Below are 57,671 nucleotides of genomic sequence, written 5' to 3' on the forward strand. Positions count from 1 at the left end.
GATGAAACCGACACTCTCGGCGCCTCAGGCTCGGCGCGTAGCGGAGGTCATTCTCGATGCACTGGACAACAAGGCCAACAACCATCGCGAGTTCAGCTTCGAGTATTTTGATGCCCAAAGCGGGAGCACCAACAGCATTCAGTTCCGCCTTGTACGGTTCGAGCCCGACGCCGAAGATGTATATCGGTACCGCCCAACGGCGGAAGGCTATCTGGTCTACCTCGGAATGTTGGATCTCTCGCCGGAGGACTCCCAGGAACTGTTGGAAAAGATGCTGGACCTTCTGGTCCAGCGCGGGCGCTTCGATGCCGCTCTGGAAATCGCACGCCGTGCGCGCAAGCTATCCATTGAGTACCGTCAGCTCATTCGCGATCGCCTCTACCAGGCCTATCGCGCTCCAGGCAGCGTCAACTGGAGCCGAGACATGGCCGGGCGGATCGACGAGGCGCGGACGCACGTTCGTCAGCGCCAAGCCGAAGACGCCCGGATGGAGGAAGCCGTTGGCGACGCCCTGCTTGGCGCCGATGAACCGAAGACGCGCGAGAGTCTCGTACAACTGAAGGAAACCATCCGTAGTGCCAGCCTCATCCGACTACAGCTTGTCACTGATATCAACGTAGCGCCCGAGCGTTTCATCGAGGCGCAGCGCGCGGTCTTCCGTGCACGCAAGCCCACCGGTCTCCCGGACCTTGAGCCGCAACTCCTTCCGCAACTCGTCAACCTTCCGACCCAATTACTCTCGGCAGAGGCGGACGTCTTCATCAGTGCACTATACCCACCGGTGTGGCCGAGGGTGTACGACCTGAACTCGGTGTTCGCCCTGCTACTAGAGCAGCATGGGGAAGATGCAGAGGTCGAGACTGATCCAGGCTCGATTGAGAAGTTCGAACCCCTGCCCGACCAGTTTTCGAAGGAACTCGTGCTACGCGCCAACGACTGGCTGGCAGGCAAGTTTTCCGCCGGCCAACGGCTGCGCATCGACCAACTGCTGGATGCCGCCGAGGACGAAGGCCTAGACCGGACGACGCGGCGGTGCCTCGTTCTCATCCTGTTCCGATCGTTCGCGCGGTCTGAGAGCGAGTTCAAGAACGTGAGCGTCGAACTCACGGGAGACACCTTCCATCTCGACATCGCTCAGGGCAGTGCTCTCGAGTTCGTTCCCCAGGGAGAGTCAGAATGAATGTAGAACCTACCGTGCGCAACGCTGCGCGACTGACCTACAAGGCGCTGCACACGACGTTGTCGCCTATCAATGACTCGGAGTACCGCGAGCTGCTTGCCCTGTGCAGGGCAGACCCGACATTCAGACGCTACGTCGAGGATGTCGCGGCCGGCATGGAACTGCAGATACTCGACTTAAGCGAGCAGCGTGGGCTCATTGTAGTTCCGGCCTCCAAGGATAGCCGCTTCGCAGTGCGTCTCACGGATATCCGCAGCAGCATGACACCAGACCAGAAGGCTGCGCTCGTGCTTGCCCACATCGCCATCGCGGCGGCCTTCTTCCCGACGACTGATGGATTGGACGATGACAACTACTCCCCGCCCCCGGCGTCTGTGGCCACCTGCCGCGACACACTCTATGCACTGGCGCGGCGCCTGAAGGAGACATCTGACCTTCCGCCGGACGTGCCACCTGAGCTTGCTCCCGGCTGGGAGACGATTTCAGCACTTCCAGTAGCAATCCCGTCCGGTCAGCGAGCGTCGCATGCCTCGGTTGTCGGCGTCGTCAAGATTGCGCTGAACCAGATGTCGCAGAACGGCCTTGTTCGGCTTGACCGCGACGCGGAAGACGAGGCGGCTGCGACCTACACGCCCACCTTTCGGCTGCGTGTGCAGTTGCGAGAACTGGCGTTGCGGCGACTTTACGAGATGGCGCAGCTTGCTACGACCGAGCGCAAGGCGGTGTGACCATGCAGAAGATTTCCCGCATCCACCTGGGCAACTGCGGCTACCGCACCGCATGGTACGAAGGGATGACTTTCGAGCTGACCGACCCGGACAGCGGCCACCCCACTGACACGCTCATCAACCTGGAGAATGGCGGTGGCAAGACCACGCTCATCGGGCTTGTGTTCTCGTGCTTCGAGACCGCTCAAGAGAGGTTTCTCAAACACATCCAGAGCAAGCACAACACGTTCTCTCAGTACTTCACTCACGATGGCGTACCTGGTTTCATCATCGTTGAATGGCTCATGCCGTCCAGAATGGCAGGAGGCAAGCCCTACCGTCTGGTGACCGGTCAGGCGGTCGCGGTAAGGTCGCACACCGAGCCACCGGAAGTCGACCGCATGTTCTTCTCATTCGAGGAGCACGCCGACCTCGGCCTGGTAGACATCCCGGCCCCAGGTCTGGCGCAGCCCACGTCGTCCTCCATGCAGGAGTTTTCTCGCTGGCTGCACGCACAGCAAAAAAAATACTCGGGTGACGTTTTCATCAGTCACAATCGCCAAGCGGAGTGGCAGCGGCATCTGAAAGACGAGCGTCTCATTGACCTGGACATGTTGCGCATGCAGGTCAACTTCTCGGCACAGGAAGGCGGTTTCGACACGGGTTTCCTCGACTTCAAGACGGAAGGCGAGTTCCTGCGCAAATTCCTGAATCTGACCAGCGACGCCACGAAGGCCGACGAGGCACGGAAGCTAGTGGTTGCGGTATGCGAGAAGCATCGCCGTAAGCCTCAGTTCCAAAAGCGTCGTGACGAGCTAACCAAGTTCAGGGCATCACTGAACGCTTTCGCCGAGTCTGCTCATCTGTATCTTGAGACGCTTGCCGCGCAGCGCTCTATGCTAATTCGGGGCGCTCAGATGGTCCAGGCCTTGCAGGCCCGGGCCGTCTCCTTGTGTCTTGACCACGACCGAGAAGTGAAGTTTGAGCAGACCCAGCGAGGACTGGCCTCTGCTGCGCTCGCGGACTCGACGTCGTACACAAAGGAGCACGCGACGGTCACCTGGGCCTGGCACCAGAAGCGCAGCGCTCAGGCGAAGGCTCGCAAGGAGGCTGCCGATGGCCAGGTAAAGAACTTGGAGCGGGACGAACGACTCATTCGAGCGGCGCGGCTGCAGAAGGAAATCGTCGGCGTCGACGAAGAGCTCAAGGAGCTTGACGCGCTGACCGAAGCCGAGCGCGCGAATCTCAAACCGACGAAGGACCACGTCGAAATTCAGGGGGCGCTGCTGCGCCGAGCACTGTTCAACGAAGAGCAGCGACTGAAGGTAGCGCTCCAATTGCTCAATGAGCGAGCTACCGCACGGGAGGAAGAACGAACGACCCTCCGCAAGCAACGAACTCAAGCCGAAGCTGACGAGCTCCGCCAGGTAGGGGAACGCTCGAAGCTTCAAGCGGCCGAGGAGTCCTACACGCGTCGTAGGCAAGCTCTTGAAGCGGATGGTGCCTTTCTCGGACCCGATGAAACGACTGCGGAGGCGCTTGAACGACTGAATACCAACGCTGCAACTGCGGCTTCCGAGCGTGACCTGCATCGAGCATCGCAGCAACGCTGCGCCAAGGAGACACGAGAGCATCGACAGTCCTCCGCAGCGGAGAACGTCCGCGCGGCCGAGTTGGCCGCCAAGGCACGGGCACTCGGCGAGTTCATCACACGAGGAGAAGCCGAACTCGAACGCCTGGCACAGCTACCGGCTCTTCTGAATGCCGTCGAATCCGACCGCGTCGACCCGTTGTCCACGGCCTTGCCTGCCCGCCTGCGCGAGGTCGTCTCTGAGTCGGCACGACAAGTGTCTGTGGGAGACGTTCGCTTGGCGGAACTACGCGCCACCAAGCAGGCTATTGATGAGACCGGGGTTGCTGGCTACAGCATCGACGTTGCACTCGTCGTCGAGACACTTCTACAGGCAGGAGTGCGCTCGGCGAAAGCCTATAACGAATACATCTCACGCGCCTTACCGGACGCCTCCAAGGCGCAGGCGCTCGTCGCCAGCGACCCCGCCCGCTTCCTCGGCGTCTCCGTGGCGTCCACGGAACTTGATAGGGCCAGGGCCATCTCCTGGGAGGCACGGCGGCCTACGCGTCCTGTAGTGATATCAGCGACAACCCTTGAGCCTGCAGCGCAACTGGCGGAGCGCTTGGTCGTCCCTGCCGAGGACGATTCGGCCTTTAACGTCGAGGCTGCCGCCAAGCTGGGCTCGAACCTCGAGATCCTGGTCTCCGATGAAAACGAGCGTCGGTCCGCGTATCAGGAGCGCCACGACCAAACGCTGAAGATTATCCACGAGCTGGATACGTATGCGAAGGAATTCGGCGACGGAAAACTTGGACGGGCACGAGCCGACAAGGTGGCCCTCGAAGAAGACGCTGCCGCTGCGACAGCACGCGCGGAGTCCCTCGAATCGCTCTCGCTTGAGTTGGATGAGAAGGCTCAAGGGCTGGAGCTGCAAGCCCAAGCCGCCGATGCGAGACGCCAGGCTGCACTTTTATCTTCCGAAGCAGTTCGCACGTTCCAGAACGAACACGAAGCCGGCCATTCGGAGCGCGTCCACCGACTGGCGGACGTCGCACAAGGCATCAACGCAGCACAGGAGAGCAAGTCCGCAGCCGATGAGGGCCTTGAGCGACTGCAGCGTGAACACGACCGCGACCACGGTTTGCGCGTGAGCACTGACCATGAACTCAAGGTCGCAGGCGAAGAGCGTGCGGGCGTTGCGCACTACGACAAGGACTATCCGGCTCACGAACAGCTGTTACAGAACCCGCGACCGGTAGAGACGTTGCGCCGCATTTACAGCGATGCGGAAGCGGCCTATCTGGTCGAAGAAAGGGAGCGACTCGGGCTGTTGGCACACAAGCTGGAAGATGCTCGAAAGCGCCGTGAAGACAAGGCCAAGGAGTTCACCCGAGAATACAAGGGCGTTCAGATGGCGGACCTTGCTGCCTTCCTGAACGTAAACCATGAAGATGCGTTAGCCAACGTCGAGACCGCACTGGAGGCGGCCAAGCCAGAGCAGGTGAGCGCTGCTTCAAATCTGCAGGTCGTGAACGGCGAGTCAAGAAAGTGGTTGGACTCAAACAAGACGAACCTCGGCCCCGCGGTACCTGCTCACGAGGCTTTAGACCTGGATGCTCTGGCCGCTCTCATGGCTGAGGCCGAGAACCGCGTGAACGCGGCGTTGGAAAGGATGCGTGCGGCCAACGAAGCCGCGAACCAAGCTGCGGACAGAGCCAATCGGAAGCGCACAGCCGCGGAGGCGGACAGGAAGGTTGAGGCGCTGCTGCGCAGCAGCATGGGGTTTGAAGACAAGCCCGATCCAGTGCTCATTGCAGCGGAAATCGGCGCCCAAGTGGGAATGACCTTAGAAGTGCCGGACCCCGACAGTCTGGTTCTCGAGGCCGACGCCAGCAACCAAGTCAACGCGCTGCTAAAGGACTACACGGGGAAGAACCAAGGCGTCAGCAAACTGCAAACCAAGGCTCGCGCTGCCTTCGACCTCGTCAAGGCGGCTGCGTCGGAGCAATCGTTCCGCGAGGTCGACCCCGATGTTGCGCAGCAGATGGTCGCCAACGAGTTCGGTGCCGCGTGTACGGACGCGAAACGGCTCCTAGAGCATCTGGACGACCGCATCGCAACGACCGAGGCAACGCTGCGGTCGATGCAAGCTGACTTCGATGCCTGCGTCGAGGAGGTTCTCGCCGTCGTCCGCTCGGCCATCACGACGCTGAATCGCGCGACGAGCAAGGACAAGTCAGTGCCGGTGGGTGCCCCATACGTCGGTGGCAAGCAAGTCCTGAAGATGCGGGCAAACTTCGGCTCAGTGCCAGTTGAGACGCGACGCCAGACTCTCAGCGCCTACCTCGACACGTTGGTTGATACAAATGTGTTCCCTCCGCGCGGTACAGACTTCATCGCCGACGCTGTGGCGCGCGTTTATGGGCGTCCGCTAGGACTGCAAGTCCTGAAGATGTCCATCGAGGAGACAGAGCAGTACGTACCGGTTGAGCGGGTTTCGAACTCCGGTGGCGAAGGCGTCGTCATGGCGATGTTCCTGTACTTGGTCATCAACCAGTTGCGGGCTGAGAACCACGCACAGGTATATCGCATTGCCGGTGGGCCACTCATCCTCGACAACCCGTTCGCGAAGGCCACCAGCCCCACCATGTGGCGGGCCCAACGGCTGCTCGCCGAGGCCATGAACGTCCAATTGATATTCGCCACGGCACTTCAGGACTTCAACGCTCTCGGCGAGTTCCAGCGATTCATCCGCCTGCGCCGCGCCGGACAGAACAGCAAGACAAGACGCTGGCACCTTGAGTTCGCTAACCTGAAGCTCAACAACGTACCCGAGGAGTTGGCTTGAGCGAGTTCCTTGAAGCGCTGCTATCATCGCCGCGCAAGCGTGTGCCGCTCGACGAGCTGCGCCGGCACTACTTCTCGCTGTATCCAGATGTCCAGAACAACCCAGACCGTGGTGTGCTGCTGCTGAGGGCGCTGAAAGAGCTAGAAGCTGACGGTGCAATCTCGCTGCCGGCTACCAGAAGTTGGGAACAGGTCGGCTCGCCCGCTCTCCCACTTTGGGTCACGTTGAAGAGCTCACCTCGCTCCAAGGCTTCTGTCAATTATGCCGACGTGATCTGGGCGCCGGAGCTGGGGTTCTGGCCAGAGTTGAGGCCATCGCAGTTGCCATCGCTACGCCCCATCAATGACTTCCTACTCCGACGCCGAGGGGCTTTCTCCTCGGTTCCAATCAAGGAACGTTCCTTGGAAATCTTCGGCGACGAGAAGCGGCTCGACAACATGTGTGTCGGAGACTTCCTCTTTGGTGGGCGACTTCCAATTTCCGTCATCGGTTGCTTCCGAGTGCCCCAGCCGCTGCCGTATCGCAAGGTTGATGCGCCTGGCAAGTCCGTACTCGTTGTCGAAAACCACAACACGTACTGGAGCTTCGCCGAATGGAATGAGGCCACGCGACGATACGCGGCGGTCATCTACGGCGGAGGTGAAAACTTCAGGCTCACTGGGCGAGCGTTGCGCCAAGCGATACAAGAAACAGGAGCTTCTTCAGCGGAGTACTTTGGCGACCTGGACCCGAAGGGCCTGTCAATTCCCGTGGACTTCAACCGTTCCGTCGAACCAGGCTATCCGACCGTTTCTGCAGCGCTCCCGTTGTACCGCTGGTTGCTTGCGAACGGAGTGCGGCGTGAAAAACCCGAGTGCGCAACCTATGTAGCAGGACTGGCGGCTGCCTGGCTCGGCGCAGACCTCGCCGCAAAACTAGAAGCAGTTTGGTCTGCAGGCATGTGGCTGCCTCAGGAGGCGCTGGGCACTGAACAACTCCGTGCTGATGCCATTGGCGTGTCAGCGTCGGATAGATACTCCCCACTTGGGGAAATTACGTCCGACGTTGACATTGGCGTCAGGGCCGCCCCCAGCGGCTTGGACGGCTGAGCGTCAAAGCGCATGGCTTTAACAGGTCAAGGATACCGTCGGCACCGCTGACGGAATCAAGCAAGCCCATCCACATGTTGCCCGCATATATCGTCAGAAATACCGTCAAATGACGGTTGCTCGGTTTCCGCGCAGGGCGCAGGCGCAGGTTGACAATTCCTCTAGCGATCAAGGACTTACGGACCTGCGCTCGGCAATTTAGAATCGGGCACGCGTGATTTACCAATCAACACAACCCATTGATTCAAAAGGGAATTTCACGAACCTCTATTCCCACTCAATCGTCGCCGGCGGCTTCCCCGAGATGTCGTACACCACCCGATTGATCCCGCGCACCTCGTTGATGATCCGGTTCGACGCACGGCCGAGCAACGCATACGGCAGATGCGCCCAATGCGCGGTCATGAAGTCGGTCGTCTGCACCGCGCGCAGCGACGTCACATAGTCGTATGTGCGCCCATCGCCCATCACGCCCACCGACTTGACCGGCAGGAACACCGCAAACGCCTGGCTCGTCAGGTCGTACCAGCTCTTGCCGACATCGCCCTCGCCGCACAGGCCCGCAGCCGCATCCTGCGCGGTCGCGGTCGTGCCACGCAGCTCCTCGATAAAGATCGCGTCCGCACGGCGCAGCAGGTCCGCATACTCGCGCTTCACTTCGCCGAGAATCCGCACGCCGAGGCCCGGGCCCGGGAACGGATGGCGGTACACCATCTCCGGCGGCAGGCCGAGCGCGACACCCAGCTCGCGCACTTCGTCCTTGAACAGGTCGCGCAGCGGCTCGAGCAGCTTCAGGCCGAGCGTTTCCGGCAGGCCGCCGACGTTGTGGTGGCTCTTGATCGTCGTCGCCTTCTTCGTCTTCGTGCCGCCCGATTCGACCACGTCCGGGTAGATCGTGCCCTGCGCGAGCCACTTCGCCTTCGACAGCTTCTGCGCTTCAGCCTGGAACACCTCGACGAACTCGCGGCCGATGATCTTGCGCTTCGCTTCCGGATCGGTCACGCCGGCCAGGTGGCCGAGGAACTGGTCGGACGCGTCGACGTGCACGACCTTCGCATGCAGCCGGCCCTCGAACATGTCGAGCACCATCTTGCCTTCGTTCAGGCGCAGCAGGCCGTGATCGACGAACACGCAGGTCAGCTGATCGCCGATCGCGCGATGGATCAGCGCGGCCGCGACGCTCGAATCGACACCGCCCGACAGGCCGAGAATCACTTCCTCGTCACCGACCTGCTCGCGGATCTTCGCGACGGCTTCCTCGATGTGGTTCTTCATGATCCAGTCGGGCTTCGCGCCGGCGATTTGCAGCACGAAGCGTTCGATGATCTGGCGGCCCTTCACCGTGTGCGTGACTTCCGGATGGAACTGCACCGCGTAGTAGCCGCGCGCCTCGTCGGCCATGCCGGCGATCGGGCAGCTCGGCGTCGACGCCATCAGCGCGAAGCCCGGCGGCAGCTCGGCCACCTTGTCGCCGTGGCTCATCCAGACCTTCAGCATCCCGTGGCCTTCGGCCGTCGTGAAATCCTCGATGCCGTCGAGCAGGCGCGTATGGCCGTGCGCACGCATTTCCGCGTAGCCGAATTCGCGATGGTCGCTCCACTCGACCTTGCCGCCGAGCTGCACGGCCATCGTCTGCATGCCGTAGCAGATGCCGAGCACCGGCACGCCGAGATCCCACACGGCCTGCGGCGCGCGCAGTTGATGGTCTTCGTACGTGCTCGCGTGGCTGCCCGACAGGATCACCGCCTTCGGCGCGAACTCGCGGACGAATTCGTCGGACACATCGTTCGGATGGATTTCGCAGTAGACGTGCGCTTCACGCACGCGGCGCGCGATCAGTTGGGTGACTTGCGAACCGAAGTCGAGAATCAGGATTTTGTCGTGCATGGCTGCGGACGGGATGAAGAGAATAAGAAAAGCAGCGCACGAAGCGCTGCGTCAAAAGCATGGATAGCGGCGTCGGGCGGCAGGCGGCTCGCGCGACGCATCGCCGGTCAATCCTGCGACGGCGGGCGCGCGTCGAACGCGACGCTGCCTGACGCGCGCTCGGAGGCGGCCGATGGGGCTGCCGCGGCCGGCGCCGAAGGCGCCACCGGACGGCTGACGACCGGCTCGACCCGCGGCTGCACGGCGGAAGCCCGCGCCGGTTCGACCGGACGCTGCGCGTCCCGGCCCTCGAGCGCCTGCGCTTTCTCGCGCCGGCGCACGGCCGATGCGAGGCGCACGCCGCCGAGGCCGAGCAGGATCAACGCGACTCCGGCCACCGCCGACAACACCCGGCCGGCGGCCGCGAGCGCGGGGCCGCTGCCGGTGCCGAGCGACCACACGACCGTCAGCACGCCGGTCAGCCAGTTGACATGGCCGACCGCGCGCGCGACGGGCGCCGTGAGGTCGCCGTTGAACGCCGCATGAAACGCGAGCCACGCGAGCCCGAGCAGCGCGATGCCGAACGCCTGGCCGAGCATCGCCGGCTGGATGTTCGCCAGTTGCAGCGCGTTGAACAGCGCCTGCCAGGGCGTCAGCACGAACAGCACGCCGAACGCCAGCAGCAGCACGGCATCGACGATCAGCACGGCTCGCAGCAGCGGTTTCATCGGCGATCAGTCCACGTGGTAGTTCGGCGCTTCCTTCGTGATCTGCACGTCGTGCACGTGCGACTCGCGCATGCCCGCCGCGGTGATCTGGACGAATTCGGCCTTCTCGTGCAGCTCGTCGATCGTCTTGCAGCCGCAGTAGCCCATGCTCGCGCGCACGCCGCCGACCAGCTGGAACAGGATCGCGTTGACCGAACCCTTGTACGCGACGCGGCCTTCGATGCCTTCCGGCACGAGCTTGTCGATGTTCGCCGAGTTGTCCTGGAAGTAGCGGTCCGCCGCGCCGTCCTTCATCGCACCGACCGAGCCCATGCCGCGATACGACTTGTACTGGCGGCCCTGGTACAGGAACACGTCGCCCGGCGCCTCTTCGGTGCCCGCGAGCATGCTGCCCATCATCACGGCGTTCGCGCCGGCCGCGAGGGCCTTCGACACGTCGCCCGAGAAGCGCACGCCGCCGTCGGCGATGCACGGCACGCCGGTGCCCTTCAGTGCTTCCGCGACGTTCGCGATCGCGCTGATCTGCGGCACGCCGACACCCGCGACGATCCGCGTCGTGCAGATCGAGCCCGGGCCGATGCCGACCTTGACCGCGTCCGCGCCGTATTCGACGAGCGCCTTCGCGGCGGCGGCCGTCGCGATGTTGCCGCCGATCACCTCGACGTGCGGGAAGTTCTGCTTGACCCAGCGCACACGCTCGAGCACGCCCTTGCTGTGACCGTGCGCGGTATCGACGACGATCACGTCGACGCCGGCCTGCACCAGCAGCTCGACGCGTTCTTCGTTGTCCGGACCGACGCCGACCGCCGCGCCTGCGCGCAGCTTGCCGTGTTCGTCCTTGCACGCGTCCGGGTGCTCGGTCTGCTTCGTGATGTCCTTGACGGTCATCAGGCCGCGCAGTTCGAACGCGTCGTTGACGACCAGCACGCGCTCGAGGCGGTGGCTGTGCATCAGCGCCTTCGCCTCGGCAAGCGGCGTGCCTTCCTTGACCGTGACGAGGCGCTCGCGCGGCGTCATGATCGACTTGACCGGCTCGTCGAGGCGCGTTTCGAAACGCAAGTCGCGGTTCGTGACGATACCGACGAGCTGCGGGCCTTCGACGACCGGGAAGCCCGAGATGCCATGCTGGCGCGACAGCGCGATCACGTCGCGCACCTTCATTTGCGGCGGCACCGTGATCGGGTCGCGGACGACGCCCGACTCGAAACGCTTGACCTTGGCGACTTCGCGGGCCTGTTCGGCCGGCGTCAGGTTCTTGTGGACGATACCGACGCCCCCCTGCTGCGCCATCGCGATCGCGAGGCGACCTTCGGTGACCGTGTCCATCGCGGCGGACACGAGCGGCATGTTCAGGGAGATGTTGCGGGTCAGCTTGGTCTTGAGGCTGGTGTCGCGCGGGAGAACGTCGGAGAAGGCGGGAACGAGGAGCACGTCATCGAAAGTGAGTGCTTTTTGGATCAGACGCATGGCAAATCCTATGGGCGCAAAAGCGAATTATACGCGAAGCGCCGCGAATTTTCACAACACGAACAACGGCTTAGCCGGTTTCGGCCGCTCGGGGGCCGAATCGTTCGGATCGCCGTTCGGTTCGTTTTCGATCGCTTTTCGTTTTACGGGCGCGTCGAACCATTCGCGCAATCAGGCCGGGCGGCAGGTGCGCGTGTTGCGGCGGGGCTACACGGGCGCGACGACAGCGTCCGCGCACGGCCCGGCGACACGCCCGCCGAAGCGGCTTGCCTGCCCGCCTCACGCCAGCCCGGCCGCGCGGGCCACCATCGCGATGCCGGCCACCACCACCGCGTACCCGACGATCCGCGCGACGCACCCGCCGGCCGGCGCCACGCGTTCGGCGGCGATCGCCACCGCGACGGCAGCCATCACGTGCAGTTCCATCATGCCGGCCGCCAACGCGACCGCCATCAGGTTCCCGCAACACGCGCCGCATCGGATCGCGGCGCGCAGGCCGTACCGCCATGCCGTGACGACCGCAGCCCGCGGCACATGCCCATCGTGCGCCGCCGCGTGCCGGCAGCACGCGAGCCGGCGCGCCTTCCACCCGGAGAATTGCAACGCGCCCGCGGCCAGCACGACGGCGCCGGCCGCGAACGGGATCGCCCGGGCGAACGCCGGCAGCCGGGCGGCGGCCATCGTCAGTGCGGCGCCAATCGGAAACACGAGCGCGCCGAGCGCGATCCAGACCGAGAAATATCCGGCCCCCGCGACGACGACGAGCCAGGCCGACCGCACCGCCGCATGCGGGCCGATGCGCTGCCGGTAACCCCAGAGCATCGGCGCGAGCACGGGCAGCATCATCGTCACCGTCATCGCGCCCCACATTTCAACGAACGCCACGAACGCGCGCCCGGCGCCCTGCCCGCACGGCCGCAGCCAGGCGGCCGACGCCATCCAGCCGCCGGGCATCGGTTCGCCGCCCATCGCCGCCATCGACGCGTGCTGCGCCAGCAACGCCATCGCGACGACCGCGAACACGGCCGCGACCGCCACGCAGAACGCCCGGGGATCGGGGGCCGTCTCGCCAGCTTTCGGCCCGGTCGTCATTCGTGTCATCACGCGCTCCCGCCCGTGGCCACCCCGCTCAACCGCGCGCGTACTCGTCGTGACGGCGCCACCATGGGCCGGCCTCGTTGCGACCGAGCGGCGCGCGATCGAGCCACTGGTACATCCCCCACAACCCGTCGAGGCCGCGCGCGTAAGTCGAATACGTGTGATAGACGGCGCCGTCCTCGCGCACGAATGCGCTCATTCCCGGCCGGTCGAGCGAATACCTGCGTGCGTCGGTGCCGCACGTGGCCGCGAACTGTACGACGGGTGCCGGCGGCGGATCCATGTCCATCGCATGGCCGGCCCGCGCATAGTTGTATTCGACGTCGCCCGCGCGCTGCTGCGTTTCGGTGAACGACACGTTGAAGTCGAAGTTGAAATCGCTGCCGACCGACGACGCCCACGGGAACGTCCAGCCCATCCGCTGCCGGTATGCGAGCAGTTTCGCGAGCGGCGCGCGCGACACGGCCGCGAGCGTCACGTCGTGGTGCGCCAGATGCACGGCGAAGCCGTCGAAGCCGTCGGCAAGCGCCGAGCACGACGGGCAGCCCGCCTTGTAGTCGGGGCCGAACATGAAGTGATAGACGAGCAATTGCGAACGGCCGTGAAACAGGTCGTCGAGCGTCGCCTGCCCGTCCTCGGTATCGAACCGGTAAGTCTTGTCGACGCGCACCCACGGCAGCGCCTGGCGCCGCCGCGCGAGTTCGTCGCTTTGCCGCGTCAGCGCCTTTTCCGCGTCGAGCAGCGCGCGACGTTCGGCCAGCCATTCGTCGCGGGTTCCGGTGAGATGGGTCGTCATTGCAGGTTCCTCCTTCCGATGGGTATCCGGGCACGGCATCCGGAGCCGTGTGCGTGGTGCTAGATTAGTGGCCGGCATCGGGCCAGAGGGAGTGACAAGTGTGTCGGGATTCGGATGGATTCGCTGATCACGGCGGCCGCGCGCGCGCTCGCGGCCGGTGACGCGCTCGGCGCACTGAACCGCGTCGCGCTGCGCGACGATGCGCCGGCGCTCGCGCTGCGCGGGATCGCGCTCGCGCAGCTCGGCGATTTCGACCGTGCACGCGCGCTCGTGCGCGGCGCCGCACGCGCATTCGGCGCGAAAGAAGCGGTCGCGCGGGCGCGCTGCGTCGTCGCGGAAGCCGAGATCGCGCTCGCGTCGCGCGACCTGCACTGGCCGACGCGCGCGCTCGATGCGGCCTGCGCGACGCTCGACGCGCACGGCGACCACGCGAACGTCGCGCATGCCCGCTATCTCGGCGTGCGCCGCTTGCTGCTGATCGGCCATCTCGACGAGGCCGAGCAGCTGCTTGCGCATCTCGATCCCGCTCCGCTGCCGCCCGCATCGCGCGCCGCCCATGAATTGATCGCAGCCGGCATCGCGATGCGCCGCATCCGCACGCATGCGGCCCGTGCGGCGCTCGACCGTGCGCGGACAGCCGCGCGCGCCGCCGGCATCGCGGCGCTGACGGCCGAGGTCGACACCGCGGCGCTCGCACTCGACGCACCGGCCGCGCGGCTCATCGCGCGCGGCACGTCGCGGCTCGTGTCGCTCGACGAAGTCGAGACGCTGTTCGAGTCGAATTCGCTGGTCGTCGACGCATGCCGCCACACGGTGCGCGATGCGCGCAAGACCGTGTCGCTCGCGCGGCGTCCGGTGCTGTTCGTGCTCGCCCGCACGCTTGGCGAAGCGTGGCCGGCCGACGTGTCGAGAAACGCGCTCGTCGCCGCTGCGTTCCGCGCGAAACAGGCCGACGAATCGCATCGTGCGCGGCTGCGTGTCGAAATCGGCCGGCTGCGCGCGGTGCTGCGCCCGCTCGCGAACGTCGTCGCGACACCGCGCGGCTTCGCGCTCGAACCGCTCGGCGTGCGCGACACCGTCGTCCTCGCGCGCCCGGTCGACGATCGGCACGCGGCCCTGCTCGCGCTCCTCGCCGACGGCGAAGCGTGGTCGAGCTCCGCGCTGGCGCTCGCGCTCGGCGCCAGCCAGCGCACCGTGCAGCGCGCGCTCGATGCGCTCGCGGAAACCGGCAAGGTGCAGGCGCTCGGCCGCGCACGCGCGCGCCGCTGGATGACGCCGCCGCTGCCCGGATTCGCGACGACCTTGTTACTCCCGGTTGCGCTGCCGGGCGATTAGGATGGCCCCATCGAACCACGAGGTGACGAACATGAAACGCTCCACTGCAGACATCCTTCACGAATACGGCCCGTTTCCGGGCGTCGACGGCGTGCACGGCGTCACGTTCGACGGGCAGCACGTGTGGTACGCGTCCGGCGACAAGCTGAATGCGCTCGACCCCGAGCGCGGCACGATCGTCCGTTCGCTCGACGTCGCCGCGCACGCGGGCACCGCATTCGACGGCCGCCACCTGTTCCAGATCGTCGAGGACCGCATCGAGAAGATCGACCCCGAATCGGGCCGCGTGCTCGCGACGATCCCGGCGCCCGGCGGCGGCGCCGATTCGGGGCTCGCGTGGGCGGAAGGCACGCTGTGGGTCGGCCAGTACAGCGAACGCAAGATTCATCAGGTGGATCCGCAATCAGGCGCCGTGCTGCGCACGATCGAATCGAACCGCTTCGTCACCGGCGTGACGTGGGTCGACGGCGAGCTGTGGCACGGCACGTGGGAGGCCGACCGGAGCGACCTGCGGCGCATCGATCCGCGCACGGGCGAAGTGCTCGAGCAGATCGACATGCCGGCCGGCGTCGGCGTGTCGGGGCTCGAATCCGACGGTCACGACCGCTTCTACTGCGGCGGCGGCAACAGCGGCAAGCTGCGTGCCGTGCGGCGCCCGGCGCGCGCGCGTGTCGCCGGCGACGGCGCGGCGGCGACGCCCGATTCGACAGAGGATTGATTCGCCGCCCTGTCGAAACCACTCCATGCCCCGAGTGCAGGAATGAACAAGACGCCGCCGCGACGGCATCGCTAAGATGCGCGCACCTCGGTCATTTTGTTCGGAGCGGTCGATGCAGCGCGGCGTGGTGTACGGTGTCCTGGCGGGCGCCATGTGGGGCATGGTGTTTCTGGTTCCGCGGCTGCTGACCGATTTCTCGCCGCTGCTGCTGAGCGCCGGCCGCTACACGATGTACGGCCTCGTGTCGCTCGTGGCCGCGCTGTCGGCCGCGCGCGCGCTGCTGGCCCGGCTGACCCGCGAGGATCTCGTCGCCCTCGTGAGGCTCGCCGTCATCGGCAACGTCGCGTACTACATGCTGCTGTCCGGCGCCGTGCACCTGATCGGCATCGCGCCGAGTTCGCTGATCGTCGGCGTGCTGCCCGTGACCGTCACGCTCGCGGGCCTCGGCGACCAAGGCGCGATGCCGCTGCGGCGGCTTGCCGCCCCGCTCGCGCTGGTGATCGCGGGCATCGTCTGCATCAACGTCGATCTGTTTACGTCCGAAGCCGCGCACGCGACGACGCTCGCCCAGAAGCTCGCGGGCATCGCCTGCGCGGCGGGCGCGCTCGCGAGCTGGACCTGGTATGCGGTGGCAAATACGCGATACCTGCAGCGCCATCACCATTTCGGCGGCAACGAATGGTCGGTGCTGTGGGGTGTCGTGACGGGTCTGATCGGCGCGCTCTGCTGGGTGGCGATCCTCGCGCTGCCGGCCGGCGCCGTGCAGGCGGCCGTGCCCGCATCGCGCTGGCAGTTGTTCTGGCTGCTGAACCTCGTGCTCGCGATCGGCGCGTCGTGGCTCGGCAACGGGCTGTGGAACGCCGCGTCGAAGCGGCTGCCGCTGACGCTGTCGGGTCAGCTGATCGTGTTCGAAACCGTGTTCGCGATGCTGTACGCGTTCGTGTACGACCGGCGAATGCCGCATGTGCTGGAGATCGCCGCGCTCGTGCTGCTGCTCGCCGGTGTATACGGCTCGGTACGAAAGCATGGCGACACGCCGGGCGGCGCGCCGACAAACGCAAACGCCGCGGCCCACTGAGCGCCGCGGCGTTTGATCGGACCCATCAGCGCGAACGACGCGTCAGCGCGCGTCCTTGTGCATCCACTTGCGGCCCTCGATCGAGCCGTCGCGGCGGGACTTGTCGACGCGCCGCTGGCGCGCGAGCTTCGGATCGACGATCAGCGGACGGTAGATCTCGACGCGATCGTGGTCGACGAGCGGCGCATCGAGCGGCGCGAGCTTGCCGTAGACGCCCGTCTTCGCGTGCGCGAGATCGATCTCCGGGTGCAGCGCGAGCACGCCGCTCGCGTCGATCGCCGAGCGCACGGTCGCGCCTTCGGGCAGCGACAGCGGAATCAGCGTCTGGCGGTCCGGCAGTGCATAGCAGACTTCGATCGACAGCATCGCGTCACCCCTTTCCGTAGCGCTGGTCCGCGCGCTTCACGAACGAATCGACGAACGTGTTCGCGATGTGGCTGAACACCGGCCCGATGATCTTCTCGAGCAGGATGCTCGAAAACTCGTAGTGCAGCGCGAATTCGATCTTGCACGCGTCGGCGCGCAGCGGGATGAAGCGCCACGAACCCGTGAACTTCTTGAACGGCCCGTCCGCGAACTCCATGTCGATCCGTGTCGGACGCTGCTGCGTGTTGCGCGTCGCGAAATGCTGCTTGATACCCTTGAAGTTGATGTCGATGCGCGCTTCCATTCCGCTCTCGTCCTGACGGCGAACCTCGACACCGCCGCACCAGGGCAGGAAATTGGGGTAGTCGGCCACGTCGGTGACGAGGTCGAACATCTGTTCCGCCGAGTGACGGATCAATACGGTTTTCTGGACATCTGCCATAAATCGCGCGGCATCGCTTAAAGTGGGAACGCCAAGCCGGGCGATTCCCGCCCCGCTTTGCTAAAATCGTGATTTTAAACGAGTTGGCCCGATCCTTTCATGAGCATCATCGACAACAGGAAAGCGCACTTCGATTATCACATCGAGGAACGCTACGAGGCGGGGCTCGTGCTGGAGGGCTGGGAAGTCAAGGCGCTGCGCGCCGGACGCGGCCAGATCAAGGAAGGCTACGTCGTGGTGAAGAACGCCGAGATCTTCCTGATCGGGACCCATATCAGCCCGCTGCCCGAGGCCTCGACGCACATCAAGCCCGACCCGGTCCGCACGCGCAAGCTGCTGCTGCACCGCGACGAAATCAAGAAGCTGATCGGCAAGGTCGAGCAGCGCGGCTATACGCTCGTGCCGCTGAACTTCCACTACAAGGGCGGCCGCGTGAAATGCGACATCGCGCTCGCGAAGGGCAAGAAGCTGCACGACAAGCGCGAAACCGAGAAGAAACGCGACTGGGAACGCGAGAAGGCGCGCATCATGCGCGCCGGCACCTGACGCACACGGCGTTCATCGCAAACGACACGGCCCGCTCGAAGCGGGCCGTGTCGCTTTTGACTACCTGAATCGCGCGTCCGGTTTGCCCGACTGCGCGACGATTCGTCGCACGACGATGCGCACGCGGCAGCCGCGCGCGCATCGCATCGGGCTCAGCCCTTCGCGCCGGACGCCGCCCCCGCGTTCTTGACGATCGTCAGCGCCGACGAGATCGCGGTGCCGAGATCCGACAGGTTCGACGGCACGATCAGCGTGTTGCCCTGCTTCGCGAGATTCGCGAACGCGCCGACATACTGCTCGGCGACCTTCAGATTCACCGCGTCCATCCCGCCTTGCGACTGGATCGCGCTCGCGATCTTCTGGATCGCCTGCGCGTTCGCCTCGGCCACCGCCAGAATCGCGGCGGCTTCGCCCTGCGCCTGGTTGATCGCGGCCTGCCGTTCGCCTTCGGACTTCTGGATCGCGGCTTCACGCGCACCCGACGCGAGGTTGATCTGTTCCTGCTTGCGGCCTTCGGATGCGGCGATCAGCGCGCGTTTTTCACGCTCCGCGGTGATCTGCGCCTGCATCGCGTGCAGGATTTCCTTCGGCGGCGTCAGGTCCTTGATCTCGTAGCGCAGCACTTTCACGCCCCAGTTCGCCGCTGCCTGATCGAGCGCCGACACGATGTTGTGGTTGATGAAATCGCGTTCCTCGAACGTCTTGTCGAGTTCGAGCTTGCCGACCACCGAGCGCAGCGTCGTTTGCGCGAGCTGCGTGATCGCCAGCACGAAGTTGCTCGATCCGTAGGACGCCTTCATCGGATCGGTTACCTGGAAGTACAACACGCCGTCGACCTGCAACTGCGTGTTGTCGCGCGTGATACAGACCTGGCTCGGCACGTCGAGCGGAATTTCCTTCAGCACGTGCCGGTATGCGATGCGATCGACGAACGGCAGCACGATATTGAGACCGGGCGACAGCGTCGCGTGGTAGCGCCCGAAGCGCTCGAGCACCCATGCATGCTGCTGCGGCACGATCTTCACCGTCTTCGACACGATCACGATCGCGATGACGAGCAGGACAACCCAGATGATCAGCGAATCCATGAAATATTCTCTCCTTGTTGTATCAGCGGACGATCAGCCCGCGGGTTTCGCCACGACCACGAGGCAATTGCCGCGCACGGCGCTGACCTGGTACACGTGCGCATCGTCGCGCTCGCCGTGCGCGAGCTCGACGTCCCAGTCGGCGCCGCGATACTGCACGCGCGCGCGACCGTCACGCCACGCGTCGACCGTGACGGTCGAGCCGATATCGAGATTGACGTCGGGATTCGTCGACGTATCGCGCTTCTGCTTGCGGCCGAGCCCCGAGCGGCGCAGCGCGATCATCGCGACGATCGCGACCGCGGCCGCCGCGCCGAACTGCACGTGCGGCGCGAAACCGGCCAGTTGCAACACACCGCCCGCGAGAAAGCCGAGCGCGATCATCAGCAGATAGAACGTGCCCGTCAGCAACTCCGCGACGACCAGCACGCCGACCCCGACCCACCAGAACAGATGCCCCGACATCATTGTGGTCTCCAGAAAAACGCCCCGATGCTCACTCTATTCGCTGCGTGCGCAACTGCACGCAGCGCTCGGCACACGCGAGATCGCCGCGCGTACCGACGAAAAAAAACACCCCGGTGCTTACCGGGGTGTTTATAGCACGAACCTTGCATTTTGCCTTCAACGAAAGCGCGGCGGACCGCCCTTTCGCCGAAGTTGCATGCCCGATCGTTACTTGCGGTTGGCGAGCGCCTGCCACGTATCGATGATCGTGTCGGGGTTCAGCGAGATCGACACGATGCCTTCGTCGGTCAGCCATTGCGCGAAGTCCGGGTGATCGGACGGGCCCTGGCCGCAGATCCCGACGTACTTGCCCATCTTGCGGCAGGTATCGATCGCACGCTTCAACAGGAACTTGACGGCCGGGTCGCGTTCGTCGAAGTCGACGGCCAGCAGTTCCATGCCCGAATCGCGGTCGAGGCCGAGCGTGAGCTGCGTGAGGTCGTTCGAGCCGATCGAGAAACCGTCGAAGTGCTCCAGGAACTCTTCGGCGAGGATCGCGTTGGTCGGGACTTCGCACATCATCACGAGGCGCAGGCCGTTTTCGCCGCGCTTCAGGCCGAACTTCTCGAGCAGGCCGACGACGCGCTCCGCCTGCTTCACGGTTCGCACGAACGGCACCATGATCTCGACGTTGGTCAGGCCCATCTCGTCACGCACGCGCTTCAGTGCACGGCATTCCATCTCGAACGCCTGCGCGAAGTCCTCGGCGATGTAGCGCGATGCGCCGCGGAAGCCCAGCATCGGGTTTTCCTCGTCCGGCTCGTAACGCGAACCGCCGATCAACTTCTTGTACTCGTTCGACTTGAAGTCGGACAGACGCACGATCACGGGCTTCGGATAGAACGCCGCCGCGATCGTCGCGACGCCTTCCGTCAGCTTGTCGACGTAGAACTGACGCGGCGACGCGTGACCGCGCGCGACGCTCTCGACCGCCTTCTTCAGGTCCTGGTCGATGTTCGGGTACTCGAGAATCGCCTTCGGGTGAACGCCGATGTTGTTGTTGATGATGAACTCGAGACGCGCGAGACCCACACCGCCGTTCGGCAGTTGCGAGAAGTCGAACGCGAGCTGCGGGTTGCCGACGTTCATCATGATCTTGACCGGGATTTCCGGCAGTTCGCCGCGCTGCACTTCCGTGACTTCCGTCTCGAGCAGCCCGTCGTAGATCTTGCCTTCGTCGCCTTCCGCGCACGACACGGTGACGAGCGCGCCGTCCTTCAGCACGTCCGTTGCATCGCCGCAGCCGACGACTGCCGGCACGCCGAGCTCACGCGCGATGATCGCCGCATGGCAGGTACGGCCGCCACGGTTCGTGACGATCGCCGCCGCCCGCTTCATCACCGGCTCCCAGTTCGGGTCGGTCATGTCGGCCACCAGCACGTCGCCCGGCTGCACGCGTTCCATTTCCGACGGATCCTGGATCACGCGCACGGGGCCCGCGCCGATCTTCTGGCCGATCGCACGACCCGTCGCGAGCACCTGCGACTGGCCCTTCAGCTTGAAGCGCTGCTCGGCCTTGCCGCTCGCCTGGCTCTTCACCGTTTCCGGACGCGCCTGCAGGATGAAGATCTTGCCGTCGCGGCCGTCCTTGCCCCACTCGATGTCCATCGGACGCTGGTAGTGCTTCTCGATGATGACCGCGTACTTCGCCAGCTCGATCACGTCTTCATCGGTGATCGAGTAGCGGTTGCGCTGCTCGTGCGGCACGTCGACCGTCTTCACGCGGCCCGGCTCGCCCGGCTGCGTGAATTCCATCTTGATCAGCTTCGAGCCGATCGAGCGGCGGATGATCGGGTACTTGTCCTGCGCGAGCGTCGTCTTGAACACGTAGAACTCGTCCGGGTTCACCGCGCCCTGCACGACGGTTTCGCCCAGGCCGTAGCTCGACGTGATGAACACGGCGTCCTTGAAGCCCGATTCGGTATCGATCGTGAACATCACGCCGGCCGCGCCGACGTCCGAGCGGACCATGCGCTGCACACCGGCCGACAGCGCGACTTCGGCGTGCGTGAAGCCCTTGTGCACGCGGTACGAGATCGCGCGGTCGTTGTACAGCGACGCGAACACGTGCTTCATGCGGTCGAGCACGTCGTCGATGCCGACGACGTTCAGATACGACTCCTGCTGGCCGGCGAACGATGCGTCGGGCAGGTCTTCCGCGGTCGCGGACGAGCGCACGGCGAACGACAGTTCGGCCGGCGAGCCGTTCTTCAGCACTTCGAACTGCGCGCGGATTTCCTGCTCGAGGCGTTCCTGCAGCGGCGCGTCGACGATCCACTTGCGGATTTCGGCACCGGCTTCGGCGAGCGCCTTCACGTCGTCGATGTCGAGCGACTCGAGACGCTTGGCGATGCGATCGGTGAGGTCGTTGTGCTTGAGGAAATCGCGGAATGCGAGCGCGGTCGTGGCGAAACCGGTGGGTACGCGAACGCCTGCTTCGGAAAGCTGGCTGATCATCTCGCCGAGCGACGCATTCTTGCCGCCCACGATCTCCACATCGGTCATCCGCAACTGCTCGAACGGAATTACATACGCCTGGTCCTTTGCGACGTTTGCTGCGTTAGTCATACAAGCCCCTAAGTGTGAAAAAAATGCTCGATCGCGCAAGTGGGCTCGGACGCGGGCGCTTGCAAAAAGGCGCGGCGCGTCTTGCGCAACCTGTTAGATAAACACTCGCAGCGGCGAAAATCTTCCGACCCGATTTGCAAAAATCCCGGCAGAAGGGCGATATTTGCAGACAAATCGCCAGACTTGCCGGGAATTCTTGAATCTCGCGGCCAAGTCGCGGACGCCGTTCGCGCCCCGCCCCCGCAATTGCTTATCCAACAGGTTGCCGCTATTCTACCGTGCCGGCTGCCGGATGTGGCGCGACCTTGTCACTGGGTCTGGAGGCACGCCTCCAGCCGCCCGCGCAACTGCCCTTCACGCTCGACGTCCAGATTCATGCTGCCTACCGTATTCATCGTCTCCGACGGCACCGGGATCACTGCCGAAACCTTCGCGCACTCGATCCTCTCCCAGTTCGACCAGAAATTCCGCCTCGTGCGCGTGCCGTTCGTCGACTCGCTCGACAAGGCCTATGCGACCGTCGAGAAGATCAACGAAGCCGCCGTGCACGACGGCCGCCGCGCGATCGTGTTCACGACGCTCGTCGACAGCGAGTCGAACGACATCGTCAAGCGCTCGAACGCGCTCGTGCTCGACATGTTCCAGCGCTTCGTCGAACCGCTCGAGCAGGAACTGGAGCTCAAGTCGAGCCACGCGATGGGCCGCGGCCACCAGAACGCTGACACCGAGGAATACAAGACGCGGATCGAGGCGATCAACTTCTCGCTCGCGCACGACGACGGCCAGTCGAATCGCAACCTGTCGGAAGCCGACGTGATCCTCGTCGGCGTGTCGCGCAGCGGCAAGACGCCGACGAGCCTGTACCTCGCGATGCAGTACGGCGTGAAGGCGGCCAACTATCCGCTGATTCCGGAGGATTTCGAACGCGGCAAGCTGCCGTCGGCGCTGTCGCCGTACAGTGAGAAGCTGTTCGGGCTGTCGATCGACCCGCAGCGCCTGTCGGAGATCCGCAACGAGCGCCGGCCGGGCAGCAAGTACGCGGCGCCCGAGAACTGCCGCTACGAGATCAACGAGGCCGAGGCGATGATGCGCCGCGAAGGGATCAAGTGGCTGTCGTCGACGCACAAGTCGATCGAGGAAATCGCGACGACGATCCTGCAGGAAATCCGCCTCGACCGGCAATCGTACTGAGCGCGAGAGCGCAGGCCGCCGTCGGGCCGTCGCCGAAAACAACAAGGCCGCGTCGAACGCGGCCTTGTTTCGTTTTACCGCACATGCAACACGTGCGGCGTCACGCAGGCCGCCGCTGCTGCCGTACCTGCTCGAACAGGCACACCGCTGTCGCAGCAGCAACGTTCAGCGACTCCATCCCGCCCGGCTGCGGAATCGTCACCCGATGCGTGGCCGCGTCGCGCCAGAACGCCGACACGCCGGCGCCTTCGTTACCGAACACCCAGGCGACGGGCCCTGACAGGTCGCAGTCGTAGACCGCCTGCGCGCCGTGCGAGTCGGTCAGCGCGACCGGTACGCCGAGGCGTTCGGCCAGCGCCGCCGCTTCGACGTCCTCATGGATCGACAACAAGAAATGCGCGCCCATGCCCGAGCGCAGCACCTTCGACGACCACGCGTAGGCCGTCCCCGGCGCGCAGAACACGTGACGCACGCCGGCCGCCGCCGCGCTGCGCAGGATCGAGCCGACGTTGCCGGCATCCTGCACGCCGTCGAGCACGACCGACGTGTGCGTCACGCGTTCGGGCAGCGGTTGCGCCGGCCGATCGACCAGCAGCAGGAAGCCGACGCCGTTGACGACATTCGACAACTGCCCGAACAACGCGTCCGGCAGCGTGACGATCCGCTGCGCGTCGATGCGCGCGACGATCGCCTGCGCCTCGGCATGGCCGAGCGCGCCTTCGGTCGTCACGCACAGTTCGGGCGTCGCGCCCGTATCGAGGTACGCGCTCGCGAGGTGGAAACCTTCGAGCAGCGCCTGGCCGCTGCGGCGCTGCTGGGGCGTCGAACCCGCGAGCGCCTTCAGGCGCTTGTACAGCGGGTTGTCGCGGGAAGTAATGCTTTTCATCAAAGGGCCTGTTCCCGCTAATAACGGGCTTGCGAACGTGTCTTGCCGGTCGCAGTGCAAGAAGCAAGGAGCGCCGTTTGGCCGAGCCAAACAAGTGACGCGCGACGCCGCAATGCGGCCGGCAAGACACGTTCCCGAAACTAAAAAATCCCTTTCCAGGGGCTGGTCGCCAGAAGGGCCGATCGCGGCGTCATGCTCCTTGCGAATACGCCAGGTATTCGCCGCGGCCCATTCCTTGCGCTCGGCCCTTCTGGCGGCCAGCGCAAGCCCGTTATTAGCGGGAACAGGCCCTCAGGTCGAGCGCCTCGCGCACGGGGGCAAACGAACGCCGATGCACTTCGCACGGGCCGTGCTCGCGCAGCGCGGCAAGATGTTTCGGCGTGCCGTACCCGGCATGCACGTTGAAGCCATACACGGGAAAGCGCTCATGCAGGTCGACCAGCATCCGGTCGCGCGTGACCTTCGCGAGGATCGACGCGGCCGAGATGCTCGGCACGAGCGCGTCGCCGCTGACGATCGCCTCGGCACGCACCATCAACGTCGGGCAACGGTTGCCGTCGATCTGCGCAAGCGTCGGCAGCACCGACAGCCCTTCGACCGCCCGTTTCATCGCGAGCATCGTCGCATGCAGGATGTTCAGCGTATCGATCTCGTCGACGCTCGCCGACGCGACGCAGTACGCGCGCGAACGCGCGACGATCAGGTCGTACAGCATGTCGCGCTTTTTCGCGGACAGCGCTTTCGAATCGTCGAGCCCGTCGATCGGCTGCGCCGGATCGAGAATCACCGCGGCGGCCACCACCGGCCCCGCGAGCGGGCCGCGGCCGGCTTCGTCGACGCCGCAGACGATCTCGTCCGGGCGGCTGAAATCGAAACCGCCCTGCACGTCGCTGGTCGCGCGGCGACGCGGTGCACGGACTGCCGTCATGCGCGCCCCTTGCGTTGTTCGAGCACGCGCACGACGGCCTCGGCCGCCTTCGCGGCCGTGTTCTGCCGCAGCGACAGATGCATTTCGGTAAACACTTCGGTCAGCGTACGGCGGTTCGCGTCGTCGCGCAGTTGCGTGAGCGTCGCATCGGCGAGCGCCTCGGGCGTCGCGAAATGCTGCAGCAGCTCCGGCACGACGAAGCGCCCCGCCAGGATGTTCGGCAGGCCGACATACGGGAGGTAGCCCTGCCGGCGCATGATCTGCCCGGTCAGCCAGGGCACCTTGTACGAGATCACCATCGGCTTCTTCAGCAGCGCGGCTTCCAGCGTGACGGTGCCGCTCTTCACGAGGATCGCGTCGGCGGCCGTCATCGCGACCTGCGAACGGCCGTCGGTGATCGTCAGCGCGAGCTGCGGATGGGCGTCGACGAGCGGCTGCAGCAGTTCGCGCAGCGCGGGCGTCGCGGCCGGCATCACGAATCGCACGCCGGGCTCGCGCTGCTGCATCAGCGCCATCGCCGCGAAGAACGTCGGGCCGATCAGCGCGATCTCCGAGCGCCGGCTGCCCGGCAGCACCGCGATCACGGGGCCGTCGGCCGGCACACCCAGCGCGATGCGCGCGCCGTGCGTGTCGGGTTCGAGCGGAATGTCGTCGGCCAGCGGATGACCGACGTAGGTCGATGCGACGCCGGCCTTGTCGAGGATCGCCGGTTCGAACGGGAACAGGCACAGCATGTGATCGACGGACTTCGCGATCTTCTTGATCCGGCCGCCGCGCCACGCCCAGATCGACGGGCATACGAAGTGGATCGACGGAATGCCCGCGTCGCGCGCCGCCTGTTCGACGCTGAAGTTGAAATCGGGTGCATCGACGCCGATGAACGCGTCCGGCCGCTCGACGAGCAGCTGGCGCTTCAGTTCGCCGCGAATCCGCAGGATCTCGGGAATCTGGCCCAGCGCCTCGACATAGCCGCGCACGGTCAGCTTGTCCATCTGCCAGTGCGAGTCGAAGCCCTGCGCGATCATGCGCGGGCCGCCGATCCCGTAATACTGGGCCGCGTCGGGCAGCCGCTCGCGCAGCCCGCCGAGCAGCGACGCCGCGAGCAGGTCGCCCGACGGCTCGCCGGCCACCATCGCGAGCCGGAGCTGATGGGTGGTGAGCGGCATCGCTTAGCGGATGATGCCGCGTTGCGACGCGTCGATGAACTCGACGAGCGCCTTCACCGGTGCATCGCCGTCACCGCCCGCTTCCGCGAGCTCGCGCAGTTGCACCTTCGCTTCCTCGAGCGACAGGCCGTTCTTGTACAGCAAGCGGTACGCGCTGCGCAGCGCCGAGATCGCGTCGGCCGAGAAGCCGCGCCGGCGCAGCCCTTCGACGTTGATCCCGTGCGGCTCGGCCTTGTTGCCCGCCGCGATCACGAACGGCGGGATGTCCTGCACGAGCGCCGACGCGCCGCCCAGCATCGAATGCGCGCCGATGCGCACGAACTGGTGCACGCCCGACATGCCGCCGACGATCGCGAAATCGCCGATCTCGACGTGGCCGGCCATCTGCGCGTTGCTCGACAGAATCACGTTGTTGCCGACGCGGCAGTCATGACCGATGTGCACGTAGGCCATGATCCAGTTGTCGTCGCCGAGCGTCGTCACGCCGACGTCCTGCACGGTGCCCGTGTGGATCGTCGTGAATTCGCGGATCGTGTTGCGGTTACCGATCACGAGCTTCGTCGGCTCGTCCTTGTACTTCATGTCCTGCGGACGGCCGCCGACCGACGCGTAATGGCCGATGCGGTTGTCCTCGCCGAGCGTCGTATGGCCCTCGATCACGCTGTGCGAGCCGATCGTCGTGCGCGCGCCAATCGTGACGTGCGGGCCGACGATCGCGTACGGGCCGATCTCGACCGATTCGTCGATCTGCGCGCCCGGCTCGACGATCGCGGTAGGATGAATCCTGGTCATGCGCCGTTGCCTCTCGATATGATGTGTCGCGTTGCTCGCGTTATGTTATCCATGCGTGCCGCGTCGCTCAGGGCGCCGCGTCGGCCGTCTTGACCGTGCACATCAGTTCGGCTTCCGCCGCCACCTTGCCGTCCACTTCCGCCACCGCCTTGAACTTCCAGATGCCGCGGATGTAGCGCTCGAACGTCACGTTCAGGATCAGCTGGTCGCCCGGCTCGACCACCCGCTTGAAGCGCGCGCCGTCGATCCCGACGAAGTAATACAGCGTGTTCTCCGGATCCTTCGGCTGCTCTTCCGCGAACGTCAGCAGCGCCGCGGCCTGGGCGAGCGCCTCGAGAATCAGCACGCCCGGCATCACCGGCCGCTTCGGGAAATGCCCCTGGAAGAACGGCTCGTTGATCGACACGTTCTTCAGCGCTTTGATCCCTTTGTGCGGCTCGAGTTCGAGCACGCGGTCGACGAGCAGAATCGGGTAGCGATGCGGCAGCAGCGTGAGGATCTTGTGGATGTCGAGATTGATTTTTTCAGTGCTCATGATGGTTCGTCTCACGCAGAGGCTGCGCGGTGGTGATGCAAAGGCTGAAGCGGGCCGCCGCGCGGCCCAGTCTGGCAAACCGGGCCGGTTGCGCTGGCCGTGCCCGGTTCGTGGTCTCGCATGACGCGCTCAGGCGCCCGCGCCGCCCTGGGCGGCGAGCGCGGCTTCGAGCGCCTTGATGCGCTCGCGCAGCTTGTCGAGGTTGCGCACGAGCGCGGCGCTCTTGTTCCATTCGCCGTGGTCGACGGCCGGGAACGCGCTGGTATAGATGCCGGCCTTCGGCAGCGACTTCGATACGCCCGACTTCGCGGTGATGATCACATAGTCGCCGAGCGTCACGTGGCCGGCGATCCCGGCCGCGCCGCCGATCATGCAGTGGCGGCCGATCGTCGTGCTGCCGGCGATGCCGGCGCTGCCGGCGATCACCGTGTACGCGCCGATCCGGCAGTTGTGGCCGATCTGCACCTGGTTGTCGATCTTCACGCATTCCTCGATGACGGTATCCGCCATCGCGCCGCGATCGATCGTCGTGTTCGCGCCGATTTCGACGTCCGGGCCGATCGTCACGCCGCCGACCTGCGGGATCTTGACCCAGCTGCCGGTGCGTGCGTCGCCGTCGCCGACGAAATCCGGTGCGAAGCCGAAGCCGTCGGAGCCGATCACGGCGCCCGCATGGACGATCGCGCGCGGGCCGATCTTGCAGCCGTGGTACACCGATGCGTTCGGATAGAAATGCGAGCCGGCGCCGATCGTCGTGCCGCGGCCGACGAAGACGTTCGCGTCGAGCTGCACGCCGTCCTCGATCACCGCGCCGGCCTCGACCGTCACGTGCGGGCCGATCACCGCGGTCGCGGCGACCTGCGCGGCCGGATCGATCGTCGCGCTCGGATGCACGCCGGCCGCGCGCGGCGGCGTGGCGAGATCGATGAACATCTGCGCAACGCGCGCGAAGTACGCGTACGGATTCGGCGTCACGATGAAGTTGCGACCACCGGCGGCCGCGCCCAGCTTTTCCAGATCCTTCGGCGCGATCAGCACCGCGCCGGCGCCGGTCGTCTCGACCTGCGACAGGTACTTCGGGTTCGCGAGGAACGCGAGCTGCTGAGGGCCGGCCTGGTCGAGCGGCGCGAGGCCGCTGACCGTGCACTGGGCGTCGCCGGCGATCTCGCCGCCGAACCGCTTTACGAGTGCCTCAAGCGTCAATGCCATTCGTCGTCTGCTCCGTTCAGTTCGTCGAGCCGGACGCGAGCGCCTTGAGCACCTTGTCGGTGATGTCGATGCGCGGGCTGACGTACACGGCTTCCTGCACGATCAGGTCGTAATTCTGCTGCTCGGCGATCTGCTTGATGACCTTGTTCGCCCGTTCCAGCACAGCCGCCAGCTCTTCGTTGCGACGCTGGTTCAGGTCTTCGCGGAACTCGCGCTGCTTGCGCTGGAAGTCGGTGTCGAGCTGCGCGAGATCGCGCTGCTTCTGCGCACGATCGGCCGCCGACAGCGACGTGCCGTTCTTGTCGAGCGAATCGGACATCGACTTCAGGCGCGCCGCGAGGTCCTGCAGATCCTTGTCACGCTTCGCGAACTCGGCTTCGAGCTTCGTCTGCGCCGCCTTCGCGGGCGCCGACTCGCGCAGGATCCGATCCGAATTGACCGCCGCGATGCGGGCGACGTCCTGTGCGTGCACCGTTGCCGCGCCCAAGGCCAGCGCAACGGTCAGCGCGCACATCACTCGTTTCGAAAACTTACCGGTTAGCAAAATTACCCTCTCGTTGCTGTTGTCATGCGTTCGGTCAGAACGCCGTCCCGATCTGGAACTGGAATTTCTGGTACTGGTCGCCTTCATGCTTCTGCAGCGGGAAGCCGAGACTCAGCTTCAGCGGGCCGATCGGCGAGATCCACGCGAGACCCACGCCGTAGCCGTAGCGCAGGCCGTTGGCGCCCGTACTCGTGCCGCCCGGCGCGTTGCCCCATACGTTACCGCCGTCGAGGAACGTGAACACGCGCAGCGTGCGGTCGTAGCCGGTGCCCGGCAGCGGGAACGTCAGCTCGATGTTGCCGACCAGCATCTTCGAGCCGCCGATCGGGTCGTTCGTCTTCGTGTCGCGCGGGCCCAGCGAGCTCGGCTCGTAGCCCCGCACGGAGCCGATACCGCCCGCGTAGTAGTTCTTGAAGATCGGGTACGGGTTGCCGATACCGTTACCGTAGCCGCCTTGCAGGTTCAGGCCCAGGATGAAGCCGCGCGAGAACGAATAGTAGTACTGCGCCTGCAGGTCGGCCTTGTAGTACTGGATCTTGCCTACCGGCACGCCGTACTCCATGTTCGCCTGCGTGAAGTAGCCGCGGCTCGGAATCAGCGCGCTGTCACGCGCGTCGCGCGACCATGCGACCGTCAGCGGCACCGTGTTCGATACGCGGCCGAACTCGTTCACGTAATCCTGGTAGCTCTGCGGCGTGTTCGAATCGACGTCGAGGCGGTTCTGCTCGAAGCCCGCGCCGAAGTAGACGGTGTCGACTTCCGAGAACGGAATGCCGAACTTCAGGTTGCCGCCCGCGCTGATGATCCGGAAGCTCGAACTCGTCGAATAGTAGAGCGGCTGGTACGTGCGGTAGAAGACGTCCGTGATCCGCTTGATGCCGTCGACCGTGAAGTACGGGTCGACCTGCGTGACGGTCAGCGTGCGGTAACTCTTCGCGGTGTTGACGTTCACCGACAGGCTCGTGCCGGAGCCGAACACGTTGTCCTGCGACACGCCGGCCGACAGCACGACCTTGTCCGTCGACGAGAAGCCGGCACCCAGCGTGATCGCGCCGGTCGGCTTTTCGTCGACCTTCACGTTCACGTCGACCTGGTCGTTCGTGCCTTCGACCGGCACCGTCGTCACGTCGACGTTGGTGAAGTAGCCGAGGCGGTTCACGCGGTCCTTCGACAGCGCGAGGCGGTTCGAGTCGAACCACGAGCTTTCGAGCTGGCGCATTTCGCGGCGCACCACTTCGTCGCGCGTGCGCGTGTTGCCGACCACGTTGATGCGGCGCACGTACACGCGGCGGCTCGGATCGACGACGAGGTTCAGGTTCACCTTGTGGTTCGCCTGGTCGATGTCCGGCTGCGCGTTGACGGTCGCGAATGCGTAGCCGTATTCGCCGAGCTTGTCGACGATCGACTTGGTGGTCTGCTGCAGCTTTTCGGCCGAGAAGCGGTCGCCCGGCTTGATCTTGATCAGCTTGTTGAGTTCGGCCTCGCGATCGAGCAGGTTGCCCGACAGCTTGATGCCCGACACCGTGTACGGCTCGCCTTCGTGCAGCGTGACCGTCAGGTACATGTCCTTCTTGTCCGGCGAGATCGACACCTGGGTCGACTCGATGTTGAACTCGAGGTAGCCGCGGTTCAGGTAGTACGAGCGCACGGCCTCGAGGTCGCCGGTGAGCTTTTCCTTCGAGTACAGGTCGTTCTTCGTGTACCAGGAGAACCAGTTCGGCGTCGACAGCTGCATCTCGTCGCGCAGCGTGCTGGTGCTGAACGCCTTGTTGCCGATGAAGTTGATCTGGCGGATCTTCGCGCTCGGGCCTTCGGCCACCGCGAACAGGATCGACACGCGGTTCGCGTCGACCGGCGTGACCGTCGTCTTGACCTCGGCCGCATAAAAGCCGCGCGTCAGGTACTGGCGCTTGAGCTCCTGCTCCGCCTTGTCGACGAGCGCCTTGTCGTAGTAGCGGCCGTCGGCCAGGCCGACCGCGCGCAGCGCCTTCGTCAGGTTGTCCTTGTCGAATTCCTTCGTGCCGGTGAAGTCGATCGACGCGATGGCCGGACGCTCCTGCACCTGCACGATCACGACGTTGCCCTGCGTGGCGATGCGCACGTCGTTGAAAAAGCCCGTCGCGTACAACGCGCGGATTGCTTCGGATGCCTTGTCGTCCGTGAAGGTATCGCCCTGCTTGATCGGCAGATAGGCGAACACCGAACCCGCTTCGACGCGCTGCAGCCCCTCGATCTTGATGTCTTGCACCACGAACGGTGCCGCTGCATGCGCCGCGAGGCCGTGCGCGGCGAGCGCGGCCGCTGCAACTGTCTTAGGTACAAAGCGATGAGGTTTGAACAACATGCATCCCCAATATTTAGCTGCATCAAATCAGGCGGCTGACCCGCGGCCGCCGCCTGACGCTTCAGAAATGGATTAACCGAGCCAGATCGTTGAACAGCGCGATCGCCGACAACGCGACGATGCAGATCAACCCGGCTCTTTGCAGAATCAGCTGCCAGCGCTCCGAGACGGCTTTCCCGGTCGCGGCTTCAACCGCATAATATAACAGATGCCCCCCGTCCAAAACGGGAATCGGCAACAAGTTCAGGACGCCAAGGCTAATGCTGACAAGGGCGAGGAACGACAGGAACGCCGACGGACCGAGCCGCGCGCTCTTGCCTGCGTAGTCGGCGATCGTCACCGGGCCGGACAGGTTCTTCAGCGACGCGTTGCCCGTGATCATCCGCCCGAACATCTTCAGCGAATACACGGAAATATCCCACGTGCGGTGCGCGCCGAGCCGCAGGCTCTCGATCGGCCCGTAACGCACGTCCACCGACGGCGCGTGCATCGACAGCGCCGCGCCGATCCGGCCGACCTGCTGCCCCGATTCGTCGTCGCGCTGCATCTGCGGCACGATCGACACCGTCTGCGCGGCGCCGCTGCGCTCGATCCGCAGCGCGAGCGGCTGGCCCGCATGGTGCTTCACCGCGTCGATGAAGCGCGACGCGCCGCCGATCGGCTTGCCGTCGAGCGCGACCAGCTTGTCGCCGACCTTCAGGCCGGCCTGCTCCGCCGCGCTGCCCGGCTGCACCGACGCGACCGACAACGTGCCGCCGCCGGCCTCGAAGCCCAGATGGGCCATGAAGTCGTCGTCGAGCTGGCTGTCGGGGACGTTGCGGAGATCGACGCGGAAATCGAACGTCGCATTGCCGTCGCGCGCGCCGAGCACGACCTCGCGATGGTCGAACGCGGCCGACAGCAGCTTCCAGCGCAGGTCCGACCACGATCGCACCGGCTCGGACTCGCCGCCCTGCGCATCGCCTACGCGCACGTTGCGGATCGACACGACCGTCTCGCTGCCGTCGAAGCCTGCACGGGCGGCCGCCGTGCCGGCGGCCGGCGACGCGACGATCGCGGCCGGCTCGGTCACGCCGGTCGCGAATACGACGGAAAACAGTGCGATTGCCAGCAGAAAGTTCGCAATCGGCCCGGCCGCGACGATCGCGATGCGCTTGTAGACCGACTGGCGGTTGAATGCCTGGCCGAGCTCGTCGGTCGGAATGCCGCCCGGGCCCGGATCGCGCTCGTCGAGCATCTTCACGTAGCCGCCGAGCGGCAGCGCGGACAGCGTCCACTCGGTGCCCGTCCTGCGGCTGACCCAGCGCGCGACGGGCTGGCCGAAGCCGATCGAGAAACGCAGCACCTTCACGCCGCACCAGCGCGCGACGCGATAGTGTCCGTACTCATGCACGACGACCAGTACGCCGATCGCCACCGCAAACGCGACCAGTTCGACCAGCACGTTCATGAGCACCTCATTCAGACCGTACGCTCCACGCGTGGCGCAGGCGCTTTTGCAATGATCGCGGCGGCGAGGCGGCGCGCCTCGGCATCCGCCGCGAGGACGTCGTCGAGCCCGTCGGGCGCGCGGTTCGGCAGCGCGTTGAGCACCGCGTCGACCGTCGCCGCGATCGCCATGAAGCCGATCCGGCGCTCGAGAAAGGCTTCGACCGCCACTTCGTTCGCCGCGTTCAATGCGGCGCTCGCGATACCGCCTTCCTCGAGCGCCTTCAGCGCGAGCGCGAGGCACGGGAAGCGCGCGTAATCGGGCTTCTCGAACGATAGCTGGGCGATCTGCGCGAGGTCGAGCTGGTCGACACCCGCGTCGACGCGCTCGGGGAACGCGAGCGCGTGGGCGATCGGCGTGCGCATGTCGGGGTTGCCGAGCTGCGCGAGCACCGAGCCGTCACGGTACGACACGAGCGAATGGATCACGCTCTGCGGATGGATCAGCACGTCGATCCGGTCGCCCGGCAGCCCGAAGATCCAGTGCGCCTCGATCACCTCGAGGCCCTTGTTCATCATCGTCGCGGAATCGACCGAGATCTTGCGGCCCATCACCCAGTTCGGGTGCTTGCACGCCTCGTCCGGCGTCACGTCGACGAGCGTCGCCGGCTCGCGCGTGCGGAACGGGCCGCCTGATGCGGTCAGGATGATCTTCGAGATCCCGCCGTGCTCGGCCGCGTCGCGCGGCATGCACTGGAAGATCGCGTTGTGTTCGCTGTCGACCGGCAGCAGGATCGCGCCATGGTCGCGCACGGCGTCCATGAAGATCGCGCCCGACATCACAAGCGCTTCCTTGTTCGCGAGCAGGATCCGCTTGCCGGCGCGTGCAGCCGCCAGGCTCGGCGCAAGGCCGGCCGCGCCGACGATCGCCGCGACCACCGTGTCGCAGCCGTCGCTCTTCGACACGTCGACGAGCGCCTGCGGCCCGTGCAGCACGACCGTCTTGCTGCCCGCCGCGCGCAGTTTCGCGTCGACGTGAGCGGCCGTCGCGGCATCGCCGACCACCGCCACTTCGGGCGCGAAGCGCAGACACTGCTCGACGAGCTTGTCGCCGTTGCGGTGCGCGGTCAGCGCGTAGACCGAGAAGCGCTCGGGATGGCGCGCGACCACGTCGAGCGTGCTGTCTCCGATCGAGCCCGTGGAACCGAGCAATGTCAGACGTTTTTGCATAACAGAAATAATGGTTTAACCAAGCAGCAGCATCGCGAGCGGCAGCACCGGCAGCAGCGCGTCGACACGATCGAGCACGCCGCCGTGGCCCGGCAGCAGTCCGCTCGAATCCTTCACGCCCGCCTGCCGCTTCAGCAGCGACTCGAACAGGTCGCCGATCACGCTGTACGCGACGAGCAGCGTCAGCGCGGCCCACGCGCCGGGCATCCCGTAGCGCGCGGCGAATGCAGAAAACAGGGTCGGTTCGAATGCGTGCACGGCCATCGCGACGCCGCCGACGACCATCACCGCGAACCAGCCGCCGATCGCGCCTTCCCAGCTCTTGCCGGGGCTGATCGTGATGGCCAGTTTACGCTTTCCGAAGGCCTTGCCCGCGAAGTATGCGCCGATATCGGCCAGCCAGACGACCAGAAGCAGCGACAGCACGAACGGCACACCCTGCGCGCGGGCGGCGACGAGCGCGTGCCAGCAGGCGGCGAACACGACGAGGCCGGCGGCCAGCAGGAACGGCCGCCAGATGCCGCCCGCGAGCGTGGGCTTGCGCCGCAGCGCGAACGGGCCGACCAGCAGCCAGAACACGCCAGCCGCCATGAAAAGGGGACGGGACGAAGCCGCATCGACGCCGAGCGGCGCGGTGGCCGCGAGCGCGAGCGCCGCGACGCCCGCATAGACGATCGGCGCGGCGCCCCCGAGCTTCAGCAGGCGCGCCCACTCCCACGCGGCGAACACGAGCACGACGCCGATCAGTGCACCGAACCCGGCGAGCGGCGCGAACAGCGTCACCGGCAGCAGCACCGCCAGCATCACGATCGCCGTGATCACACGGGTTTTCAGCATGAAAGGGAGTCGGCGTTCTGCGATTGCGGTTCGAGCTGCGCACTCGTGCGCCCGAAACGGCGCTCGCGCTCGGTATACGACGCCAGCGCGTCGGCCAGTGCCGCGCCGTCGAAATCCGGCCAGTACTTGTCGGTGAAATAGAATTCGGCGTACGCGAGCTGCCACAGCAGGAAGTTGCTGACGCGCTGCTCGCCGCCGGTGCGGATGAAGAGATCGGGCTCCGGCGCGTACGCCATTGCCAGGTGCGGCGCGAATGCGTCCTCGGTCACTTCGACCTCGCGACCTTCGCGCACGGCCTGCTCGACGAGTTTCTTCGTCGCCTGCAGGATGTCCCACCGGCCGCCGTAGTTGGCCGCGATGGTGAGCGTCAGACGGGTATTGCGCGCAGTCTTGGTTTCGGCGCGGCGAATCAGCTCGCGGATGCGCGGCTCGAAACGGTCGAGATCGCCGACGACGCGCAGGCGGATCCCGTTCGCATGCAGCTTGCCCACTTCGCGCTCGAGCGCGGTGATGAACAGCCGCATCAGGAACGACACTTCGTCGTTCGGCCGGCGCCAGTTTTCCGAACTGAACGCAAACAGCGTCAGGTATTCGACGCCGGCGCGCGCGCAGCCTTCGACCACCGCCCGCACGGCATCGACGCCGCGGGTATGCCCCGCGACGCGCGGCAAGCGGCGTTCGGTCGCCCAACGGCCGTTGCCGTCCATGATGATCGCGATGTGACGCGGCACGACGCCGACGTCAGGCACGCGAACGGTAGAGCTGGTATAGGTCATGGCCGTTGAGACAGTAATGCGGGAAGAAGGCGGCGCGCGAGGACGGTCGTCAGACCGTCATGATCTCGGCTTCCTTGCTCTGCACGAGCTTGTCGACTTCGGCGACGTGCTTGTCGGTCAGCTTCTGCACGTCGTCGCTCGCACGGCGCTCGTCGTCTTCCGAGATTTCCTTGTCCTTCACGAGCTTCTTCAGCGCTTCGTTCGCGTCGCGGCGCAGGTTGCGGATCGCGACCTTGGCCGTTTCGCCTTCGCTCTTCACGACCTTGGTCAGCTCGCGGCGGCGCTCTTCCGTCAGCGCGGGCATCGGCACGCGGATCAGGTCGCCGGCCGTCGCCGGGTTCAGGCCCAGATCGGCTTCGCGGATGGCCTTCTCGACCTTCGCGACCATGTTCTTTTCCCACGGCTGCACGCCGATCGTGCGCGCGTCGACGAGCGTCAGGTTCGCGACCTGCGAGATCGGCACCATCGAGCCGTAGTAGTCGACCTGCACGTGATCGAGCAGACCGGTGTGTGCACGGCCCGTACGGATCTTGGCCAGATCGTTCTTGAACGCTTCGATCGAGCGCTGCATCTTTTGCTCGACGCCCTTCTTCACATCAGCGACACTCATTTCAACCTCCGAACCTTCAAACCTTCAAAGAACGCGAGCCCCACCCGGCGCATGTCGCGCGCCGCGGCCGGCAACCCGCGCCGTTCGCCCGCATCCGCGGGAGTTTACACGTGGACGAGCGTACCTTCGTCCTCGCCCAGCACGATGCGCTTGAGCGCGCCCGGCTTGTTGATCGAAAACACGCGAATCGGCAGCTTCTGGTCGCGGCACAGCGCAAACGCCGTCGCGTCCATCACCTGCAGGTTGCGGCTGATCGCCTCGTCGAAGCTGATCGTCGTGTAGCGCGTGGCCGACGGATCCTTCTTCGGATCGGCAGAATATACGCCATCGACCTTGGTCGCCTTCAGCACGACTTCCGCGCCCACTTCCGAGCCGCGCAGCGCGGCGGCCGTATCCGTCGTGAAGAACGGGTTGCCGGTGCCGGCCGCGAAGATCACGACGCGGCCTTCCTCGAGCTGGCGGATCGCGCGGGGCCGGATGTACGGCTCGACGACCTGGTCCATGCGCAGCGCGGACTGCACGCGCGCCTCGATGCCGGCGTGGCGCATCGCGTCCTGCAGCGCCAGCGCGTTCATCATCGTCGCCAGCATCCCCATGTAGTCGGCCGTCGCGCGGTCCATGCCGGCCGCGCCGCCCGCGACGCCGCGGAAAATGTTACCGCCACCGATCACGACCGCGAGCTGCGTCCCGAGACGCACGACTTCGGCGATATCGGCCACCATCCGTTCGATCGTCGCGCGATTGATGCCGAAGGCATCGTCGCCCATCAGCGCTTCGCCGGAGAGTTTGAGGAGGACGCGTTTATAGGCATTGGACATAGGGGCTTCCGAGCGACGAGAGGATGACAACCACGAACTGTAGGGGCGAAATACTGATTCGGGCAAGCGCCGACGACCGGACCGGGGTTCCCGGCCGGCCGGCGGCGCCGCCGGCCGCGGCGGAGCGGACGCCCGCCGCGGGTACTGCTGACTGCTTACTGCTGCTTGGCTGCTGCGACTTGCGCGGCCACTTCGGCGGCGAAGTCGTCCTGGCGCTTCTCGATGCCTTCACCGACGACGAACAGCGCGAACTTCTGCACTGCCGCATTCGCCGCCTTCAGCATCTGCTCGATCGTCTGCTTGTCGTTCTTCACGAACGTCTGGTTCAGCAGCGACACTTCCTTCAGGTACTTCTGGACGCTGCCGTCGACCATCTTCGCGACGATTTCAGCCGGCTTGCCCGATTCGGCAGCCTTCTGCTCGGCGACGCGGCGTTCCGTGTCGATCAGTTCCGCCGGCACGTCGGCCGACGACAGCGCGACCGGCTTCATCGCGGCGATGTGCATCGCGACGTCCTTGCCGACCTGCTCTTCCGCGCCCGTGTACTCGACGATCACGCCGATACGCGCGCCGTGCAGGTAGGTTGCAATCTTGTTCGCGGTTTCGAAACGGACGAAACGGCGGATCGACACGTTCTCGCCGATCTTGCCGATCAGCGCGAGACGCACTGCGTCGACCGTCGAGCCTTCGAGCGGCAGCGCCGACAGCGCGGCCACGTCGGCCGGGTTCTGCGTCGCGACGAGTTCCGCGACCGTCTTCGAGAACGCGAGGAAGTCGTCGTTCTTCGCGACGAAGTCGGTTTCGCAGTTCAGTTCGACCAGCGCGCCTGCGTTGCCGCCGACGAACGATGCGACGACGCCTTCCGCCGTCACGCGCGATGCGGCCTTGCTCGCCTTGTTGCCGAGTTTGACGCGCAGCAGTTCTTCAGCCTTGGCCAGATCGCCGTCGGCTTCCGTCAGCGCCTTCTTGCATTCCATCATCGGTGCGTCGGTCTTCGCGCGCAGTTCTGCCACCATGCTTGCGGTAATTGCCGCCATCATTCGCTCCTTGAGTCTGTATTCACAACGCCGCCCGCTTGGACGCGAACGGCCGAGATTCGTTTCCGGACCCGCGCCGATTCGGCGCGATCAGGTCCGGCGCACAAGCTTAAAAAAAGGGGGCCTGTTGAGAGCCCCCTTTTTGCGCCGGCTCGGGGCCAGTTACGCGTTTTCCTCGACGTATTCGTCGTCGCCGCGTGCGGCCTGGACCACTTCGTTGACCGCGTTCGCACGGCCTTCGAGGATCGCGTCGGCCACGCCTTCGGCGTACAGCGCGACTGCCTTGCTCGAGTCGTCGTTACCCGGGATCACGTAATCCACACCTTCCGGCGAGTGGTTCGTATCGACCACGGCGATGACCGGCACGCCCAGCTTGTTCGCTTCCGTGACGGCAATCTTGTGGTAGCCGACGTCGATGACGAAGATCGCGTCCGGAATGCCGCCCATGTCCTTCACGCCGCCGATCGACTTCTGCAGCTTGGCGATTTCGCGTTCGAACAGCAGCGCTTCCTTCTTGCTCATCTTCTCGGTTTCGCCCGATTCGACAGCCGCTTCCATGTCCTTCAGGCGCTTGATCGATACCTTCAGCGTCTTGAAGTTGGTCATCATGCCGCCGAGCCAGCGCGCGTTGACGTACGGCATGCCCGCACGTTGCGCTTCCTGGGCGATCGTGTCACGCGACTGGCGCTTCGTGCCGACGAACAGGATCGTGCCGCGGTTCGCTGCCAGCTGGCGCACGTACTTCTGTGCGTCCGTGAACATCGGCAGCGTCTTTTCGAGGTTGATGATGTGAATCTTGTTGCGGTGACCGAAAATGAACGGAGCCATCTTCGGGTTCCAGAAGCGCGTCTGGTGACCGAAGTGGACACCCGCTTCCAGCATTTGGCGCATCGTAACTGCCATGTAAATTCTCCACGAGGGTTGGGTCTTAAGCCGGCTGCCGTACCGCCGCGCGAACCCGCCTCGAAGGACGGGGATTCCGCACGGACGACACCCTGGTTGCGCCGGCTTGCGATTCGGCACGTGCAAAACGCCCGTGCCGTAAGCCTTTCTCCGCGATGCCACCCCAAAACGGGGCACGACGGCAAATTTGGATGTCGACTTAGCCAAAGAGTATAGCACGCGGATTTGTCGGCTCTCAAGTCGCGCGGCACTTTCGCTTGCCGCGCGGCAGCGGGCCGGACAATCCTCGAAAACCCGCATCCGCGCGGCCCGCAGGGGCTGCGAGGCCCGCCATAAGGTGCGATAATCCGTCAATTCACCGCATTCCAGGCATACCTCGATGGCTATTACGCTCAAAAACGAACACGATATCGCTCAGATGCGCGTCGCCTGCCGTCTCGCCAGCGAAGTGCTCGACTTCATCACGCCGCACGTCGTCGCGGGCGTCACGACCGCCGAACTCGACCGCCTCTGCCACGAGTTCATGCTCAACGAGCAAGGCACGATCCCCGCGCCGCTGAACTATCAGCCGCCCGGCTATCCGCCGTACCCGAAGGCCACCTGCATTTCGGTCAACGACGTGATCTGTCACGGCATTCCCGGCGAGAAGGTGATCAAGAACGGCGACGCGCTGAACATCGACATCACCGTGATCAAGAACGGCTATTTCGGCGACACCAGCCGAATGTTCATCGTCGGCGAGGGCTCGATCCTCGCGAAGCGCCTCGTGCAGACCACCTACGAATGCATGTGGCTCGGCATCGACCAGGTCAAGCCCGGCGCGCACCTCGGCGACATCGGCTACGCGATCCAGAAGCACGCGGAAGCGCAGGGCTACAGCGTCGTGCGCGAATACTGCGGCCACGGCATCGGCACGGTGTTCCACGAGGATCCGCAGGTCGTCCACTACGGCCGCCCGGGCACCGGCATCGAGCTGAAGGCCGGGATGATCTTCACGATCGAGCCGATGATCAACGCCGGCAAGCGCGACATCCGCACGATGCCCGACCAGTGGACGGTCAAGACGCGCGACCGCAGCCTGTCCGCGCAGTGGGAGCACACGGTGCTCGTCACCGAAACCGGCTACGAAGTGCTGACCGTATCGGCCGGCACGCCCGCGCGCCCGGTGTTCGCGCAACCGGCCGCCGCCGTCTGAGCGCCGTCGCGCCAGCCCGCCCCACCCCGCACCTGATCGGTCGCCCATGAGCGCTCACGCTGCCCCCTCGCCCGAAGCGCTGTCGCGGCGCGCCGAATTCAAGGCCGCCAAGACGGCGATGCTCGAGCGCTTTCGCCGCGCGGCGAACGTCGCGTCGCTGATGCACGCGCTGTCGAAACTCACCGACGACGCGTTGAAGCGCGTGTGGGACGATTGCGGGCTGCCCGCGACGCTCGCGCTCGTCGCCGTCGGCGGCTACGGGCGCGGCGAGCTCGCGCCCTATTCCGACGTCGACATCCTCGTGCTGCTGCCCGATGCGCACGACGCGGCGCTCGATGCGCGCATCGAGCGCTTCATCGGCATGGCCTGGGATCTCGGCCTCGAGATCGGCAGCAGCGTGCGCACGGTCGCGCAGTGCATCGAGGAGGCGTCGCAGGACGTGACGGTGCAGACCTCGCTGCTGGAAGCGCGCCGCATCGTCGGCAGCACCGCGCTGTTCGAGCGCTTCACCGTGCGCTATCACGAAGCGCTCGACGCCCGCGCATTCTTCACCGCGAAGGTGCTCGAGATGCGCCAGCGCCACGCGAAGTGCCAGGACACGCCGTACAGCCTCGAACCGAACGTGAAGGAAAGCCCGGGCGGGCTGCGCGACCTGCAGACGATCCTGTGGATCGCGCGCGCGGCCGGCTTCGGCAGCAGCTGGCGCGAACTCGACACGCGCGGCCTCATCACCGACCGCGAAGCGCGCGAGCTGCGCCGCAACGAAGGCTTCCTGAAGACGCTGCGCGCGCGGCTGCACGTGATCGCCGGGCGCCGCCAGGACATGCTCGTGTTCGACCTGCAGACGCAGGCCGCCGAGAGCTTCGGCTACCAGCCGACGCAGGCCAAGCGCGCGAGCGAGCAACTGATGCGCCGCTACTACTGGGCCGCGAAAGCCGTCACGCAGCTCGCGACGATCCTGATCCAGAACATCGAGGCGCAGTTGTTCCCCGCGACGAGCGGCATCACGCGCGTGCTGTCGGCCGATCGCTTCGTCGAGAAACAGGGGATGCTCGAGATCGTCGACGACGGCGTGTTCGAACGCCATCCCGACGCGATCCTCGAAGCGTTCCTGCTGTACGAAACGACGCGCGGCGTGAAGGGCCTGTCCGCCCGCACGCTGCGTGCGCTGTACAACTCGCGCGAAATCATGAACAACGCGTGGCGCCGCGATCCGCAGAACCGCGCCACGTTCATGCGGATCCTGCAGCAGCCCGAAGGCATCACGCACGCGTTCCGGCTGATGAACCAGACGAGCGTGCTCGGCCGCTACCTGCTGAACTTCCGTCGCATCGTCGGCCAGATGCAGCACGACCTGTACCACGTGTACACGGTCGACCAGCACATCCTGATGGTGCTGCGCAACCTCCGCCGCTTCGCGGTGGCCGAGCATGCGCACGAGTATCCGTTCTGCAGCCAGCTGATCGGCAACTTCGAGCGCCCGTGGGTGCTGTATGTCGCGGCGTTGTTCCACGACATCGCGAAGGGCCGCGGCGGCGATCACTCGACGCTCGGGATGGCCGACGCGCGGCGCTTCTGCCGCGAGCACGGGATCGACGCCGAAGACGCCGCGCTGATCGTGTGGCTCGTCCAGCATCACCTGACGATGAGCCAGGTCGCGCAGAAGCAGGACACGAGCGACCCCGAAGTCATCAAGCGCTTCGCCGAAGTCGTCGGCAACGAACGGTACCTGACCGCGCTCTACCTGCTGACCGTCGCCGATATCCGCGGCACGAGCCCGAAGGTGTGGAACACGTGGAAGGGCAAGCTGCTCGAGGATCTGTACCGCATCACGCTCGCGGTGCTCGGCGGCGCGAACCCCGACGCGCATTCGGAACTGAAATCGCGGCAGGAGCAGGCGCTCGCGCTGCTGCGCCTCGAAACCGTGCCCGAGGATGCGCACCGCGCGTTGTGGGATCAGCTCGACGTCGGCTTCTTCCTGCGTCACGACGCGGCCGACATCGCGTGGCAGACGCGCGTGCTGTACCGGCACGTGAACGCCGAAACCGCGATCGTCCGCGCGCGGCCGTCGCCGATCGGCGACGCGCTGCAGGTGCTCGTGTACGTGAAGGACCGCCCCGACCTGTTCGCGGGCATCTGCGCGTATTTCGACCGCAACGGGCTGTCGGTGCTCGATGCGCGCGTCAGCACGACGCGGCACGGCTATGCGCTCGACAACTTCATCGTCACGCAGACCGAACGCGACGTGCGCTACCGCGACATCGCGAATCTCGTCGAGCAGCAGCTCGCGACGCGGCTCGCCGAAACCGCCACGCTGCCGGAGCCGTCGAAGGGCCGCCTGTCCAGGCTGTCCCGGACGTTTCCGATCACGCCGCGCGTCGACCTGCGGGCCGACGAGCGCGGTCAGTACTACATCCTGTCCGTGTCGGCCAACGACCGGCCGGGCCTTCTCTATTCGATCGCGCGCGTACTCGCCGAGCATCGGATCGGCGTCCACGCGGCGCGGATCAATACGCTCGGCGAGCGCGTCGAAGACATCTTCCTGCTCGCGGGTGCCGGCCTGTCCGACAACCGCCTGCAGATCCAGCTCGAAACCGAATTGCTGCGTGCGATCGCAGTCTGAATGAATCCCAGCGTTTATGCGCACCAAATTAACCGTCAAGAATCCGAAGCCGGCGTCGCCGACCCGCGCCCCTGTCCGCTCCGGCAGCCTCGTCGCCCGCAAGGCGGTGCGCCCCGCCGCGCCGCCCGCGGGGGATAAACCGGCCCGCCCGAAAAAGGCGCCTGCGGCCGCCGCTAGCGGCGAGCGCTCGTTCAAGCCGCGCGGCGCCGCCGGCGCAGAACGCGCGGGCGCGGATCGCGCGCCGGCCAAGCGTGCGCCGCGTGACGGCGGCGCCGAACGCGGCACGCGCGCGCCGTATCGCGACAATGCAGCCGGCGAAGGTGCGAAACGCAGTTTCGGCGACCGCCGTCCGTCGTCGGATCGGCCGCCGCGCCGTAGCGATGACGATGCGCGGCCGCGTCGCGCAGGCGCCGACGACAAGCGTCCGTCCTATCGCGACAACGCAGCTGGCGAAGGCGCAAAACGCAGCTTCGGCGACCGCCGTACGTCGTCCGATCGTCCGCCGCGCCGTGATGACGATGCACGTCCGCGTCGCGCAGGCACCGACGACAAGCGCCCGTCCTATCGCGACAACGCTGCTGGCGCGGGCGCGAAGCGCAGCTTCGGCGATCGTCGCACGTCGTCGGATCGGCCGCCGCGCCGTAGCGATGACGATGCGCGGTCGCGTCGCGCAGGTGCCGACGACAAGCGTCCGTCCTATCGCGACAACGCATCCGGCGAAGGCGCAAAACGCAGCTTCGGCGACCGCCGTACGTCGTCCGATCGTCCGCCGCGCCGTGATGACGATGCACGTCCGCGCCGCACAGGCGCCGACGACAAGCGCCCGTCCTATCGCGACAACGCATCCGGCGAAGGCACAAAACGCGGCTTCGGCGACCGCCGCACGTCATCCGATCGCCCTGCCCGCCGCAACGACGACGATGCACGTCCGCGTCGCGCAGCAGGTGGCGACGAAGGCAAACGCCCGTCCTACCGCGACAAGCCCGCCGGCGAAGGCGCGAAGCGCAGCTTCGGCGACCGCCCGGCCCGCCCCGCGCGCGACGGCGAGCGCCGTTCGTTCGGCGCGGTGAAGACCGCGCAACCCGTCAAGCGCGCGGCAGCCGACGTCGACTACGGCGACGAAACCGGCCTGATGCGCCTGTCGAAGCGGATGTCCGAGCTCGGGATGTGCTCGCGCCGCGAAGCCGACGAATGGATCGAAAAGGGCTGGGTGCTCGTCGACGGCGAACGCATCGACACGCTCGGCACCAAGGTGCGCGCCGATCAGAAGATCGAGATCGACGAACGGGCGAGCGCCGCGCAGGCCGCGCAGGTGACGATCCTGCTGCACAAGCCGGTCGGCTATGTGTCGGGTCAGGCGGAAGACGGCTACGAGCCGGCGGCCGTGCTGATCACGCGCGCGAACCGCTGGAGCGGCGATCATTCGCCGGTACGGTTCTCGCCGCAGCACCTGCATGCGCTCGCACCGGCCGGCCGTCTCGACATCGACTCCACCGGCCTGCTTGTGCTCACGCAGAACGGCGTGATCGCGAAGCAGCTGATCGGCGAACAATCGGACATCGACAAGGAATACCTGGTGCGCGTGCGCTTCGGCGAACGACTGATCGACATCGACCAGCACTTCCCGGCGGAATCGCTCGCGAAGCTGCGCCACGGCCTCGAGCTCGACGGCGTGCCGCTCAAGCCCGCGCTGGTGAGCTGGCAGAACGGCGAACAGTTGCGCTTCGTGCTGCGCGAAGGCAAGAAGCGGCAGATCCGCCGCATGTGCGAACTGGTCGGCCTCGACGTGATCGGCCTGAAGCGCGTGCGGATGGGCCGCGTGATGCTCGGCGCGCTGCCGCAGGGCCAATGGCGCTACCTGTCCGCCGACGAGACGTTCTGACCGCAAGCGCATCCAGTGCGCGATGCAATGGAAAAGCCCGCTTCAAGCGGGCTTTTTCTTTTCTGTGCGAGCGCGACCGATCAATCGTCGTCGGCCGGGTCGAGCCCCGGGAACAGCACCTCGGTGAAACCGAAGCGCGTGAAGTCGGTGATCCGCATCGGATACAGCTTGCCGATCAGGTGATCGTACTCATGCTGGACCACGCGCGCATGGAACCCTTCGGCGATACGATCGATCTTCTGGCCGAACTGGTCGAAGCCGCTGTAGCGCACCTTCGCGTAGCGGCTGACGACGCCGCGCATGCCCGGCACCGACAGGCAGCCTTCCCAGCCCTCTTCCATGTCCGGCGGCAAGTACTCGACCTTCGGGTTGATCAGCACGGTCTCCGGCACCGGCGGCGCATCCGGGTAGCGGTTGTTGTTGCCGAAGCCGAAGATGATGATCTGCAGCCCGATGCCGATCTGCGGCGCGGCGAGCCCCGCGCCGTTCGCGTGATGCATCGTCTCGAACATGTCCGCGACGATCTCGTGCAGCTCGGGTGTATCGAACCGCTCGACCGGCTGGGCGATTTCGAGCAGGCGCGGATCGCCCATCTTCAGGATCTCGCGAATCATGGCGTATTGCCCTCCAGGAGTTGGTGCAGACCATCTTCGTCCAGCACGGGGATACCGAGTTCCTCGGCCTTCGCGAGCTTGCTGCCGGCTTCGGCGCCCGCGACCACGTAATCCGTCTTCTTCGATACCGAACCGGCCACCTTGGCGCCCGCCGCTTCGAGCATCTCCTTCGCCGCATCGCGCGTGAGATTCGGCAGCGTGCCCGTCAGCACGACCGTCTTGCCGGCCAGCACGCCCTGCGGCGCCTTCGGCGCGGGCGGCCCTTCCGGCCACGTGACCTTGCCGGGCGCGCGCAACTGCTCGATCACCGTGCGGTTGTGCTCTTCCGCGAAGAACTGGTGAATCGACTCGGCGACGATCGGCCCGACGTCGTTCACTTCGAGCAGTTCCTCGATCGACGCGTCCATGATCGGCGTCAGCGAGCCGAAATGCTTCGCGAGATCCTTCGCGGTCGATTCGCCGACATGACGGATGCCGAGCCCGTAGATGAAGCGCGCGAGCGTCGTATGCTTCGCCTTCTCGAGCGAATCGAGCAGATTCTGCGCGGACTTCTCCGCGAACCGGTCGAGCTCGGCCAGCGTCGCGAAACCGAGATTGAACAGGTCGGCCGGCGTACGCACGAGATTCAGCTCGACGAGCTGGTCGATGATCTTCTCGCCGAGGCCGTCGATGTCGAGCGCGCGGCGCTGCGCGAAATGCCACAGCGCCTGCTTGCGCTGCGCCGGGCAGAACAGCCCGCCCGTGCAGCGCGCGATCGCCTCGTCCGGCAGGCGCTCGATCTTCGAGCCGCACACCGGGCATTCGGTCGGCATCACGAATTCGGCCGCGTCCGCCGGGCGCCGGTCGAGCAGCGCGCCGACGACTTCCGGAATCACGTCGCCCGCGCGGCGCACGATCACGGTGTCGCCGATCCGGATGTCCTTGCGGCGCACTTCGTCCTCGTTGTGCAGCGTCGCATTGGTCACGGTCGCGCCGCCGACGAACACCGGCTCGAGACGCGCGACCGGCGTGATCGCGCCGGTGCGGCCGACCTGCACGTCGATCGCGACGAGCTTCGTCAGCGCTTCCTGCGCGGGGAACTTGTGCGCGAGCGCGAAGCGCGGCGCACGCGACACGAAGCCGAGCCGCTCCTGCTCGTCGCGCCGGTTGACCTTGTAGACGACGCCATCGATGTCGTACGGCAGCGACTCGCGCTTCTCGCCGACCTTGCGGAAGAAGTCGAGCAAGCCTTCGGCGCCGTGCACGACCGCACGCTCGCGGTTCACCGGCAGGCCGAACGCCTCGTACCAGTCGAGCAGCGCGCTGTGCGTGTCGGGCATCGGCATCCCGTCGAGCACGCCGATCCCGTACGCGAAGAACGACAGCGGCCGCTGCGCGGTGATCTTCGAGTCGAGCTGGCGCAGGCTGCCGGCCGCCGCGTTGCGCGGGTTCGCGAATTCGCGCTGCTCGGCCGCGCGCTGGCGTTCGTTCAGGCGTGCGAAATCGCGCTTGAACATCAGCACCTCGCCGCGCACGTCGAGCACGGCCGGCACGTGCTTGCCCTTCAGCTTCAGCGGAATCGAGCGGATCGTGCGCACGTTCTCGGTCACGTCCTCGCCCGTCGTCCCGTCGCCGCGCGTCGCGGCCTGCACGAACACGCCTTGCTCGTAGCGCAGCGAAATCGCGAGGCCGTCGAACTTCAGTTCGCACGCGTATTCGACGGGGTCCGTCACCGAGCCGGCGAGATCGGTCGTCTTCGCGAGCGCGTCGGCGACGCGCTTGTCGAACGCGACGATGTCCTCGTCGGCGAAGCCGTTGTTCAGCGACAGCATCGGCGCATCGTGGACGACGGGCGTGAAGCCGCCGGCCGCTTCGCCGCCGACGCGCTGCGTCGGCGAATCGGGCGTCACGAGTTCGGGATGGTCGGTTTCGAGCTGCTGCAGCTCACGGAACAGCCGGTCGTATTCGGCGTCGGGCAGATCCGGCTGGTCGAGCACGTAATAGGCGTGGTTCGCCCGCTCGAGTTGGTCGCGCAGCCATGCGGCGCGCGCGTCGGGCTGGCTGGCTGGCGGTTCGGCTTGGGTTCGGGCCATGCTGGCGGCAGAGTCGTTCTGAAAAAAATCGGATGCCCGATTATCTCAGTTTGACGCCGCGGCGGGGCACGCAATGCGGGCCCGATGACGTGCTGCAGCGCACACCGGGCGGTGTGCGCCGCGGCGACGGACGACGGCACCCACGCGCGCCGTCCGCGCGATCGCGTTACTGGCTGAACAGGCGGCGCGTGACTGGCGAACCGGCCGGGATGCCGGCTTCCTCGAGCTTCGCGTACAGCTTCATCAGCTGCTGCTCGATCGCGAGCAGCGTCGACTCCGGCAGCGGCCGGTGCGAATCGTCGACGACGCGTGCGCCGATCCGCTCGGACAGCGACTTCGCGTAATCGCACATCAGCCGGAACGGCAGGATGTCCTCTTCGGCCACCGGCACGTCGAGCACCAGCGTGATCATGTTGCCGCCCTTGTACGTCAGGTCGTCGCGCAGGAAGTTCGTATCGCCGAACTGCAGCATGAACACCGGATTCTGCTTCGCGTCGAGCTTCACGAAGCGCGTGCCGTCGCGCGACAGCAGCAGCCCGTCCTGCGACGCGACCGCCTGCACGTAGTTCGCGGACCACGGCGCGCCGTCCGACATCACGTTGATCGACAGTTGCGCGTCGCACTGCGCGGCAAACGCGTCGAGCTCGCGCGCCATCGCGACCGTTTCCATCATGTCGGGGAATTCCGGCGCGCCGTCGATCGCGTCGGCGAACTGCTGGACGCCCGTCACGAACTCGGAGAATTCGAGCTCGTTCAGCGCGCCGCTGCGGTTCGCGAGCTGCGCGGCCGCGCGCAGCTCATCGTAGCGCACGCCGTTCTGCAACAGCTCCCACTGGCCGCCTTCCGGCTTGCCTTCGATGTGCACTGGCTTGCTGCCCGCGCGGCGCAGCCGCTGCGCGACCGGTAGGATCTTGTCGCCCGGCAGCGGCCCGGTGAGGCGGATCGGCACGATGCAGTCGATCCGGCGATCGACGATCGCCGGCGGCGCCGACGAGACCGTCGTCGCGGCCGGCATCACCGGTTCGGTTGGGCCGGCCGGTTCGGCCGCCGCTTCGTGCGCGGCGGCGGGCACGGCTGCTTCGCCGACAGCCGGTTCGCTCGATTCGGACGACGTATCGGCCCCCGTCGCCTCGGCCTGCAGGTCGGCCGGCGTATCGGCCGGCGCCGCGCCGCCGGCGGCCCCGCCGAACGTCGGCTCGACACGCGCCGCTTCGGTCGCAGCAGCAGCGGCCGCGACAGGTGCCGCAGGCTCGCGGCGCACCGGCTGACGCACCGGTTCGATGAACGGCAACTCTTCGTCACGCTCGGGGCGGTTCATCGCCTCGGCTGCTTCCTCCGGCATCGGGCGCGGCATCCTGCGCCGCACTTTCGCGCCCTGCCATGCGTTGTAGACCACGACGCCGCCTACCACGACGGCGCCCGCGCCGATCAAACCGAGTGTCAACTCGTCCATGCACGCTCCATCAGCAATTCTTTTTCGTCGGGACCGCGAACGGGCGCCCATGCGCCGCGCGAACGCGGTCCGGTTTCGTCAAACGTCAATTCTGGGCAAAACCCGCGGCGGTTTCCATGTCCACCGCGACGATCCGCGACACGCCCTGCTCCTGCATCGTCACGCCGATCAGCTGCTGCGCCATTTCCATCGCGATCTTGTTGTGCGAGATGAACAGGAACTGCGTCTTGTCGGACATCGCGCGGACCAGATTCGCGAAACGCTCGGTGTTCGCGTCGTCCAGCGGCGCGTCGACCTCGTCGAGCAGACAGAACGGCGCCGGGTTCAGCTGGAACATCGCGAACACCAGCGCGGTCGCGGTCAGCGCTTTCTCGCCGCCCGACAGCAGGTGAATCGTCGCGTTCTTCTTGCCGGGCGGCTGCGCCATCACCTGCACGCCGGCGTCGAGAATCTCGTCGCCCGTCATGATCAGCTTCGCCTGGCCGCCGCCGAACAGGCGCGGGAACAGATCGCTGAAATGACGATTGACCTCGTCGAAGGTGCCCTGCAGCAGCGTGCGGGTTTCCTGGTCGATCTTGTGGATCGCGTCCTCGAGCGTCGTGATCGCGTCGATCAGGTCGGCCGATTGCGCGTCGAGGAACACCTTGCGCTCGCTCGCGGCCTTCAGCTCGTCGAGCGCGGCCATGTTCACGGGGCCGAGCGCGTTGATCGCGTTGTTCAGGCGCGTGACTTCGCCCTGCAGGTACGACGGCTTGAGATCCGGCGTCAGCTTCGCGGCCAGCGCGACCTCGTCGACCTCGGCGGTCGCGAGCTGCTCGGCGAACTGCTCGACGGACAGGCGCGCGGCCTGCTCCTTCAGCTGCAGCTCGGTGATGCGGTCGCGCAGCGGCTGCAGCGAACGTTCGGCCACGAGCCGCTGCTCGTCCGACGCACGCAGCTTTGCGGTGAGATCGTCGAGCTCGATCCGCGCGGCCTGCAGCGCTTCTTCCTTCACCGCGCGAATCTCGAGCGCGTCCTGCAGGCCCGTGTGCGCGGTCTGCTCGTTGATCGTCTCGAGTTCGGCGCGCGCGTCTTCGAGCGACGCGGCGACGCGCTCGCTCTGCTCGTGCGCGACCTGGATCGTGCGCTTGAGCTCGTCGATCCGCGTCACCGCGTTGCGTGCGGCGAAGCGCGCATCGTTCGCGCCGCGCTCCAGGTCGCGCGCTTCCTGACGCGCCTGCGTCAGCGATTCGTCGAGCGACTCGAACGCGAGCTGGTTGTCCTCGAAGCGCGCCTGCAGTTCCGCGAGCTCGCCGTCGAAGCGCTCGAAATTCGCTTCCGACTCCGCGCGCAAGGCACGCTGCTCCTCGATCTGCGCGCCGATTTCCTCGAGTTCCTCGCGGATCTGCGTGCTGCGCTGCGTATAGCGTTCGTGCGCCTGCGCGAGCTTCAGCACATCCATCTGCAGCGCATGCACGCGCTGCGTCGCGCGTTCGGCCTGCGCGCGCACGTCGCCGAGCGCCTGCGTGGCCTGCGTGTGCGCGGCTTCCGCCCGCACAGCGGCCGTGCGCGCCTCGTCGGCGAGCAGCGCCTGCGCGCGCACCTGGCGCGTCAGGTTTTCGATTTCCTGCTGACGGGCCAGCATCCCGGCCTGCTCCGAATCGGCCGCGTACAGCTGCACGCCGACCCGCGTGACGATATGGCCGGCCTTGACGACGAACGCGCCACCCGCCGGCAGTTGCGCGCGCGTCGCGAGCGCCTGCGCGACGTCGTCGGCCACGTACACGTTGCCGAGCCAGTCGTTCAGCACCGCGCGGATGCCCGCGTCGTCGATGCGCACCAGCGACAGCACCGGACTCAGCCCGGCCACGGCAGCGGGCGGTTCGCCGGCCGCGGGCGGCGCGTAGAACGCGAGCTTCGCGGGCGGCGCATCGGTCGCGAATGCCTTCACCCAGTCGAGATTCGACACTTCGAGCGCGGCAAGGCGCTCACGCAGCACGGCCTCGAGCGCCGCTTCCCAGCCGGCCTCGACGTGCAGCTTCTTCCACAGACGCGGCAACGCGCCGAGCTCGTGCTTGTCGAGCCACGGCTGGATCTTGCCTTCGGTCTGCACGTTGTCCTGCAGCTGTTTCAGCGCGGCGAGGCGCGCTTCGAGCTGGTGGATCTGCGCGGCTTCGGCCTGCACGCGCTCCTGCGCGGCGCGGCGTTCGCCGTCGAGACGCGGCACCGTTTCCTGCGCGTCGGCAAGACGCGCCTGCGCTTCCGCGAGAATCTCTTCCTGCTCGGCCAACTGCATGCGCAGTTCTTCGAGCTGCGTCTCGTCCGGCGCGTCGAGCCCGCCCGCTTCGCTCTTCAGGCGCTCGTTGCGCTGCTGAAGCTGCTGGAGCTGCTGGTCGGCGTTGCGCTGGTGCGCGGCTTCGAGCTTCAGCGACTGCTCGGTCTGCGCGATCCGCGCGCGCTCATCGTTGAGCTGCGCCTGCGCGTCGCGCCACTTCGCTTCGAGCGCCGGCAGCGCATCGTGCTTCGCGGCCGCGTTGTCTTCGGCGAGCGCGGCCTTCTCGTCGGCCATCGCGCGCGCCTCTTCGGCTTCCTCGAGCTCGTCCTGCGACTTCTCGGCCTGCGCGCGCCACTGCTCGCGCTGCGCGTTCAGCGCGGCGATCTGCGCCTGCACGCGATTGCGCGATTCGACGATGAACTTGATCTCGGCTTCGAGGCGGCTCACCTCGGCGTTCGCCTCGTAGAGCGCGCCCTGCGCGCCCTGCATCGCGTCGCTCGCCGAGTAGTGCGCGACGCGCAGCGTCTCGAGCTGCGCCTCGACTTCGCGCAGCTTCGCCGTCTGCGCCTCGAGGTCGATCTGCGCCTGTTCGATCGCACGCTGCTGCTTCTGCTGCTCGCCCGCGGCCTCGTTCTTGCGCAGCAGCCACAGCAGGCGCTGCTTCTCCTCGCCGTCGGCGACGAGTTCCTTGTACTTGGTCGCGACCACCGCCTGCGCCTCGAGCTTTTCGAGGTTCGCGCCGAGTTCGCGGACGATGTCCTCGACGCGCGTCAGGTTCTCGCGCGTGTCGTGCAGGCGGTTCTCGGTTTCGCGACGGCGTTCCTTGTACTTCGACACGCCGGCGGCTTCCTCGAGGAACACGCGCAGCTCTTCCGGCTTCGCCTCGATGATCCGCGCGATCATGCCCTGCCCGATGATCGCGTACGCACGCGGCCCGAGGCCGGTGCCGAGGAAGATGTCCTGGATGTCGCGGCGGCGCGCCGGCAGGTTGTTGATGTAGTAGCTCGACGTGCCGTCGCGCGTCAGCACGCGCTTCACGGCGATTTCGCCGTACTGGCCCCACTGCCCGGCCGCGCGGCCGTCGGAGTTGTCGAAGATCAGTTCGACGCTGGCCCGGCTGCCGGGCTTGCGGGCGGTCGAACCGTTGAAGATCACGTCCTGCATCGATTCGCCGCGCAGCTCGGACGCGCGCGACTCGCCGAGCACCCAGCGCACGGCATCGATGATGTTGGACTTGCCGCATCCGTTCGGGCCGACCACGCCGACAAGCTGGCCCGGAACCTGGAAATGCGTGGGATCGACGAAGGATTTGAAGCCAGCGAGTTTGATCGAGCTCAGACGCACGGCGGTATCGGATGTGAAGAAGGTGTGAAACGGACGGGGCCGCACGGCGCGGGGCCGGAGAGCCCCTGCGCGCCACACGCCCCGGAATTCAAAAACGGGGCCGCGCGCATCCAGCGTTGGGCCCCGCAAACGGCTTCCATCATACCATCGCGCGTGAGCCGTCCCGCCCGTCGCCGGGTTTGTCCGGTGCCGGCGCGGCGCGATGGACCCGGCTCGACAGCAGCGTCGCCAGCACGATGCACGCGCCGCCCGCCCACTCGCGCGCGCTCGGCAGCTCGTTCGCGAACACCCACGCGGACAGCGCGGTGATCACGATCTCGAACAGCATGATGATCGACGCGCGGTTCGCCGGCACGCGCGCGAGGCCGTACTGGACCAGCAGGTTGTTCGACGCCATCGTCACGCCGATCGCGGCGATGATCAGCGCGGCCACGCCCAGCTGGCCGCTCGCCGGCGCGGCCGGCAGCCCTTCGAACAGCGACGCGATCGCGCCGAACACGGCCGCGCCGCCGAACAGCGTCGCGGTGCGCATCTCCGCGCGCATGTCGGGCAGCTCGCGGCTCGCCTTGATCACCAGCACGTTGCTCATCGCGAAGCTGAGCCCGGCCGCGAGGCCGGCCCATTCGGCCGGGTTGGCCGGCAGCGGCAAGCCGAGCGCCGGCGACCACAGCATCAGCATCGCGCCGCCGATCGACAGCGCCGCGAGCCCGGCGCCGGCCCAGGTCAGCCGTTCGCGCAGCAGGAAATGCGCGTAGATCGCGGTCCAGGCCGGCGTCAGGTAGAACAGCAGCATCACGCGCAGCACCTCGCCGTGGATCGTGCCCCAGACGAACCCGAGATTCGTCACGCCGGCCGTCACCGCGATGCCCGGCAGCACCCAGTGCCAGCGCAGCGTCGCGATCGTGCGGTGCCGCGCGACGATCACGAACAGGAACGCAACGAGGCTCGTCAGCGCGCTGGCCAGCGTGCCCGTCACGCCGAGCGACGCGAGGATCCGCAGCGGATACCAGATCAGGCCCCATACCGACGCGCCAATCAGGATGGCCAGCGTCGGCAGGCTGCCGCGTACCGCGTTGTTCATTTGGTTCGATACCCTTTATTCGACCGCCCCGGCCGCCGTTCCGGCAGGCCGTGACCGCATTCCGTCACGCTATAATCGTCCGTTGCGAACCGCGCGCCCCGGCGCCCGTTCGCAGCCGCGCGGCGCGCCCGCCGCTTCTTTCGCTCCAACCGGCCGCGATGGCCGCTTCGCCCGTGAACCCTCGACTCGACTCGCTCCAGCCCTATCCCTTCGAAAAGCTGCGCGCCCTGTTCAAGGACGTGACGCCCGGTGCCGGTACGCCTTCCGGCAACCTGAAACCGATCAGCTTCGGCATCGGCGAGCCCAAACACGCGACGCCGGCGCTGATCCGCGACGCCGTGGTGGCCGCGCTCGACGGCCTCGCGTCGTACCCGGCCACCGCCGGCTCGGATGCGCTGCGCACGTCGATCGCGCGCTGGCTCGAACGCCGCTACGGACTGCCGGCGATCGATGCGGCCACGCAGGTGCTGCCGGTGTCGGGTTCGCGCGAGGCGCTGTTCTCGCTCGCGCAGACCGTGATCGACGCGCGGCCGCGCGCGGACGGCAAGAAGGCGATCGTACTCTGTCCGAATCCCTTCTATCAAATTTACGAAGGCGCGGCGCTGCTGGCCGGTGCCGAACCCTATTTCGCGAACAGCGACCCGGCCCGCAACTTCGCGTGCGACTACGCGGCCGTGCCCGAGGAAGTGTGGGCGCGCACGCAGCTGCTGTACGTGTGCTCGCCGGGCAACCCGACCGGCGCCGTGCTGACGCTCGACGACTGGCGCGAGCTGTTCGCGCTGTCCGACCGCCACGGCTTCGTGATCGCGTCCGACGAGTGCTATTCGGAAATCTATTTCGACGAAGCGGCGCCGCCCCTCGGCGGTCTTGAAGCCGCGCACCGCCTCGGCCGCGGCTTCGAACGACTCGTGATGCTGTCGAGCCTGTCGAAGCGCTCGAACGTGCCGGGCATGCGCTCGGGCTTCGTCGCCGGCGACGCCGCGCTGCTCAAGAAATTCCTGCTGTACCGCACGTATCACGGCGCCGCGCTGTCGCCGGTCTGGCAGCACGCGAGCATCGCCGCGTGGAACGACGAGGCGCACGTGCGCGAGAACCGCGCGCTGTACGTGCAGAAGTTCAATACGGTCACGCCGATGCTCGCCGACGTGATCGACGTGAAGCTGCCCGACGCGGCGTTCTACCTGTGGGCCAACGTGTCGCGCACCGGGCTGTCGGACACCGAGTTCGCCCGCCGCCTGTACGCCGACTATAATGTGACGGTTCTGCCCGGCTCGTACCTGGCGCGTGACGCGCACGGCACGAATCCGGGCCGCGATTTCATCCGGATCGCGCTCGTCGCGGGCACCCCCGAATGCGTCGAGGGCGCGCAACGCATCGTCGATTTCTGCCGCGCTCTCGCGCGGTAAGACGTCCATCCCGATCAATTCCATCCATCTCCTGCGAAAACGAACATGTCGCAACAACTTCAGCAAATCATCGACACCGCCTGGGAAAACCGCGCCGAGCTGTCGCCGAAGGCCGCGCCCGCCGACGTCCGCGAGGCCGTCGCTCACGCGATCGAGCAACTCGACAAGGGTGCGCTGCGCGTCGCCGAGAAAATCGACGGCCACTGGACGGTCCACCAGTGGCTGAAGAAGGCCGTGCTGCTGTCGTTCCGCCTGGAGGACAACGCGCCGATGCCGGCCGGCGGCTACTCGCAGTTCTACGACAAGGTGCCGTCGAAGTTCGCGAACTACACGGCCGAAGACTTCGCCGCGGGCGGCTTCCGCGTCGTGCCGCCGGCCATCGCGCGCCGCGGCTCGTTCATCGCGAAGAACGTCGTGCTGATGCCGTCGTACACCAACATCGGCGCGTACGTCGACGAAGGCACGATGGTCGACACGTGGGCGACGGTCGGTTCGTGCGCGCAGATCGGCAAGAACGTGCACCTGTCGGGCGGCGTCGGCATCGGCGGCGTGCTCGAGCCGCTGCAGGCGAACCCGGTCATCATCGAAGACAACTGCTTCATTGGCGCGCGCTCGGAAGTCGTCGAAGGCGTGATCGTCGAGGAGAACTCGGTGATCTCGATGGGCGTGTACCTCGGCCAGAGCACCAAGATCTACGACCGCGAGACGGGCGAAGTCAGCTACGGCCGCATCCCGGCCGGCTCGGTCGTCGTCGCCGGCAACCTGCCGTCGAAGGACGGCTCGCACAGCCTGTACTGCGCGGTGATCGTCAAGAAGGTCGACGCGAAGACGCGTGCGAAGGTCGGCCTGAACGAGCTGCTGCGAGGCGACTGATGGCGAAGCCGCACACCGTGGTCGTCTACGGCATTCCGAACTGCGACACCGTGAAGAAGGCCCGCGTGTGGCTCGACGATCACGGCGTCGAGTTCGAGTTCCACGATTTCAAGAAGCTCGGCGTCAGCGCGCCGCTGATCGAAGACTGGCTGAAGGACGTGTCGCTCGACGCGCTCGTGAACAAGCGCGGCACCACGTGGCGCGGCCTGGACGACGGGATGAAGGCGGCCGCCGAAACGAAGACCGGCGCGGTCGCGCTGATGATCCACAAGCCATCGGTCATCAAGCGTCCCGTGCTCGTCGTCAACGGCCGCGTGAAATCGCTCGGGTTCGTGGCCGATCAATACGCGGCGCTGTTTGCCGCATAAGGCCGCCCGCGCCGCGCCTGCGGGCGTAGGGCCTGTTCACGCTAATAACGGGCTTGCGCTGGCCCGACGCCCTGTCGCTGCCGGCCGCCGCGCCGGCATTTTTTATCGAAAGTGGTCCGAACCATGTCCGCCACCCTAGCCCTTACCGAACAGCTGATCGCCCGCGCGTCCGTGACGCCCGACGACCAGCACTGCCAGCAGATCATGACCGAGCGCCTCGCCGCGCTCGGCTTCGAATGCGAGACCATCGCGTCGCACGGCGTGACCAACCTGTGGGCTGTCAAGCGCGGCACCGGCGGCCGCGACGGCAAGCTGCTCGCGTTCGCGGGCCACACCGACGTCGTGCCGACCGGCCCGCTCGAACAGTGGACGTCGCCGCCGTTCATTCCCGCCCATCGCGACGGCAAGCTGTACGGCCGCGGCGCGGCCGACATGAAGACGTCGCTCGCGGCGTTCGTCGTCGCGTCCGAGGAATTCGTCGCGGCCCATCCCGACCACCGCGGCGCGATCGCGTTCCTGATCACGAGCGACGAGGAAGGCCCGGCCACCGACGGCACCGTGAAGGTCGTCGAACTGCTGCAGGCACGCGGCGAGAGGCTCGACTACTGCATCGTCGGCGAGCCGACGTCGAGCGCCGAGCTCGGCGACGTCGTCAAGAACGGCCGCCGCGGGTCGATGTCCGGCGAACTGGTCGTCAAGGGCGTGCAGGGCCACATCGCGTATCCGCACCTCGCGAAGAACCCGATCCACCTGCTCGCGCCGGCGCTCGCCGAGCTCGCCGCCGAGCAATGGGACGAAGGCAACGAATACTTCCCGCCGACCACCTGGCAGGTGTCGAACCTGCACGCCGGCACCGGTGCGACCAACGTGATCCCCGGCCACGCCGACCTGATGTTCAACTTCCGCTTCTCGACCGCGAGCACCGTCGAAGGCCTGCAGGCCCGCGTGCATGCGATCCTCGACAAGCATGGCCTCGAATACACGCTGAAGTGGTCGGTGAGCGGCCTGCCGTTCCTCACGCCGCGCGGCGAACTGTCGGGCGCGCTGGAAAACGCAATTCGCACCGAGACCGGCATCACGACCGAGCTATCGACGACGGGCGGCACGTCGGACGGCCGCTTCATCGCGCGTATCTGCCCGCAGGTGATCGAATTCGGCCCGCCGAACGGCAGCATCCACAAGATCGACGAGCACATCGAAGTGCGCTTCGTCGACCCGCTGAAGAACGTGTACCGACGCGTGCTCGAACAACTGATCGCCTGACGGAGCCTCG

At 66.3% G+C, this 57,671-nt stretch carries 47 protein-coding genes (1 of these 47 only partly in view); 16 read left to right on the forward strand and 31 right to left on the reverse strand.

Features of this window, described 5'->3' with window-relative positions; genetic code table 11:
* The 4 genes in view from JYG37_RS12095 to JYG37_RS12110 are tightly spaced (at most 2 nt apart) and all read left to right on the forward strand, a layout consistent with a single transcriptional unit that may run on beyond the window.
* Positions 1 to 1,180, forward strand: partial view of a hypothetical protein gene (locus tag JYG37_RS12095; protein WP_249745993.1) — the 3' portion only. 299 nt of this gene lie to the left of the window's left edge; the window shows 1,180 of its 1,479 coding nt (coding positions 300-1,479); the start codon falls outside the window, past its left edge; it ends in the stop codon at positions 1,178 to 1,180.
* Positions 1,177 to 1,908 (forward strand): hypothetical protein, encoded by a 732-nt coding sequence (locus JYG37_RS12100; RefSeq protein ID WP_124554636.1) that lies wholly within the window; start codon positions 1,177 to 1,179, stop codon positions 1,906 to 1,908. The genes JYG37_RS12095 and JYG37_RS12100 overlap by 4 nt, the downstream gene beginning before the upstream one ends.
* 2 nt (positions 1,909 to 1,910) lie before the next feature.
* The gene (locus tag JYG37_RS12105; protein ID WP_213345437.1) at positions 1,911 to 6,308 is read left to right on the forward strand and encodes a coiled-coil domain-containing protein; all 4,398 of its coding nucleotides are present in this window, start codon (positions 1,911 to 1,913) and stop codon (positions 6,306 to 6,308) included.
* Entirely contained in the window at positions 6,305 to 7,396 is a 1,092-nt protein-coding gene (locus tag JYG37_RS12110; protein ID WP_176016018.1) for a Wadjet anti-phage system protein JetD domain-containing protein, read from the forward strand. The genes JYG37_RS12105 and JYG37_RS12110 overlap by 4 nt, the downstream gene beginning before the upstream one ends.
* A 267-nt stretch (positions 7,397 to 7,663) precedes the next feature.
* Here the strand turns inward: JYG37_RS12110 and guaA are convergent, their stop codons facing one another.
* The 5 genes from guaA to JYG37_RS12135 form a co-directional block, all read right to left on the reverse strand.
* Entirely contained in the window at positions 7,664 to 9,283 is a 1,620-nt protein-coding gene (gene guaA / locus JYG37_RS12115) for a glutamine-hydrolyzing GMP synthase (RefSeq protein WP_050012880.1), read from the reverse strand.
* Positions 9,284 to 9,390: 107 nt separating this feature from the next.
* Positions 9,391 to 9,990 carry a hypothetical protein gene (locus JYG37_RS12120; RefSeq protein WP_089488562.1) on the reverse strand — a complete coding sequence of 200 codons (600 nt, stop codon included), beginning with the start codon at positions 9,988 to 9,990 and terminating at the stop codon, positions 9,391 to 9,393.
* Between the two features lie 6 nt (positions 9,991 to 9,996).
* Entirely contained in the window at positions 9,997 to 11,457 is a 1,461-nt protein-coding gene (gene guaB / locus JYG37_RS12125) for an IMP dehydrogenase (RefSeq protein WP_050012882.1), read from the reverse strand.
* A 279-nt stretch (positions 11,458 to 11,736) separates the two neighbouring features.
* Complete coding sequence (locus JYG37_RS12130; RefSeq protein WP_050012883.1) at positions 11,737 to 12,558, reverse strand: DUF2182 domain-containing protein; 822 nt, start codon at positions 12,556 to 12,558, stop codon at positions 11,737 to 11,739.
* A gap of 28 nt (positions 12,559 to 12,586) precedes the next feature.
* Complete coding sequence (locus tag JYG37_RS12135) at positions 12,587 to 13,351, reverse strand: DUF899 domain-containing protein (RefSeq protein WP_050012884.1); 765 nt, start codon at positions 13,349 to 13,351, stop codon at positions 12,587 to 12,589.
* A 114-nt stretch (positions 13,352 to 13,465) separates the two neighbouring features.
* On the opposite strand from JYG37_RS12135, the gene JYG37_RS12140 reads away from it, so the two are divergent.
* From JYG37_RS12140 to JYG37_RS12150, 3 genes are all read left to right on the forward strand, one after another.
* Positions 13,466 to 14,686 carry a hypothetical protein gene (locus JYG37_RS12140; protein ID WP_050012885.1) on the forward strand — a complete coding sequence of 407 codons (1,221 nt, stop codon included), beginning with the start codon at positions 13,466 to 13,468 and terminating at the stop codon, positions 14,684 to 14,686.
* A 31-nt stretch (positions 14,687 to 14,717) separates the two neighbouring features.
* Positions 14,718 to 15,404, forward strand: coding sequence for a Vgb family protein (locus JYG37_RS12145; RefSeq protein WP_050013032.1), 687 nt, complete (start codon positions 14,718 to 14,720; stop codon positions 15,402 to 15,404).
* 112 nt (positions 15,405 to 15,516) lie between these two features.
* Entirely contained in the window at positions 15,517 to 16,482 is a 966-nt protein-coding gene (locus JYG37_RS12150; protein ID WP_050012886.1) for a DMT family transporter, read from the forward strand.
* Positions 16,483 to 16,524: 42 nt separating this feature from the next.
* Here the strand turns inward: JYG37_RS12150 and JYG37_RS12155 are convergent, their stop codons facing one another.
* Both JYG37_RS12155 and JYG37_RS12160 read right to left on the reverse strand, forming a co-directional pair.
* Positions 16,525 to 16,848 carry an RnfH family protein gene (locus JYG37_RS12155; protein ID WP_050012887.1) on the reverse strand — a complete coding sequence of 108 codons (324 nt, stop codon included), beginning with the start codon at positions 16,846 to 16,848 and terminating at the stop codon, positions 16,525 to 16,527.
* 4 nt (positions 16,849 to 16,852) lie between these two features.
* Positions 16,853 to 17,290, reverse strand: coding sequence for a type II toxin-antitoxin system RatA family toxin (locus JYG37_RS12160; protein ID WP_006478512.1), 438 nt, complete (start codon positions 17,288 to 17,290; stop codon positions 16,853 to 16,855).
* A gap of 99 nt (positions 17,291 to 17,389) precedes the next feature.
* On the opposite strand from JYG37_RS12160, the gene smpB reads away from it, so the two are divergent.
* Positions 17,390 to 17,836: an SsrA-binding protein SmpB gene (gene smpB, locus JYG37_RS12165; protein WP_050012888.1), complete on the forward strand. Its 447-nt coding sequence runs from the start codon at positions 17,390 to 17,392 to the stop codon at positions 17,834 to 17,836.
* Positions 17,837 to 17,988: 152 nt separating this feature from the next.
* Here smpB and JYG37_RS12170 read toward each other — a convergent pair whose 3' ends face one another.
* The 3 genes from JYG37_RS12170 to ppsA all read right to left on the reverse strand — a co-directional run bounded on the left by JYG37_RS12170 (position 17,989) and on the right by ppsA (position 21,999).
* Entirely contained in the window at positions 17,989 to 18,924 is a 936-nt protein-coding gene (locus JYG37_RS12170; protein WP_050012889.1) for an SPFH domain-containing protein, read from the reverse strand.
* Between the two features lie 33 nt (positions 18,925 to 18,957).
* Entirely contained in the window at positions 18,958 to 19,392 is a 435-nt protein-coding gene (locus JYG37_RS12175) for an NfeD family protein (RefSeq protein ID WP_089488565.1), read from the reverse strand.
* A 207-nt stretch (positions 19,393 to 19,599) separates the two neighbouring features.
* Entirely contained in the window at positions 19,600 to 21,999 is a 2,400-nt protein-coding gene (gene ppsA / locus JYG37_RS12180) for a phosphoenolpyruvate synthase (RefSeq protein WP_050012891.1), read from the reverse strand.
* A 375-nt stretch (positions 22,000 to 22,374) separates the two neighbouring features.
* Between ppsA and ppsR the strand changes: the two genes are divergently transcribed.
* Positions 22,375 to 23,190, forward strand: a complete 816-nt coding sequence (gene ppsR / locus JYG37_RS12185) for a posphoenolpyruvate synthetase regulatory kinase/phosphorylase PpsR (RefSeq protein WP_006483812.1) — start codon at positions 22,375 to 22,377, stop codon at positions 23,188 to 23,190.
* A gap of 100 nt (positions 23,191 to 23,290) precedes the next feature.
* Here the strand turns inward: ppsR and JYG37_RS12190 are convergent, their stop codons facing one another.
* The 16 genes from JYG37_RS12190 to rpsB form a co-directional block, all read right to left on the reverse strand.
* A complete protein-coding gene (locus JYG37_RS12190) occupies positions 23,291 to 24,076 on the reverse strand; it encodes a TrmH family RNA methyltransferase (RefSeq protein ID WP_050012892.1) in 786 nt (261 codons plus the stop codon).
* Positions 24,077 to 24,350: 274 nt separating this feature from the next.
* Entirely contained in the window at positions 24,351 to 25,004 is a 654-nt protein-coding gene (gene rnhB / locus JYG37_RS12195) for a ribonuclease HII (RefSeq protein WP_050012893.1), read from the reverse strand.
* Entirely contained in the window at positions 25,001 to 26,170 is a 1,170-nt protein-coding gene (lpxB, locus tag JYG37_RS12200; RefSeq protein ID WP_213345438.1) for a lipid-A-disaccharide synthase, read from the reverse strand. The genes rnhB and lpxB overlap by 4 nt, the downstream gene beginning before the upstream one ends.
* A gap of 3 nt (positions 26,171 to 26,173) precedes the next feature.
* Complete coding sequence (gene lpxA / locus JYG37_RS12205) at positions 26,174 to 26,962, reverse strand: acyl-ACP--UDP-N-acetylglucosamine O-acyltransferase (protein WP_050012895.1); 789 nt, start codon at positions 26,960 to 26,962, stop codon at positions 26,174 to 26,176.
* Between the two features lie 67 nt (positions 26,963 to 27,029).
* On the reverse strand, positions 27,030 to 27,497 hold the full coding sequence (gene fabZ, locus JYG37_RS12210) for a 3-hydroxyacyl-ACP dehydratase FabZ (protein ID WP_006495559.1): 468 nt from the start codon (positions 27,495 to 27,497) through the stop codon (positions 27,030 to 27,032).
* Positions 27,498 to 27,626: 129 nt separating this feature from the next.
* Complete coding sequence (gene lpxD, locus JYG37_RS12215; protein WP_050012896.1) at positions 27,627 to 28,706, reverse strand: UDP-3-O-(3-hydroxymyristoyl)glucosamine N-acyltransferase; 1,080 nt, start codon at positions 28,704 to 28,706, stop codon at positions 27,627 to 27,629.
* Between the two features lie 16 nt (positions 28,707 to 28,722).
* Complete coding sequence (locus JYG37_RS12220; protein ID WP_048248617.1) at positions 28,723 to 29,220, reverse strand: OmpH/Skp family outer membrane protein; 498 nt, start codon at positions 29,218 to 29,220, stop codon at positions 28,723 to 28,725.
* A gap of 64 nt (positions 29,221 to 29,284) precedes the next feature.
* A complete protein-coding gene (gene bamA, locus JYG37_RS12225; protein ID WP_050012897.1) occupies positions 29,285 to 31,594 on the reverse strand; it encodes an outer membrane protein assembly factor BamA in 2,310 nt (769 codons plus the stop codon).
* A 61-nt stretch (positions 31,595 to 31,655) separates the two neighbouring features.
* The gene (gene rseP, locus JYG37_RS12230; protein ID WP_050012898.1) at positions 31,656 to 33,044 is read right to left on the reverse strand and encodes an RIP metalloprotease RseP; all 1,389 of its coding nucleotides are present in this window, start codon (positions 33,042 to 33,044) and stop codon (positions 31,656 to 31,658) included.
* Between the two features lie 11 nt (positions 33,045 to 33,055).
* Complete coding sequence (locus tag JYG37_RS12235) at positions 33,056 to 34,252, reverse strand: 1-deoxy-D-xylulose-5-phosphate reductoisomerase (protein WP_050012899.1); 1,197 nt, start codon at positions 34,250 to 34,252, stop codon at positions 33,056 to 33,058.
* 15 nt (positions 34,253 to 34,267) lie between these two features.
* The gene (locus JYG37_RS12240; protein ID WP_050012900.1) at positions 34,268 to 35,089 is read right to left on the reverse strand and encodes a phosphatidate cytidylyltransferase; all 822 of its coding nucleotides are present in this window, start codon (positions 35,087 to 35,089) and stop codon (positions 34,268 to 34,270) included.
* Positions 35,083 to 35,865, reverse strand: a complete 783-nt coding sequence (gene uppS, locus JYG37_RS12245) for a polyprenyl diphosphate synthase (protein ID WP_034188847.1) — start codon at positions 35,863 to 35,865, stop codon at positions 35,083 to 35,085. The genes JYG37_RS12240 and uppS overlap by 7 nt, the downstream gene beginning before the upstream one ends.
* Before the next feature lie 49 nt (positions 35,866 to 35,914).
* Entirely contained in the window at positions 35,915 to 36,475 is a 561-nt protein-coding gene (gene frr, locus JYG37_RS12250; protein ID WP_006752152.1) for a ribosome recycling factor, read from the reverse strand.
* Between the two features lie 104 nt (positions 36,476 to 36,579).
* Positions 36,580 to 37,293 carry a UMP kinase gene (gene pyrH / locus JYG37_RS12255; RefSeq protein WP_006402648.1) on the reverse strand — a complete coding sequence of 238 codons (714 nt, stop codon included), beginning with the start codon at positions 37,291 to 37,293 and terminating at the stop codon, positions 36,580 to 36,582.
* A gap of 155 nt (positions 37,294 to 37,448) precedes the next feature.
* Complete coding sequence (gene tsf / locus JYG37_RS12260) at positions 37,449 to 38,330, reverse strand: translation elongation factor Ts (protein WP_050012901.1); 882 nt, start codon at positions 38,328 to 38,330, stop codon at positions 37,449 to 37,451.
* Between the two features lie 162 nt (positions 38,331 to 38,492).
* Positions 38,493 to 39,233: a 30S ribosomal protein S2 gene (gene rpsB, locus JYG37_RS12265; RefSeq protein WP_006758564.1), complete on the reverse strand. Its 741-nt coding sequence runs from the start codon at positions 39,231 to 39,233 to the stop codon at positions 38,493 to 38,495.
* A 379-nt stretch (positions 39,234 to 39,612) separates the two neighbouring features.
* Here rpsB and map point away from each other — a divergent pair, with 379 nt between their 5' ends.
* The 3 genes from map to JYG37_RS12280 are packed head-to-tail and all read left to right on the forward strand — an operon-like array spanning position 39,613 to position 44,933.
* Positions 39,613 to 40,428, forward strand: a complete 816-nt coding sequence (gene map / locus JYG37_RS12270) for a type I methionyl aminopeptidase (RefSeq protein WP_050012902.1) — start codon at positions 39,613 to 39,615, stop codon at positions 40,426 to 40,428.
* 46 nt (positions 40,429 to 40,474) lie between these two features.
* Positions 40,475 to 43,051: a [protein-PII] uridylyltransferase gene (locus tag JYG37_RS12275; protein WP_050012903.1), complete on the forward strand. Its 2,577-nt coding sequence runs from the start codon at positions 40,475 to 40,477 to the stop codon at positions 43,049 to 43,051.
* Between the two features lie 16 nt (positions 43,052 to 43,067).
* Positions 43,068 to 44,933: a pseudouridine synthase gene (locus JYG37_RS12280; protein WP_213345439.1), complete on the forward strand. Its 1,866-nt coding sequence runs from the start codon at positions 43,068 to 43,070 to the stop codon at positions 44,931 to 44,933.
* Between the two features lie 80 nt (positions 44,934 to 45,013).
* On the opposite strand, the gene def is transcribed toward JYG37_RS12280, so the two are convergent.
* The 5 genes from def to JYG37_RS12305 all read right to left on the reverse strand — a co-directional run bounded on the left by def (position 45,014) and on the right by JYG37_RS12305 (position 53,751).
* Positions 45,014 to 45,547 (reverse strand): peptide deformylase, encoded by a 534-nt coding sequence (gene def / locus JYG37_RS12285; RefSeq protein ID WP_050012904.1) that lies wholly within the window; start codon positions 45,545 to 45,547, stop codon positions 45,014 to 45,016.
* On the reverse strand, positions 45,544 to 47,619 hold the full coding sequence (gene ligA, locus JYG37_RS12290) for an NAD-dependent DNA ligase LigA (protein ID WP_124554707.1): 2,076 nt from the start codon (positions 47,617 to 47,619) through the stop codon (positions 45,544 to 45,546). The genes def and ligA overlap by 4 nt, the downstream gene beginning before the upstream one ends.
* Before the next feature lie 166 nt (positions 47,620 to 47,785).
* Positions 47,786 to 49,072: a cell division protein ZipA C-terminal FtsZ-binding domain-containing protein gene (locus tag JYG37_RS12295; protein WP_213345440.1), complete on the reverse strand. Its 1,287-nt coding sequence runs from the start codon at positions 49,070 to 49,072 to the stop codon at positions 47,786 to 47,788.
* An 85-nt stretch (positions 49,073 to 49,157) separates the two neighbouring features.
* Positions 49,158 to 52,670, reverse strand: coding sequence for a chromosome segregation protein SMC (gene smc / locus JYG37_RS12300; protein WP_089488569.1), 3,513 nt, complete (start codon positions 52,668 to 52,670; stop codon positions 49,158 to 49,160).
* 139 nt (positions 52,671 to 52,809) lie between these two features.
* A complete protein-coding gene (locus JYG37_RS12305; protein WP_124630809.1) occupies positions 52,810 to 53,751 on the reverse strand; it encodes a DMT family transporter in 942 nt (313 codons plus the stop codon).
* Positions 53,752 to 53,909: 158 nt separating this feature from the next.
* Between JYG37_RS12305 and dapC the strand changes: the two genes are divergently transcribed.
* The 4 genes from dapC (at position 53,910) to dapE (ending at position 57,661) form a co-directional block, all read left to right on the forward strand.
* Positions 53,910 to 55,157 carry a succinyldiaminopimelate transaminase gene (gene dapC, locus JYG37_RS12310; RefSeq protein WP_213346099.1) on the forward strand — a complete coding sequence of 416 codons (1,248 nt, stop codon included), beginning with the start codon at positions 53,910 to 53,912 and terminating at the stop codon, positions 55,155 to 55,157.
* Between the two features lie 45 nt (positions 55,158 to 55,202).
* The gene (dapD, locus tag JYG37_RS12315) at positions 55,203 to 56,030 is read left to right on the forward strand and encodes a 2,3,4,5-tetrahydropyridine-2,6-dicarboxylate N-succinyltransferase (protein ID WP_050012910.1); all 828 of its coding nucleotides are present in this window, start codon (positions 55,203 to 55,205) and stop codon (positions 56,028 to 56,030) included.
* A complete protein-coding gene (locus JYG37_RS12320; RefSeq protein WP_050012911.1) occupies positions 56,030 to 56,398 on the forward strand; it encodes an ArsC family reductase in 369 nt (122 codons plus the stop codon). The genes dapD and JYG37_RS12320 overlap by 1 nt, the downstream gene beginning before the upstream one ends.
* 123 nt (positions 56,399 to 56,521) lie before the next feature.
* The gene (gene dapE, locus JYG37_RS12325; protein ID WP_050012912.1) at positions 56,522 to 57,661 is read left to right on the forward strand and encodes a succinyl-diaminopimelate desuccinylase; all 1,140 of its coding nucleotides are present in this window, start codon (positions 56,522 to 56,524) and stop codon (positions 57,659 to 57,661) included.
* The last annotated feature ends 10 nt before the right edge of the window (positions 57,662 to 57,671 follow it).

It is taken from the genome of Burkholderia sp. LAS2 (genome assembly GCF_018417615.1).
Lineage (GTDB): Bacteria > Pseudomonadota > Gammaproteobacteria > Burkholderiales > Burkholderiaceae > Burkholderia > Burkholderia sola.

Coding starts and splice junctions, on each gene's coding strand:
- JYG37_RS12100 (WP_124554636.1), top strand. CDS start 1,177: ATGAATGTAGAACCTACCGTGCGCAACGCTGCGCGACTGACCTACAAG.
- JYG37_RS12105 (WP_213345437.1), top strand. CDS start 1,911: ATGCAGAAGATTTCCCGCATCCACCTGGGCAACTGCGGCTACCGCACC.
- guaA (WP_050012880.1), bottom strand. CDS start 9,283: ATGCACGACAAAATCCTGATTCTCGACTTCGGTTCGCAAGTCACCCAA.
- JYG37_RS12120 (WP_089488562.1), bottom strand. CDS start 9,990: ATGAAACCGCTGCTGCGAGCCGTGCTGATCGTCGATGCCGTGCTGCTG.
- guaB (WP_050012882.1), bottom strand. CDS start 11,457: ATGCGTCTGATCCAAAAAGCACTCACTTTCGATGACGTGCTCCTCGTT.
- JYG37_RS12130 (WP_050012883.1), bottom strand. CDS start 12,558: ATGACACGAATGACGACCGGGCCGAAAGCTGGCGAGACGGCCCCCGAT.
- JYG37_RS12135 (WP_050012884.1), bottom strand. CDS start 13,351: ATGACGACCCATCTCACCGGAACCCGCGACGAATGGCTGGCCGAACGT.
- JYG37_RS12140 (WP_050012885.1), top strand. CDS start 13,466: ATGGATTCGCTGATCACGGCGGCCGCGCGCGCGCTCGCGGCCGGTGAC.
- JYG37_RS12145 (WP_050013032.1), top strand. CDS start 14,718: ATGAAACGCTCCACTGCAGACATCCTTCACGAATACGGCCCGTTTCCG.
- JYG37_RS12150 (WP_050012886.1), top strand. CDS start 15,517: ATGCAGCGCGGCGTGGTGTACGGTGTCCTGGCGGGCGCCATGTGGGGC.
- JYG37_RS12155 (WP_050012887.1), bottom strand. CDS start 16,848: ATGCTGTCGATCGAAGTCTGCTATGCACTGCCGGACCGCCAGACGCTG.
- JYG37_RS12160 (WP_006478512.1), bottom strand. CDS start 17,290: ATGGCAGATGTCCAGAAAACCGTATTGATCCGTCACTCGGCGGAACAG.
- smpB (WP_050012888.1), top strand. CDS start 17,390: ATGAGCATCATCGACAACAGGAAAGCGCACTTCGATTATCACATCGAG.
- JYG37_RS12170 (WP_050012889.1), bottom strand. CDS start 18,924: ATGGATTCGCTGATCATCTGGGTTGTCCTGCTCGTCATCGCGATCGTG.
- JYG37_RS12175 (WP_089488565.1), bottom strand. CDS start 19,392: ATGATGTCGGGGCATCTGTTCTGGTGGGTCGGGGTCGGCGTGCTGGTC.
- ppsA (WP_050012891.1), bottom strand. CDS start 21,999: ATGACTAACGCAGCAAACGTCGCAAAGGACCAGGCGTATGTAATTCCG.
- ppsR (WP_006483812.1), top strand. CDS start 22,375: ATGCTGCCTACCGTATTCATCGTCTCCGACGGCACCGGGATCACTGCC.
- JYG37_RS12190 (WP_050012892.1), bottom strand. CDS start 24,076: ATGAAAAGCATTACTTCCCGCGACAACCCGCTGTACAAGCGCCTGAAG.
- rnhB (WP_050012893.1), bottom strand. CDS start 25,004: ATGACGGCAGTCCGTGCACCGCGTCGCCGCGCGACCAGCGACGTGCAG.
- lpxB (WP_213345438.1), bottom strand. CDS start 26,170: ATGCCGCTCACCACCCATCAGCTCCGGCTCGCGATGGTGGCCGGCGAG.
- lpxA (WP_050012895.1), bottom strand. CDS start 26,962: ATGACCAGGATTCATCCTACCGCGATCGTCGAGCCGGGCGCGCAGATC.
- fabZ (WP_006495559.1), bottom strand. CDS start 27,497: ATGAGCACTGAAAAAATCAATCTCGACATCCACAAGATCCTCACGCTG.
- lpxD (WP_050012896.1), bottom strand. CDS start 28,706: ATGGCATTGACGCTTGAGGCACTCGTAAAGCGGTTCGGCGGCGAGATC.
- JYG37_RS12220 (WP_048248617.1), bottom strand. CDS start 29,220: ATGTGCGCGCTGACCGTTGCGCTGGCCTTGGGCGCGGCAACGGTGCAC.
- bamA (WP_050012897.1), bottom strand. CDS start 31,594: ATGTTGTTCAAACCTCATCGCTTTGTACCTAAGACAGTTGCAGCGGCC.
- rseP (WP_050012898.1), bottom strand. CDS start 33,044: ATGAACGTGCTGGTCGAACTGGTCGCGTTTGCGGTGGCGATCGGCGTA.
- JYG37_RS12235 (WP_050012899.1), bottom strand. CDS start 34,252: ATGCAAAAACGTCTGACATTGCTCGGTTCCACGGGCTCGATCGGAGAC.
- JYG37_RS12240 (WP_050012900.1), bottom strand. CDS start 35,089: ATGCTGAAAACCCGTGTGATCACGGCGATCGTGATGCTGGCGGTGCTG.
- uppS (WP_034188847.1), bottom strand. CDS start 35,865: ATGACCTATACCAGCTCTACCGTTCGCGTGCCTGACGTCGGCGTCGTG.
- frr (WP_006752152.1), bottom strand. CDS start 36,475: ATGAGTGTCGCTGATGTGAAGAAGGGCGTCGAGCAAAAGATGCAGCGC.
- pyrH (WP_006402648.1), bottom strand. CDS start 37,293: ATGTCCAATGCCTATAAACGCGTCCTCCTCAAACTCTCCGGCGAAGCG.
- tsf (WP_050012901.1), bottom strand. CDS start 38,330: ATGGCGGCAATTACCGCAAGCATGGTGGCAGAACTGCGCGCGAAGACC.
- rpsB (WP_006758564.1), bottom strand. CDS start 39,233: ATGGCAGTTACGATGCGCCAAATGCTGGAAGCGGGTGTCCACTTCGGT.
- map (WP_050012902.1), top strand. CDS start 39,613: ATGGCTATTACGCTCAAAAACGAACACGATATCGCTCAGATGCGCGTC.
- JYG37_RS12275 (WP_050012903.1), top strand. CDS start 40,475: ATGAGCGCTCACGCTGCCCCCTCGCCCGAAGCGCTGTCGCGGCGCGCC.
- JYG37_RS12280 (WP_213345439.1), top strand. CDS start 43,068: ATGCGCACCAAATTAACCGTCAAGAATCCGAAGCCGGCGTCGCCGACC.
- def (WP_050012904.1), bottom strand. CDS start 45,547: ATGATTCGCGAGATCCTGAAGATGGGCGATCCGCGCCTGCTCGAAATC.
- ligA (WP_124554707.1), bottom strand. CDS start 47,619: ATGGCCCGAACCCAAGCCGAACCGCCAGCCAGCCAGCCCGACGCGCGC.
- JYG37_RS12295 (WP_213345440.1), bottom strand. CDS start 49,072: ATGGACGAGTTGACACTCGGTTTGATCGGCGCGGGCGCCGTCGTGGTA.
- JYG37_RS12305 (WP_124630809.1), bottom strand. CDS start 53,751: ATGAACAACGCGGTACGCGGCAGCCTGCCGACGCTGGCCATCCTGATT.
- dapC (WP_213346099.1), top strand. CDS start 53,910: ATGGCCGCTTCGCCCGTGAACCCTCGACTCGACTCGCTCCAGCCCTAT.
- dapD (WP_050012910.1), top strand. CDS start 55,203: ATGTCGCAACAACTTCAGCAAATCATCGACACCGCCTGGGAAAACCGC.
- JYG37_RS12320 (WP_050012911.1), top strand. CDS start 56,030: ATGGCGAAGCCGCACACCGTGGTCGTCTACGGCATTCCGAACTGCGAC.
- dapE (WP_050012912.1), top strand. CDS start 56,522: ATGTCCGCCACCCTAGCCCTTACCGAACAGCTGATCGCCCGCGCGTCC.